The organism is Bradyrhizobium sp. URHD0069, from assembly GCF_000701345.1.
Taxonomy (GTDB): Bacteria; Pseudomonadota; Alphaproteobacteria; order Rhizobiales; family Xanthobacteraceae; genus Bradyrhizobium.
Window position 1 is genome coordinate 171256 of sequence record NZ_JNIJ01000005.1, and the last position, 56519, is coordinate 227774.

At 62.1% G+C, this 56519-nt stretch carries 54 protein-coding genes, 2 pseudogenes and 2 riboswitches (2 of these 58 only partly in view); of the genes and pseudogenes, 42 read left to right on the plus strand and 14 right to left on the minus strand.

The window, feature by feature from the left end:
- Positions 1-937: the 5' portion of a methyl-accepting chemotaxis protein gene (locus tag N554_RS0100835; protein ID WP_029581730.1), read on the minus strand. It extends 824 nt beyond the left edge of the window; 937 of the gene's 1761 nt are visible here — the first part of the coding sequence; it begins with the start codon at positions 935-937; the stop codon falls past the left edge of the window.
- 201 nt (positions 938-1138) lie between these two features.
- On the opposite strand from N554_RS0100835, the gene N554_RS0100840 reads away from it, so the two are divergent.
- From N554_RS0100840 to ybgC, 6 genes are all read left to right on the plus strand, one after another.
- Positions 1139-1885 (plus strand): YebC/PmpR family DNA-binding transcriptional regulator, encoded by a 747-nt coding sequence (locus N554_RS0100840; RefSeq protein ID WP_029581731.1) that lies wholly within the window; start codon positions 1139-1141, stop codon positions 1883-1885.
- A gap of 131 nt (positions 1886-2016) precedes the next feature.
- A complete protein-coding gene (ruvC, locus tag N554_RS0100845; RefSeq protein WP_029581732.1) occupies positions 2017-2544 on the plus strand; it encodes a crossover junction endodeoxyribonuclease RuvC in 528 nt (175 codons plus the stop codon).
- Positions 2541-3158, plus strand: a complete 618-nt coding sequence (gene ruvA / locus N554_RS0100850) for a Holliday junction branch migration protein RuvA (RefSeq protein WP_029581733.1) — start codon at positions 2541-2543, stop codon at positions 3156-3158. The genes ruvC and ruvA overlap by 4 nt, the downstream gene beginning before the upstream one ends.
- A complete protein-coding gene (gene ruvB, locus N554_RS0100855; protein ID WP_029581734.1) occupies positions 3155-4204 on the plus strand; it encodes a Holliday junction branch migration DNA helicase RuvB in 1050 nt (349 codons plus the stop codon). The genes ruvA and ruvB overlap by 4 nt, the downstream gene beginning before the upstream one ends.
- 51 nt (positions 4205-4255) lie before the next feature.
- Positions 4256-5176, plus strand: coding sequence for a metallophosphoesterase (locus N554_RS0100860; RefSeq protein ID WP_029581735.1), 921 nt, complete (start codon positions 4256-4258; stop codon positions 5174-5176).
- Between the two features lie 83 nt (positions 5177-5259).
- Positions 5260-5709, plus strand: a complete 450-nt coding sequence (ybgC, locus tag N554_RS0100865) for a tol-pal system-associated acyl-CoA thioesterase (RefSeq protein ID WP_029581736.1) — start codon at positions 5260-5262, stop codon at positions 5707-5709.
- 286 nt (positions 5710-5995) lie between these two features.
- On the opposite strand, the gene N554_RS0100870 is transcribed toward ybgC, so the two are convergent.
- Positions 5996-6640 carry a glutathione binding-like protein gene (locus tag N554_RS0100870; RefSeq protein ID WP_029581737.1) on the minus strand — a complete coding sequence of 215 codons (645 nt, stop codon included), beginning with the start codon at positions 6638-6640 and terminating at the stop codon, positions 5996-5998.
- A 97-nt stretch (positions 6641-6737) separates the two neighbouring features.
- Here N554_RS0100870 and N554_RS0100875 point away from each other — a divergent pair, with 97 nt between their 5' ends.
- On the plus strand, positions 6738-7406 hold the full coding sequence (locus N554_RS0100875; protein WP_029581738.1) for a TetR/AcrR family transcriptional regulator: 669 nt from the start codon (positions 6738-6740) through the stop codon (positions 7404-7406).
- Positions 7407-7472: 66 nt separating this feature from the next.
- On the opposite strand, the gene N554_RS0100880 is transcribed toward N554_RS0100875, so the two are convergent.
- The 3 genes and pseudogenes from N554_RS0100880 to N554_RS0100885 all read right to left on the minus strand — a co-directional run bounded on the left by N554_RS0100880 (position 7473) and on the right by N554_RS0100885 (position 11000).
- The gene (locus N554_RS0100880) at positions 7473-8981 is read right to left on the minus strand and encodes a PAS domain S-box protein (protein WP_371259445.1); all 1509 of its coding nucleotides are present in this window, start codon (positions 8979-8981) and stop codon (positions 7473-7475) included.
- Positions 8982-8993: 12 nt separating this feature from the next.
- Positions 8994-9347: pseudogene (locus tag N554_RS42840) on the minus strand (PAS domain-containing protein); the annotation flags it as partial.
- Between the two features lie 687 nt (positions 9348-10034).
- Positions 10035-11000, minus strand: coding sequence for a 2-hydroxyacid dehydrogenase (locus N554_RS0100885; protein ID WP_029581740.1), 966 nt, complete (start codon positions 10998-11000; stop codon positions 10035-10037).
- Positions 11001-11130: 130 nt separating this feature from the next.
- Here N554_RS0100885 and N554_RS0100890 point away from each other — a divergent pair, with 130 nt between their 5' ends.
- From N554_RS0100890 to N554_RS0100915, 6 genes are all read left to right on the plus strand, one after another.
- A complete protein-coding gene (locus tag N554_RS0100890) occupies positions 11131-11499 on the plus strand; it encodes a YciI family protein (RefSeq protein WP_029581741.1) in 369 nt (122 codons plus the stop codon).
- Positions 11496-12767 carry an RNA polymerase sigma factor gene (locus N554_RS0100895; protein WP_029581742.1) on the plus strand — a complete coding sequence of 424 codons (1272 nt, stop codon included), beginning with the start codon at positions 11496-11498 and terminating at the stop codon, positions 12765-12767. The genes N554_RS0100890 and N554_RS0100895 overlap by 4 nt, the downstream gene beginning before the upstream one ends.
- A 136-nt stretch (positions 12768-12903) precedes the next feature.
- Positions 12904-13347 (plus strand): YybH family protein, encoded by a 444-nt coding sequence (locus tag N554_RS0100900; RefSeq protein ID WP_029581743.1) that lies wholly within the window; start codon positions 12904-12906, stop codon positions 13345-13347.
- A gap of 36 nt (positions 13348-13383) precedes the next feature.
- Positions 13384-13797, plus strand: coding sequence for a DoxX family protein (locus tag N554_RS0100905; protein WP_029581744.1), 414 nt, complete (start codon positions 13384-13386; stop codon positions 13795-13797).
- Between the two features lie 37 nt (positions 13798-13834).
- Complete coding sequence (locus tag N554_RS0100910) at positions 13835-14371, plus strand: SRPBCC family protein (protein WP_029581745.1); 537 nt, start codon at positions 13835-13837, stop codon at positions 14369-14371.
- A 102-nt stretch (positions 14372-14473) separates the two neighbouring features.
- Positions 14474-14884: a VOC family protein gene (locus N554_RS0100915; protein WP_029581746.1), complete on the plus strand. Its 411-nt coding sequence runs from the start codon at positions 14474-14476 to the stop codon at positions 14882-14884.
- 85 nt (positions 14885-14969) lie between these two features.
- On the opposite strand, the gene N554_RS0100920 is transcribed toward N554_RS0100915, so the two are convergent.
- Positions 14970-15398, minus strand: a complete 429-nt coding sequence (locus N554_RS0100920) for a hypothetical protein (protein ID WP_156041709.1) — start codon at positions 15396-15398, stop codon at positions 14970-14972.
- Between the two features lie 395 nt (positions 15399-15793).
- Positions 15794-16582 carry an SDR family NAD(P)-dependent oxidoreductase gene (locus tag N554_RS0100925; protein WP_029581748.1) on the minus strand — a complete coding sequence of 263 codons (789 nt, stop codon included), beginning with the start codon at positions 16580-16582 and terminating at the stop codon, positions 15794-15796.
- Positions 16583-16772: 190 nt separating this feature from the next.
- Here N554_RS0100925 and N554_RS0100930 point away from each other — a divergent pair, with 190 nt between their 5' ends.
- Entirely contained in the window at positions 16773-17156 is a 384-nt protein-coding gene (locus N554_RS0100930) for a cupin domain-containing protein (protein WP_029581749.1), read from the plus strand.
- Positions 17157-17291: 135 nt separating this feature from the next.
- On the opposite strand, the gene N554_RS0100935 is transcribed toward N554_RS0100930, so the two are convergent.
- Positions 17292-17798, minus strand: a complete 507-nt coding sequence (locus N554_RS0100935; protein ID WP_029581750.1) for a winged helix-turn-helix transcriptional regulator — start codon at positions 17796-17798, stop codon at positions 17292-17294.
- Positions 17799-17904: 106 nt separating this feature from the next.
- Here N554_RS0100935 and N554_RS0100940 point away from each other — a divergent pair, with 106 nt between their 5' ends.
- The 17 genes from N554_RS0100940 (at position 17905) to ftsH (ending at position 34893) form a co-directional block, all read left to right on the plus strand.
- Complete coding sequence (locus N554_RS0100940) at positions 17905-18450, plus strand: dihydrofolate reductase family protein (RefSeq protein ID WP_029581751.1); 546 nt, start codon at positions 17905-17907, stop codon at positions 18448-18450.
- Positions 18451-18464: 14 nt separating this feature from the next.
- Complete coding sequence (locus N554_RS0100945; protein WP_029581752.1) at positions 18465-18836, plus strand: nuclear transport factor 2 family protein; 372 nt, start codon at positions 18465-18467, stop codon at positions 18834-18836.
- Positions 18837-18851: 15 nt separating this feature from the next.
- Positions 18852-19511, plus strand: coding sequence for a glutathione S-transferase family protein (locus N554_RS0100950; protein WP_029581753.1), 660 nt, complete (start codon positions 18852-18854; stop codon positions 19509-19511).
- A gap of 142 nt (positions 19512-19653) precedes the next feature.
- A complete protein-coding gene (locus N554_RS0100955) occupies positions 19654-20070 on the plus strand; it encodes a YciI family protein (RefSeq protein WP_029581754.1) in 417 nt (138 codons plus the stop codon).
- Between the two features lie 125 nt (positions 20071-20195).
- Positions 20196-20609, plus strand: coding sequence for a YciI family protein (locus tag N554_RS0100960; RefSeq protein WP_029581755.1), 414 nt, complete (start codon positions 20196-20198; stop codon positions 20607-20609).
- Positions 20610-20659: 50 nt separating this feature from the next.
- Positions 20660-21379, plus strand: coding sequence for a TetR/AcrR family transcriptional regulator (locus N554_RS0100965; RefSeq protein WP_029581756.1), 720 nt, complete (start codon positions 20660-20662; stop codon positions 21377-21379).
- A gap of 105 nt (positions 21380-21484) precedes the next feature.
- Complete coding sequence (locus N554_RS0100970; RefSeq protein WP_029581757.1) at positions 21485-21952, plus strand: DUF2852 domain-containing protein; 468 nt, start codon at positions 21485-21487, stop codon at positions 21950-21952.
- Between the two features lie 466 nt (positions 21953-22418).
- A complete protein-coding gene (gene tolQ, locus N554_RS0100975; RefSeq protein ID WP_029581758.1) occupies positions 22419-23132 on the plus strand; it encodes a protein TolQ in 714 nt (237 codons plus the stop codon).
- Between the two features lie 44 nt (positions 23133-23176).
- Positions 23177-23626, plus strand: a complete 450-nt coding sequence (locus N554_RS0100980; protein WP_029581759.1) for an ExbD/TolR family protein — start codon at positions 23177-23179, stop codon at positions 23624-23626.
- Positions 23627-23635: 9 nt separating this feature from the next.
- Positions 23636-24568, plus strand: a complete 933-nt coding sequence (locus N554_RS0100985; protein WP_029581760.1) for a cell envelope integrity TolA family protein — start codon at positions 23636-23638, stop codon at positions 24566-24568.
- A 29-nt stretch (positions 24569-24597) separates the two neighbouring features.
- Complete coding sequence (tolB, locus tag N554_RS0100990) at positions 24598-25953, plus strand: Tol-Pal system beta propeller repeat protein TolB (protein WP_029581761.1); 1356 nt, start codon at positions 24598-24600, stop codon at positions 25951-25953.
- Between the two features lie 182 nt (positions 25954-26135).
- On the plus strand, positions 26136-28481 hold the full coding sequence (locus N554_RS0100995) for a putative bifunctional diguanylate cyclase/phosphodiesterase (protein ID WP_029581762.1): 2346 nt from the start codon (positions 26136-26138) through the stop codon (positions 28479-28481).
- A 182-nt stretch (positions 28482-28663) separates the two neighbouring features.
- Positions 28664-29407, plus strand: a complete 744-nt coding sequence (locus N554_RS0101000; RefSeq protein ID WP_029581763.1) for an N-acyl amino acid synthase FeeM domain-containing protein — start codon at positions 28664-28666, stop codon at positions 29405-29407.
- 295 nt (positions 29408-29702) lie between these two features.
- Complete coding sequence (gene pal / locus N554_RS0101005; protein WP_029581764.1) at positions 29703-30197, plus strand: peptidoglycan-associated lipoprotein Pal; 495 nt, start codon at positions 29703-29705, stop codon at positions 30195-30197.
- Positions 30198-30514: 317 nt separating this feature from the next.
- Entirely contained in the window at positions 30515-31546 is a 1032-nt protein-coding gene (gene ybgF, locus N554_RS0101010; protein WP_029581765.1) for a tol-pal system protein YbgF, read from the plus strand.
- 76 nt (positions 31547-31622) lie between these two features.
- On the plus strand, positions 31623-32756 hold the full coding sequence (tilS, locus tag N554_RS0101015) for a tRNA lysidine(34) synthetase TilS (protein ID WP_029581766.1): 1134 nt from the start codon (positions 31623-31625) through the stop codon (positions 32754-32756).
- A 220-nt stretch (positions 32757-32976) separates the two neighbouring features.
- Complete coding sequence (gene ftsH, locus N554_RS0101020; protein WP_029581767.1) at positions 32977-34893, plus strand: ATP-dependent zinc metalloprotease FtsH; 1917 nt, start codon at positions 32977-32979, stop codon at positions 34891-34893.
- A gap of 131 nt (positions 34894-35024) precedes the next feature.
- Here ftsH and metE read toward each other — a convergent pair whose 3' ends face one another.
- Positions 35025-37406, minus strand: coding sequence for a 5-methyltetrahydropteroyltriglutamate--homocysteine S-methyltransferase (metE, locus tag N554_RS0101025; protein ID WP_051677224.1), 2382 nt, complete (start codon positions 37404-37406; stop codon positions 35025-35027).
- Between the two features lie 107 nt (positions 37407-37513).
- A riboswitch (cobalamin riboswitch) is annotated at positions 37514-37727 on the minus strand.
- Between the two features lie 111 nt (positions 37728-37838).
- A riboswitch (cobalamin riboswitch) is annotated at positions 37839-38057 on the plus strand.
- Positions 38058-38181: 124 nt separating this feature from the next.
- Between metE and N554_RS0101030 the strand changes: the two genes are divergently transcribed.
- The 4 genes from N554_RS0101030 (at position 38182) to N554_RS0101050 (ending at position 44397) form a co-directional block, all read left to right on the plus strand.
- Positions 38182-41094, plus strand: coding sequence for a ribonucleoside-diphosphate reductase subunit alpha (locus N554_RS0101030; protein WP_029581769.1), 2913 nt, complete (start codon positions 38182-38184; stop codon positions 41092-41094).
- A 28-nt stretch (positions 41095-41122) separates the two neighbouring features.
- A complete protein-coding gene (locus N554_RS0101035; protein ID WP_051677225.1) occupies positions 41123-42250 on the plus strand; it encodes a ribonucleotide-diphosphate reductase subunit beta in 1128 nt (375 codons plus the stop codon).
- Positions 42251-43198: 948 nt separating this feature from the next.
- Positions 43199-43918, plus strand: a complete 720-nt coding sequence (locus tag N554_RS0101045) for a TetR/AcrR family transcriptional regulator (RefSeq protein ID WP_051677226.1) — start codon at positions 43199-43201, stop codon at positions 43916-43918.
- Between the two features lie 50 nt (positions 43919-43968).
- Positions 43969-44397 (plus strand): OsmC family protein, encoded by a 429-nt coding sequence (locus tag N554_RS0101050; RefSeq protein ID WP_029581773.1) that lies wholly within the window; start codon positions 43969-43971, stop codon positions 44395-44397.
- Between the two features lie 114 nt (positions 44398-44511).
- On the opposite strand, the gene pyk is transcribed toward N554_RS0101050, so the two are convergent.
- On the minus strand, positions 44512-45948 hold the full coding sequence (gene pyk, locus N554_RS0101055) for a pyruvate kinase (RefSeq protein ID WP_029581774.1): 1437 nt from the start codon (positions 45946-45948) through the stop codon (positions 44512-44514).
- The gene (locus N554_RS0101060) at positions 45945-46550 is read right to left on the minus strand and encodes a DUF1036 domain-containing protein (protein WP_029581775.1); all 606 of its coding nucleotides are present in this window, start codon (positions 46548-46550) and stop codon (positions 45945-45947) included. Before N554_RS0101060 ends, pyk begins: the two co-directional genes overlap by 4 nt.
- A gap of 195 nt (positions 46551-46745) precedes the next feature.
- Between N554_RS0101060 and N554_RS0101065 the strand changes: the two genes are divergently transcribed.
- The 4 genes and pseudogenes from N554_RS0101065 (at position 46746) to N554_RS0101080 (ending at position 48955) form a co-directional block, all read left to right on the plus strand.
- Positions 46746-47048, plus strand: coding sequence for a DUF1244 domain-containing protein (locus N554_RS0101065; RefSeq protein WP_029581776.1), 303 nt, complete (start codon positions 46746-46748; stop codon positions 47046-47048).
- A 249-nt stretch (positions 47049-47297) separates the two neighbouring features.
- A pseudogene (locus N554_RS37765) lies at positions 47298-47462 on the plus strand (GapR family DNA-binding domain-containing protein); the annotation flags it as partial.
- Between the two features lie 103 nt (positions 47463-47565).
- Positions 47566-47847, plus strand: a complete 282-nt coding sequence (locus tag N554_RS0101075) for a DUF2312 domain-containing protein (protein WP_029581777.1) — start codon at positions 47566-47568, stop codon at positions 47845-47847.
- 418 nt (positions 47848-48265) lie between these two features.
- Entirely contained in the window at positions 48266-48955 is a 690-nt protein-coding gene (locus N554_RS0101080; protein WP_051677227.1) for a sensor histidine kinase, read from the plus strand.
- Between the two features lie 425 nt (positions 48956-49380).
- Here the strand turns inward: N554_RS0101080 and N554_RS0101090 are convergent, their stop codons facing one another.
- Complete coding sequence (locus N554_RS0101090) at positions 49381-49635, minus strand: ATP-binding protein (RefSeq protein ID WP_029581780.1); 255 nt, start codon at positions 49633-49635, stop codon at positions 49381-49383.
- Between the two features lie 26 nt (positions 49636-49661).
- Between N554_RS0101090 and N554_RS0101095 the strand changes: the two genes are divergently transcribed.
- Entirely contained in the window at positions 49662-50885 is a 1224-nt protein-coding gene (locus N554_RS0101095; protein ID WP_245283486.1) for an acyltransferase family protein, read from the plus strand.
- Positions 50886-51501: 616 nt separating this feature from the next.
- Here N554_RS0101095 and N554_RS0101110 read toward each other — a convergent pair.
- Entirely contained in the window at positions 51502-53094 is a 1593-nt protein-coding gene (locus N554_RS0101110; RefSeq protein ID WP_036052088.1) for a DHA2 family efflux MFS transporter permease subunit, read from the minus strand.
- Positions 53085-54140: an HlyD family secretion protein gene (locus N554_RS0101115; RefSeq protein ID WP_245283487.1), complete on the minus strand. Its 1056-nt coding sequence runs from the start codon at positions 54138-54140 to the stop codon at positions 53085-53087. Before N554_RS0101115 ends, N554_RS0101110 begins: the two co-directional genes overlap by 10 nt.
- A 423-nt stretch (positions 54141-54563) precedes the next feature.
- On the opposite strand from N554_RS0101115, the gene N554_RS0101120 reads away from it, so the two are divergent.
- The gene (locus N554_RS0101120) at positions 54564-55253 is read left to right on the plus strand and encodes a TetR/AcrR family transcriptional regulator (RefSeq protein ID WP_029581785.1); all 690 of its coding nucleotides are present in this window, start codon (positions 54564-54566) and stop codon (positions 55251-55253) included.
- Between the two features lie 144 nt (positions 55254-55397).
- Positions 55398-56519, plus strand: the 5' portion of a protein-coding gene (locus tag N554_RS0101125; RefSeq protein WP_029581786.1) for an adenylate/guanylate cyclase domain-containing protein. It continues 648 nt past the right edge of the window; 1122 of the gene's 1770 nt are visible here — the first part of the coding sequence; the start codon lies at positions 55398-55400; the stop codon falls past the right edge of the window.

The window sequence follows — 56519 nt, forward strand, 5'->3', positions numbered from 1 at the left end:
GGCCCAGCAGTACCGCGCAGCGGGCCTTGAGTTTTTGCGCGAACATGGTGACAGCCTTGCCCGCCTCGGCGACGCTTTCGCCATGGGCCTCGGCCTCCTTGGTCGCGCTGTCGATTTCGGCGGCGCTGTCGCCGACCGAGACGATGAAATGCGAGGCGGAGGCGGCGTTATTGGACATGTCGCCGGTGATCTCGTTCTGCTCCGCCACTGCGCCATTGACGTTTTCGAAAACCGGGCGGATCGCTTCGATCGCCTGCGAGATCCGATGCACCGCGTCGACCGAGCCCGAGGCATCCTTCTGCAAGGCGTCGATCTTCTTGGTAATTTCTTCGGTGGCGTTCTGGGTCTGCACCGCGAGCGCCTTGACCTCGGAGGCGACGACGGCAAAGCCGCGCCCGGCGGCGCCGGCCCGCGCCGCCTCGATGGTCGAGTTGAGCGCCAAAAGCGTAGTCTGTTTGGCGATCTGCGCGATCAGGCTGACGACATTGCCGATCGCTGCTGAAGACTCTCTCAGGCGTTCGACATTGAGGCTCGCTTCATGGGCGGCGGCGCTGGCTTGATCGGCGAGATTGCTGGCGTCGCGCACCTGAGACCCGATGTCTTGCGCCGAATGGGTGAATTTGTCCGCCGCCTGCGAGAAAGTGGTCGCGGTCGACTGCGCTGCGCTGGTGCGCCCCGTCAGCGCGTCGGTGCGCCGGCGAATCGTGGCAAGCGTCGCGGCCGTTGCCTCGGCCCCGCCGGCGACCGAATTGGCCGCGCGTTCGAGCTGCCGGATCATGGCGCCCAGTTCCAGCTCGAGCAGTTCGAGGACCTCCTTGGTTGAATCGCTGTCCGAAGCGGAAGCAGCATCGGCCGCCACGATCGGAGTCGCCGCCACCGCTTCGACGGCTGGCGCAGCCGCTTCTGGCGGACGTCTTCGAAGTAGGCCGAACGCCATGGGGCACCCTCGGGAGCTGAAATGAAACCGCAACCTCGCATTTCGACGTGAAGTCATGGTTAACGATTGCCTCTTACGCAGGCAGCAGGCGCTACCACCGTACCGAAAAGCCCCGCCAATCTTTGATTTTGCAGGGACCGCGGCCTATAACGCCGCGCTTTCCAACCAATTCATCCCGGACGAATCCGCAAGAGAGACCGCATGGCCGGACATTCCCAGTTCAAGAACATCATGCACCGCAAGGGCCGGCAGGACGCCCAGAAGTCGAAACTCTTCAGCAAGCTGGCGCGGGAAATCACCGTCGCAGCCAAGATGGGCCAGCCCGATCCGAGCATGAATGCGCGTTTGCGCGCCGCCATCATTTCCGCGCGCCAGGAAAACATGTCGAAGGACTCGATCGAGCGTGCGGTGAAGAAGGCGAGCGGCACCGAGAGCGAGAATTACGACGAGATTCGCTATGAGGGTTACGGCCCCGGCGGCGTCGCCGTGATCGTCGAGGCGCTGACCGACAACCGCAACCGCGCCGCGTCCGATATCCGATCCTACTTCACTAAGGCCGGCGGCAATCTCGGCGAAACCGGCTCGGTCGCATTCATGTTCGATCGTACCGGCATTATCGAATACGATGCCAAAGTCGCCTCCGACGAGGCGGTGCTGGATGCGGCGATCGAGGCCGGCGCCGACGACGTGTTGTCGAGCGAGAATGGCCACGAGATTTACGCCTCGCCGGAGACCTTTCGCGACGTCGCCAAAGCACTGGAGGCGAAATTCGGCGAAGCCCGCAAGGCGGCACTGACCTGGAAACCGCATAACACCGTGCCGGTGGACGACGAGACCGGCGAGAAACTGTTGAAGCTGATCGACCAGCTCAACGAACATGACGACGTGCAGAACGTCTACGCCAATTTCGAAGTCTCGGATGCGCTGGTCGCCAAGATGGGCGGGTGAACTGGATATCCCGCCGGAGCCTGTCATCGGGCTTGCCGAAGGCGAGACCCGGTGGCGGAGTATGACGACTAGTGGTGGGTAGGACATCCGTTTGTGTTTCGTTCTCGATGCTCCGGCGTTATCACTACCGCATGACGTCCCAGCCGATTCGCCATCCCGTCCGCATCCTTGGCATCGATCCCGGCCTGCGCCGCACCGGCTGGGGCGTGATCGAGATCGACGGCAATCGGCTGATATTCGTCGCTTGCGGATCGGTGGAACCGCCGGAAGGCCTGCCGCTGGCGAGCCGCCTGTTGGCGATCCATGAAGGGCTCGCCGCCGTACTCGGTGATCTCAAGCCAGCTGAAGCCGCCGTTGAGCAGACGTTCGTCAACAAGGACGGTGTCGCCACGCTGAAGCTCGGGCAGGCGCGCGGCGTCGCCATGCTGGCGCCGGCAATGTTCGGCATATCGGTCGCGGAATACGCCCCGAACCAGGTCAAGAAGACCGTGGTCGGGGCCGGCCACGCCGACAAGAACCAGATTCTGGTGATGCTGAAGATACTTTTGCCCAAGGCCGAGCCGAAATCCCCCGACGCTGCCGACGCGCTGGCGATCGCCATCACGCACGCGCATCACCGCGCGAGCACTGCGCTGCGGCTGAAGGTGGTGGGGGCATGATCGGCAAACTGAAAGGGCTGATCGACAGCTACGGCGAGGATTTTGTGATCCTCGACGTCGGCGGCGTCGGCTATCAGGTGCATTGCTCGGCGCGCACGCTGCAGGCGCTGCCGTCTCCCGGCGAGGCCGCGGTGCTGTCGATCGAAACATATGTGCGCGAGGACCAGATAAAACTGTTCGGCTTTCGCAGCGACATCGAGCGCGAATGGTTTCGGCTGTTGCAGACGGTGCAGGGCGTCGGGGCGAAAGTCGCGCTGGCGGTGCTCGGCACGCTGCCGCCGGCCGAACTCGCCAACGCCATCGCATTGCGCGACAAGGCGGCGGTGTCGCGCACGCCGGGCGTCGGCCCGAAGGTCGCCGAGCGCATCGTCACCGAACTGAAGGACAAGGCGCCGGCCTTCGCCAATGTCGATCCGGCCGTGATTCATCTTGCCGGCGCGATCGACGATCAGCGCGCGCCGCGCCCGGTCACCGATGCGATCTCGGCGCTGGTCAATCTCGGCTACGGTCAGCCGCAGGCGGCCGCCGCGATTGCCTCGGCCTCGCGCAGCGCCGGTGAGAAGGCGGAGACTGCGCAGTTGATCAGGCTGGGCTTGAAGGAATTGGCGAAGTGAATCCGCCCTCCCGCATCGTCACGCCCGAGCGTCGCGCCGATGATGTCGGCGACACCGCGCTGCGCCCGCAAGTGCTGGCGGAATTCGTCGGCCAGGCGCAGGCGCGCGCCAACCTTGCGATCTTCATCGAGGCCGCCCGCAAGCGCAGCGAGGCGCTGGACCATGTGCTGTTCGTCGGCCCGCCCGGACTCGGCAAGACCACGCTGGCGCAGATCGTCGCCCGAGAACTCGGCGTCGGCTTCCGCGCCACCTCCGGGCCTGTGATTGCGAAAGCCGGCGACCTCGCGGCATTGCTGACCAATCTCGAAGAGCGCGACGTGCTGTTCATCGATGAAATCCATCGCCTCAGTCCGGCAGTCGAGGAAGTGCTGTATCCGGCGATGGAGGATTTCCAGCTCGATCTCATCATCGGCGAAGGCCCCGCGGCGCGCTCGGTCAAGATCGAGCTCGCAAAATTCACTCTGGTCGGCGCGACCACGCGCGCGGGGCTATTGACCAATCCGCTGCGCGACCGCTTCGGGATTCCGGTGCGGCTGAATTTCTACACCGAGGAAGAGCTGGAAAAGATCGTCACCCGCGGCGCCCGCGTGCTCAAGATCGGCATGACGCCGGACGGCGCCAACGAGATCGCGCGGCGCGCCCGCGGCACGCCGCGCATCGCCGGACGGCTGCTGCGGCGGGTCCGGGATTTTGCTTCCGCGGCGGACGCCGCCTCGATCGATCGCGCCATCGCCGACCATGCGCTGAGCGCGCTGGAGGTTGACGCCGCCGGCCTGGATGCGATGGACCGGCGTTATCTCACGACCATCGCGATGAATTACGGCGGCGGCCCGGTGGGCGTGGAGACCATGGCGGCGGCACTATCCGAGCCGCGCGACGCCATCGAGGACATCATCGAGCCGTTTTTGATTCAGTGCGGCTATCTGCAGCGCACCCCGCGCGGCCGGCTGTTGACGTCGCACGCCTTCCGCCATCTCGGCCTCGCCGAGCCCGCGCGCGATCCGGCGCAGTTCGGATTGTTCGGCGGCGAAGAAGAACCATCGTAATTCCGCTTCAATTTCATATCATGAACGGGATGTATCACGATTAACCCCTTCATGATTTCACGCCGCCAGTTTTTGCGTTTCTTGGCCGGGCTCGGCGCCTTCAGCGCTTCGACCACGGCATACGGGTTCGGCGTCGAGCCTGTGCTGCGGCTTCGCGTCGCGCGCTATGACCTCACACCGCCGCAATGGCCCGCCGATTTCCAGCTCAAGATAGCCGTCGTCGCCGACCTTCATGCTTGCGATCCCTGGATGTCGCTGGAGCGCATCGAGGCGATTGTCGAGCGCACCAATGCGCTCAATTCGGACATCATCGTCATGCTGGGCGACTACGTGGCCGGCCATCGCCATGTCACGCGCTACATTCCGGCCAGCGAATGGGCGCCCGTGCTTGCCGGCCTGAAGGCCCCGCTTGGCGTCCATGCGATCCTCGGCAATCACGACTATTGGGATGACAAGATCGTGCAGCGCCAAGGCCACGGGCTGATCGTTGCCCGCCGCGCGCTCGAAGCTGCAGGCATTCCCGTGTACGAGAATGATGCAAAGCGCCTGACCAAGGCCGGTCGTCCGTTCTGGCTTGCCGGGCTCGGCGATCAATTGGCCTATCTTCCGGCGCGGCGGTTCCGGCCGATCAAGCATATCGGCGTCGATGATCTTGCCGCGACGCTTGGGAAAGTTACCGACGATGCGCCGGTCGTTCTTTTGGCGCACGAGCCCGACGTCGCGATGCGCGTGCCGGCGCGGGTGGCATTGCAGCTCTCGGGGCATACCCATGGCGGCCAGGTGCGGTTGTTCGGGTGGTCGCCGGTGATGCCGTCGCGCTACGGCGAGAAATTCGCGTACGGGCACATGCGCGAGAATTGCGATGTCATCGTCTCCGGCGGCTTGGGCTGCAGCATCATGCCGTTCCGCCTCGGTGTCCCGCCCGAGATCGTGCTGGTGACACTCGGCAAACCAAATCCCGTTGTATCGTAGTTGGTCACGGGCGCAGGCTGCGCTTGCGTGCCAGGAGATTTTGAGCAAAACGGTGACCTTCACGGACAATCGAGGGGCCGGAAGTGACAGCTATCCATCTCGACGGCGCGATCCGCGACGGCCGCCACACCATGCAGGTCCGCGTCTATTACGAGGACACCGATTTTTCCGGCATCGTCTATCACGCTAACTATCTGCGCTTCATGGAGCGCGGACGGACCAATCATCTGCGGCTGATGGGCGCCGAGCAGCACGCGCTGTTTGCGGAAGCGCAGGCGGAGACGCCCGGCTTCGCCTTCGTGGTGCGCTCGATGCACATCGATTACCTAAAACCGGCGCGCATGGATGATGTGCTCGAGGTGGTGACCTGGCCGGTCGCGGTGAAGGGCGCCTCGATTACGCTGGCGCAGGAGGTGCGGCGCGGCGAGGACGTGCTGGTGAAAGCGCAGGTGCGCGTCGCCTTCATCAGCGAGGGGCGGGCGCAGCCGATTCCGAAGGCGCTGCGGACTTTGATGAAGGCCGATCAAATCTAGTTGTTGGTCGGCAGGCAACGCGCCCGCTTTGGCAGGCCCGCGCCGGGCCCACGGCCGGCGGATGTTCCGGGTTGGGTGACAGTACGTTTTGAGAAGCATCCGCATCCTCAACGTCGTCCCGGCCAAGTGAGCGTAGCGAACGCGAGCCGGGATCGATACGCCGAGGAGTTTCAATTGAGATGCGGTGTGCAACGACTGGCTTAAATCGCGCACGCCGCGGGTTACGGGTCCCCGCTCCCGGTGCGCAATTGCGCACCAGGGCGGGGACGACCGGTCGAGTGACCTCTTACGCCGCCGCCTTGTGCCGCGCGAGTTCGGCCTGGTACAGCTTGAACTCCTCGGCGACCGCTTTTGCGATGCTCGGGCGCGCGCGCAAGCGTTCGTAATACGCCTTCACGGCCGGCCATTTCGCAAGTTCGATCGGCGGCGTCGCCATGGTCCAGTTGATGACGGTGACGAGATAGGCATCAGCGACGCTGAAATGGTCGAGCAGGAATTCACGGTCCCTAAGATAGTTCTCGAGATAGTCGAGCCGTGACAGGCCCTTGCCGAGGATATAGGTCTTGACCTCGGGCGACGCTTTCTTGTCGAGCACCGGCACGAACAAACCTTTGTGCAGCTCGGTGCCGATGAAGCAGAGCCATTGATGCAACCTGCTGCGCTCCATGCCGGGGCCGGTGGCGACGCCGGCCTGCGGAAAATTATCCGCGACATATTGCAGGATCGCCGCGTTCTCGGTGAGAACCAGCCCGTCGTCAGTGCGCAGCGTCGGCACCAGCCCAAGCGGATTGACCTGAAGAAAATCCGAGCCGTCGTTCTGCACGACCTTGGTCTTCGGATCGACTTCGAGATAGTTGGCCTCAGCGCCGGCCTCATACAGCGCGATGCGGGTCGCGAGCGAGCAGGCGAGCGGCGAGAAATACAGGTCCATGGATACCTCCTTGGCGGTTTGGTCCGGCGCTTCCGAACCGAGTTGATTTTCATACTGTTCCGCATAATATAAATCGCGTCAAGGAATTTTTTGCGAAATGGTACAAAAGAACAAAAACCCGCCGCCGCTGGCGAAGCCGGCGGCACCCGTCGCGCCGAAGCGCCGCGGCCGGCCGCGCGCCTATCAGCCGGAGATCGCGCTCGGCAACGCGCTCGATCTGTTTCGCAAGCGCGGCTTCGCGGCGACCTCGCTCGACGAACTCAGCGCCGCCACCGGCATGAACCGGCCGAGTCTCTATGGCGCATTCGGCGACAAGCGCGAGCTCTACATCAAGGCCTATCAGCGCTACCGCGCCGACGCCCGCGCCGCCATGCTCGGCATTTTCAGCGACGAACTGCCGATCCGCAAACGGCTGGAGCGCATCTTTGCGGTCGCGCTCGATATCTACCTCTCCGGCGATGCCGGTCCGCGCGGCTGCTTCACGGTGATGACCGCGGCGTCGGAGGCGGTGGCCGATCCTGATATCCGCGCCATGGTGCTGGAAGGATTTTCCGAACTCGACAAGGCCTTCGCCGCCTGCTTCCGCCTCGCCAAGGAGAAGGGCGAGCTGCCGGCATCGGCCGATCCTGTGGTCCTTGCACAGCTGGCATCCGCGACCATCCACACCATTGCGATCCGCGCCCGTGCGCGGGTGCCGCGCAAGGAATTGGAGGCGATCATCAAGGGCGCGATCGACGTGATGTGCGGGGCGCGATCCAGCGCTTAGGTTCGCCGGCGCGTATTCAAATCCGGACAGACGAAAGGCGAGGGTGACCGGCGGCTTCCACGTTGATCAGGCAGCGATGCGATCCTTAGCCACGGAGAGCCGGATTATCAGGCCTTGCGGTTTCCAATCGCGTGAAATCTCGCCCCGCAATTGCTCCTTCACCGTTGCGCGGGCGAGCATCGTGCCAAATCCCTCGCTATCGCTATCGCTATCGCTATCGCTATGGCTATCGCTATGGCTGTCGATGCGCGGGCCGCCGCGCTCCTGCCACGTCAAAGCGAACCGGCCGTCGCTCTCGGAACAGGCAATATCGATGTGGCCTGCGGGCGTCGAAAGCGCGCCGTACTTGGCGGCATTGGTCGCGAATTCATGCAGAAGCAGCGCGAAAGTCGTCACCAAGCCGCCCGCGAGTTGGATATCAGGTCCGCTAATCGTGACCCGCGCTTTGTGGCTGCCCGGTTGGTCTCCGTAGGGCAAAAGAATCGTCTGGATCAAGGCGTGCAGCGTTGTCGACGGCTCGATTCGCCTGCCACCCTCCGAGGTCACCGGCAGTGTGAGTGCGTGTGCCCGCGCCAGTGCCGCCAATCGGCGCCGCACCGCGGACGAGAGCTCTTCCGGCGTGGTTGCCATGCCTGCACTGAGGGCGACCACACCGCTGGCCAGAGCAAACAGATTCTTGATGCGGTGGTCCATCTCCCTGAGCAGCAGGCGCTGCTGTTCCTCTGCCCGCCTGCGCTCGGTAACGTCGCGGGCGATCTTTGACGCGCCGACAATCTCGCCTTGCAGATTTCTGACCGGCGACACTGTCAGCGAAATATCGACGGTGCTTCCATCCTTGCGTTGTCGAGTGGTTTCGTAATGGTCGATGCGCTCGCCGCGGCGAATGCGGGCCAGGATGGTTGGCTCCTCGTCGTGCAGCTCTGCTGGAATGAGGATCGTGACCGGCTTGCCGATCACTTCTTCAGCCGCGTAGCCGAACAGCCGCCCCGCCCCATGATTCCAGCTCGTGATGACGCCGTTGAGGTCCTTTGTCAGGACGGCATCGTCGGAAGACTCGACGATAGCGGCGATGTCTCGATAACGGGCTTCGCTTTCGCGAATACGCTGCTCGGCTTCGTAGCGCTCGGTGATATCCACCAGCGTGTTCACCGCGCCGATGAGAGCACCGGAGGCGTTGAAAAGCGGCGACGGATAGGCAATGAAAGGAACGCGCGTGCCATCGGGCCGCTCGGCGATGGCTTCCATGCCTCTGATGGGACGCTTCTCCTTCAGCGCCAGAGCCATCGGACATTCGTCATGCGGCAACGGCGTGCCGTCAGGCCAATACATCTTCCACGAGCCGCAGAATTCGCTCTTGCCGAGTTCCGGACGTACCCCCCAAAGGTCAGCCGCGGCGGCGTTGTAGAATGTGATGTGCCCGGCAGCGTCCGTGGTATAGACCGCTGTGGGTAAGGCATGCAGAAGCTCGTCGGAGTTTCGGCCGTGTCCGTTCAGGCGTAGCTGGCCGGCATGTGGCTCGGGTTTCTCGCGGAAGACATTTACCGCCCCGACGACGCGGCCGGACCTGTCTTTGATCGCTTCGATATTTACGATCGCTACAATGCGCGTGCCGTCGGGCCGCTCGATTGCGATCTCCTCATCGCGGATCCCCAGGCCGGACGCGAGCACGTCGCCCATGGGGCATTTCGCGTGAGGTATCAAATCGCCAGACACGCCATAGAGGCGATAGGAGCCGCAAAAACGAACCGTCGGATCGCCGATCCTCGGGGAACAACCCCACAATTCCGCAGCGGCGCGGTTGTAGCGGACGATGAAGCCGGCCTGATCGCAGACATAGACGCCGACCGGCAGCAGATCCAACAGGCGATCGGGAAGGTCCAGCACGCGCTCGTCAAGCAAGACCTGCAATGGATTTACCATTTGGTCGACGAGACTTGTCATGGACGCACTCCCCACCAGCGCTGCTCGAACTCAACCTACTACTTAACTGCCGCCTCGTAACGGTGGCTCCTCGACGAGCCGAATAGTTGCTTTCTTCGGAGCAAACGAAAGACCCTTCTGGCATTCGCAGTCCGCAAAGTCGGGTCCCGGACTCAACGGTGACGCCCTGATATTGATCGATATCGGAAGTCGCGCCTGCCCGCAGACCAACGTCGCGGCGCTAAAAATATGTCGGCGGTTACCTATCTCGTCTCGCGCAAAAATCTTCCGACAAGACGAATTCGTCGCCGGGGAGAGCACGACATAAACCGTTAAAACCATTGCGCAGGGAATGCCGGGTGTTCCGGGGTACCTGTGGTGACTACCGTGTGCTTACTACCAATGCATACGGGCTGCGGGTGCAGCGGGCACCCGGCTTTCCCTGCGCCCTCTGTTGGGCGAAAAATTCCAGCACGACTCGGGCGCCTCGCGCCGCGGGGTCGCGCAGCTGCGTCGCTACCTCCCACCCGTCATCGTCCGCGAAGGCGGACGATCCAGTATTCCGAGGCGCTTGTGATCGAACCGAGAGTTCGCGGCGTACTGGATACCTCGCATGCGCGGGGTATGACAGTCGTAGAGTGGGCAAAGCCATGGGCTCGCAATGACGGTCTCAATATTCAATGCGCCTTGGCTGTTTGATATTCTAGACTAATACCCCCGCGCCGGATCGACGACGTTCTCCAACGGGCCGCCGGCTTCAAAGCGTTCGATCTGGCGGGCGACGTATTTCGAAATTTCGTGGGGATCGGTATCGGCGGCGTTGTGCGGCGTCAGCACGACGTTACGATGCATCCAGAACGGGCTGTCCGCCGGAAGCGGTTCTGTTGCGAACACGTCCAGCGACGCGGCGCCGAGCGTGCCGTCATCCAGGCATCCCAGAATGTCGGTTTCGTCTTGCAGGCCGCCGCGGCCTGCGTTGATCAGGACCGGTGCACCCATCGGGCTGTTGCGATTGAGTTTCGCGAATAATTTCCGATTCAAAATGTGTCGCGTATCCGGCGTGAGCGGCAGCAGACAGACAAGGATGTTGGTCTGTTCCAAAAACGCGTCAAGCTGCGCGTTGCCGTGAAAGCACTCGATGCCCTCGGTCTGTCTGGGGCTTCTGCTCCAGCCCGATACGCGAAAGCCGATACGCCTGAGCACTTCGGCCGCGTCTGATCCAAGCGTGCCAAGGCCCATGATGCCGACCGAAATCGCGCTCGCCGGCCATTGAGATCTCGGCTCCCAGCACTTCTCGCGCTGGCAGGCTCTCAGGTAAAGTTCTTGCCGATGATGCATCAGCACATGCAGGACCACATATTCCGTCATTCGACCCGTGAGATCGCCGACCGCCACCCGAACCAGCGGCACTTTCGGCAAGGTCGAATCAGCCATCAAGGCGTCGACGCCCGCGCCCAAATTGAAAATGACACGCAGGTTGGGAAATCCCGCGAGCTCGCCTGGCGTCGGCTTCCAGACCGCGGCGTAGTGGATTTCGGCGGGGTCAAACGCCGCATCGGGCAAAAGCCAAACGCGCCGGCCTTCGCAGACATGGTCGAACCGCCCCTTCCAGCGTTCGGGAGACCAATTTTCAGAACCGCCATGCACCAGCAGGGCGAGCGCGCCTTTGTTCATCAGATTTTCGCCTTATCTTTGCAAAACCGGGCGCGACCTTACCGGTCCGCGTCTTCCGCGCAAAATATTTCCGATTCCTGTCGGCTCCGGGCATACTCATTCGTCTTCCAATCAAACAGGACCGCTTCGCATGCTCTACGCCATCCTTTGCTACCACGATGAGGACACCGTCGGCTCCTGGACCAAGGAGCAGGACGCCGCGGTGATGAAGAAGCTTGCCGTCGTGCAGGACAAGCTGGCCAAGGAGGGCCGGCTCGGCCCGGTGGCGCGGCTGTTGCCGACGACCGCGGCGACCACGCTGCGCAAGGACGATCCGCCCCTCGTGATCGACGGTCCCTACGCGGAAACCAAAGAGCAGCTGCTCGGCTTTTACGTTGTCGACTGCAACAATCTCGACGACGCGCTCGATGTTGCGCGCGATCTCGCGGCGGCCAATCCCGGCGGCGCCTATGAAATTCGCCCCGTCGGGGTGCTGAACCCGGGGAGAGTTGCGACGTGACCGACACCGCCTGGATCGATGCCGCGCTGACCTCGGCGCGTCCCCAGGCGGTCGGCGCGCTCTTGCGCTATTTCCGCAATCTCGACACCGCCGAGGAAGCCTTCCAGAACGCCTGCCTGCGCGCGCTGAAAAGCTGGCCGCAAAACGGCCCGCCGCGCGATCCCGCGGCGTGGCTGATCATGGTCGGACGCAATGTCGCGATCGACGAAGTGCGGCGTAACCGCAAACAGGAGCCGCTGCCCGAGGACGAGGCGATCTCCGATCTCGACGATGCCGAGGATGCGCTGGCCGAGCGGCTCGACGGCTCGCATTATCGCGATGACATTTTGCGGCTGCTGTTCATCTGCTGCCATCCGGATTTGCCGGCGACGCAGCAGATCGCGCTGGCGCTGCGCATCGTCTCGGGGTTGACGGTGAAGCAGATTGCCCGCGCGTTCCTGGTCTCCGAGGCGGCGATGGAGCAGCGCATCACCCGCGCCAAGGCGCGCGTTGCGGACGCCGACGTGCCGTTCGAGACCCCGGGCGCCGTGGAGCGCACCGAGCGGCTCTCCGCGGTGGCCGCGATGATCTACCTGATTTTCAACGAGGGCTATTCCGCCAGCGGCGATACGGCCGAGATCCGCGCGCCATTGTGCGAGGAGGCTATCCGCCTGGCGCGACTGTTGCTGCGGCTGTTCCAGAGCGAGCCGGAGATCATGGGACTGACGGCGCTGTTAATGCTGCAGCACGCCCGCGCGCTGGCGCGCTTCGATGCCGACGGCGCCGTGATCCTGCTCGATGATCAGGACCGTTCGCTGTGGAATCAGAAGATGATCACGGAGGGGCTGGCGCTGATCGACAAGGCGATGCGGCATCGCCGCAGCGGGCCTTACCAGATTCAGGCGGCGATCGCCGCATTGCATGCCCGCGCCGCAGAACCTGATGACACCGACTGGAAGCAGATCGATCTGCTCTATGGCGCGCTCGAAGTCCTGCAGCCGTCGCCGGTGGTGACGCTCAACCGTGCGGTTGCGGTATCCAAGGTGCGCGGGCCCGAGGCCGCACTGGAGATGATCGAGCCGCTGGCGTCGAGGCTTTCGAATTATTTTCATTTCTTCGGCGTGCGCGGCGCGTTCTTGATGCAGCTCGGCCGCAATGAAGAGGCCCGCGTCGCCTTCGACCGCGCCATCGCGCTGGCCAATACCTCGGCGGAAGCCGCCCATATCCGTATGCATCTCGATCGCCTGATGCGCGACAGCCAACCCCGCGGCGCCAAGGCGGGAAAATAGAAGCAAGCACATCCGAAGCCGTCATGCTCGGGACAAGCCCGGGACAATGACGAAAATTGTGATGATTGCCCTGTCGGAATACACCCGTCTCGTTCGTCCTTGGATTGTGCATCACCAACCCCTTTGGAGACGTGCGATGAACAGCCATGACAGCAGAATCACGCATGAAGCAAAAATCCGCGCCCTGATCGATCAACACGTTAAGGCGCTCTACGCCAAAGACGCGCAAGCGGTGCTCCGGTGTTTTACCGCCGATTCTACCCGGTTCTCGCTGGCGCCGCCGCTGATCTCGACCATGACCGACGCGAAGACGTACGATGCCTGGTTTGCGACATGGCGGGGACCAATCGGCACTGAAATCCGCGAGCTCACCATTATCGTGAGCGGCGATCTCGGTGTCAGCCACAGCCTCAATCTAATGACCGGCACATCAAGTAGCGGCCACGACGTCGAGCTCTGGTATCGCCAGACGCTGAGCTTCCGCAAGATCGACGGTCAATGGAAGATCGCGCACCAGCACGATTCGGTGCCGTTCTACATGGATGGCAGCTTCCGCGCCGCGACCGACCTGAAGCCGTAGCATACCGCAAACAAATAGCCCGCCTGGGAGAAAGCCATGTCGACGATTGCTAAGACCGTGCCGGTCTCGAAGCCCGCGCGCTGGTTGGGCCGCGTTCTCAGCGGTCTCGTCATTCTGTTCATGCTGTTCGATGGCGCCATCAAGCTGGTGCCTTGGCCGATCGTCACGGAAACGATGGACAGGATCGGCTATGGTTCGAGCGAAACGCTGGCGCGCAGCCTGGGGCTCATCACGATCGTTTGCACCGTGCTCTACGCGATCCCGCCGACCTCGATCGTCGGCGCTATTTTGCTGACCGGCTATCTCGGCGGGGCAATGGCGTCGCATGTGCGGATCGGCAGTCCGCTGTTCAGCCACACGCTGTTCGGGCTTTATTTGGGGCTGATGGTGTGGGGCGGGCTCTGGTTGCGCGACGGCAGCTTGCGCACGCTAATACCCTACCGGCGCTGACTTGCCTCATTGAGAATCACAGGATTTGGAGCCAGCCATGCTTGAGATCATTGCCATCATCGCCGTGGTGCTTGCAATCGCGATTGCGATGATACTCATTCTCGCTGCGATCAAGCCAAATACGTTCAGCGTCCGGCGCGCCACCATGGTGAAGGCGCCGCCGGAAAAAATCTTCGCCGTGATCAACGATTTTCATCAATGGGGGACCTGGTCGCCTTACGAGCACAAGGATCCTGCGATGAAACGCACCTACAGCGGTGCGGAGAGCGGCAAGGGCGCGATCTATGCGTGGGAGGGCAACAAGAATGTCGGCTCCGGCCGCATGGAGGTTCTCGATGCATCGGCGCCGTCGAAAATCGTCATCAAACTCGATTTCTTCACGCCGTTCGAGGGCCACAATACCGCCGAATTCACAATGCTGCCGCAGGGTGATGCCACCAATGTCACATGGCTGATGCATGGTCCCGCGCCCTTGATGTCCAAGGTGATGCAAGTGTTCATCAATCTGGACAACATGATTGGCAAGGATTTTGAAACCGGGCTCGCCAACCTGAAGAGGCTTACTGAGAGATGATCTGTCGGCACAATGGATCCCGCATCACCGGCCTACGCGCAGCACCGCACCCGGGGAACGGCAGATATACCGCGTCTTGATCGACAACCCGAGGAGCAAGCCATGCAAGTGAATCCCTATCTGTTCTACAACGGCAATTGCGAAGCGGCGTTCAAATATTACGAAAAGGTGCTGGGGGCCAAAATCGAAGCGATGCTGACCCATGAGGTCGCGCCGGAATCGACGCCGGTTCCGCCGGAATGGAAGAAGAAGATCATGCACGCCAAGCTCTCGATCGACGGCGAGGTACTGATGGCGTCCGACGCTCCTCCCGGCCATTTCCACCAGCCTCAGGGCTTTGCGGTCTCGCTGACGCTCGAGGACCCTGCTGAAGGCGAGCGCAAGTTCAAGGCCTTGGCCGAGGGCGGTACGGTGAACATGCCGTTCAGCCAGACCTTCTGGGCCAAGGGGTTCGGGATGTGCGTCGATCAGTTCGGGATTCCGTGGATGGTCAACTGTCCGAAGGAAGATTGATCGGTCTCTATTCGTTTGGAGCGCGATCTCGGGACAAACCAAGACGCTCGTCCCAGAACCGATATCAACTTTTTGCCGATCGCGCTCATCGGCAGGAGGGATAAATCGCCGTGAGCTCGCGCCCGCGCAGCAGCAACAGCCGCGACGTCAATCCGCCATGGCGGCGTATCCAGTTGCGCACCCCGGAGGGATAGGCCTCCAGCACAACTTCGGATGCTTCCGGCTCGGCATATATCCGGCCGAGCCTGTCGATCGATCGCGCGGCGTGAAATCCCAATATCGCGCGGCGCGTCACGCAGATCCGTTCCCTCGGGACCATGCTCAGCACCAGCGTGCAGGCCGACAGGCACGGCCCATCGATTACCACGCGTTCGCGCGAGGCGCGCACGCGCTCGAACAGATCGAGGAACGGGCCGACCTCTCCGCCCGGGCTGGCGAGGATGCGAATCTCGGCATGCGCCTCCGGCAAAGCCAGACCGCACAGGATCACAGCGGCGAGAAAAATCTTTTTCATGACGGCCGTTCGCATGCTTGCGCGGCGCCGTATTCCGCAAAGTGGATACCGGTTGTGAACGGAACACGCGCGAACTATTAAGTAGAGCATTTCCTTGCGGCAAACCGGATTCCATCTTGCCGGAAATGCTCGGTACGATGACCGGAAGAATAGTCAACGGCAGTGCGTGAGACAAGGTTCCGTTACTGCGCCGGAAACACCGGCCTCGCCAACGGCTGGCGCGTCGTCGCGGTCAATCAGCGCTGGTAGGCGAAGGTTGCAATTTAGCGAGGGTAGGGTGGGCCAAGCCAACGGGTCGCGCGCATGCGCGCCGGATGATAAACTCCGCTAACCCACCACCATCAATGCACGCCCTTTTGATCAAGGTGGGCACGGCGCGGAGCCTTTAGCCCATCCTACGAATTCCGTCGTTGGCCGCGCAGCGTCGGCAATCCGATGCCGGCGGCGTCGAAGCCGCCATCGACGGCGAGGATTTGCCCGGTGATGTAGCTTGATCGGTCGCTGCACAGAAAGAACACCGCTTCCGCCAGCTCTTCTTCAAGGCCGTAGCGGTTGAGCGGGATCGCGTCGTGATAGTCGGCGCGGATCTCCGGGGTGTGGACGGCTTTCGCCATCGCGGTCTCGACCGGGCCGGGCGCGACGCCGTTGACGCGAATGCCGAGCGACGCCAGTTCGACGGCGAGTTGCTTGGTAAGATGCGCAAGTCCGGCCTTGCTGGTGCCGTAGGCCGAGCGCAGCGTCGAGGCACGCACCGCCGAGATCGAGGTGATGTTAACGATCGCGCCGCCGCCATGTTCGCGCATCAAAGGCGCGGCCGCCTTGGTGCAGAGGAACGGCCCGGTGAGATTGACAGCCAGCACACGGCTCCAATCGTCGTTGGAAGTCTCCAGGAGCGGCGCGAACACAGCGATACCGGCGTTGTTGATCAAGGCATCAAGCCGGCCGAAGCGCCGTTCGATTTCGGCGACTGCGCTCGCAACCGCCTTTGCATCGGAAACGTCACAATGCAATCCCATCGTATGGCCGGGAGCGGCCAGCGCTTCCACGCTGGTCGATAACAGCTCGCTTTCGATGTCGAGCAGCGCCACGCGCCAGCCCTCGGCGAGAAACCGTTTCGCCACCGCAAGGCCGATGCCGCGCGCGGCGCCGGTGACCAGTGCGACTTTTTGCGGAGAAGGAGGCATGGAGGTCCGTTTGTGGTTGATGAGCTGAGCGTTCCTATAACCCATGCCGTGCATCGTGTCCCGGACCCACCTCGGCCAATCCTCAGCGACCCGGATCAGCGCGCACCGCTTGCGCGCCGCGCCGTATCCGGGGCACGACTGCAAGTCGCGAAGGAAACGCGCAGTGCCGGCAAGGGAAAGGACAAACCGGATGATCGTCGTGGACGTCAGGGACGCAACGCCCGAATCATGGCGACTGGGTGTGGAAAGCCGCATGCTGGTCGCGGCCAGCAACGGGGCGGCGCAACTGTGCATCTTCGAGCAATGGATCGCGCCCGGCGCCGGCGCGCCGACCCATTCTCATCCGGTCGAAGAAGTGCTGACCGTGCGCGACGGCGAGGCCGAGATGTGGCTGGATGAAGAGCGCGTCATTGTGTCAGCGGGGCAATCGCTGATCGTGCCGGCCAGGCGCAGGCACGGCTTCCGCAATTCCGGCACGACGACGCTGCACATCCATGCAGTGCTGGCGTCGCCCGTTTTCGAAGCCACGATGGAAAGTGAGACGGAAGCAGTGCGAAGGTGGGATGCCGCCTGAGCGGCTTAGGGTTGGGAAAGCCATCAGGCCGCGCGAATGCGCGCCCGATGATAAACTCCGCGTGCCCACCAATTGATCGTCGTCCAGCTCGCGGTGGGCAGGGCGCAAAGAGCGCCATTGCCCACGCTACACTCACTACTTCTTCCGCTTTCTCGCCAGCACCCGCTGATACGCCGCCTGCAAGCGCTCGCCGACACTCGGGCCGGCCTTCCGGCGCCGCTTCACGCCGAGATGGCTCTCGCGCAATTCGTCTGTGAATTCGGCCCACATTTTCGGGCCGCCCTCGCTCAGGAGCTTGGCGCGGATGCCGAGTTCTTCGCTCACAGGGAGATACTTGTATCCCCAGCCCGAAATCTGCGCCAGAATCGGCAGCATCTCGATGCCTTTTTCGGTCAGCGAGTAGATTCCCTTCTGCTTGTGGCTGGGATCGTCGTCGCGGGTAATGATGCCTTGGTCGAGCAGCGTCTTCAGTCGGTCGGCGAGGATGTTGGAGGAAATGTGCTCCTCGGACTTGGTCAACAGCTCGCGAAAATGCCGCCGGTTGCCGAACATCATGTCGCGAACGATCAAGAGGCTCCATTTGTCCCCAACCACTTCGAGCGTCAGGTTGATCGGGCAGCCCGAGCGTTGATTGTCGTCCATTGCATCTCCAAACGTGCTGCGGAACCTCTCAAAAACTGCTTGCAATATTGCACCGGTTATTTCAGAATACAACCAGTTGCAAAATGAGAGCAGTTTGGAGGGCGGCATGGCAAAGCTGATCATGTGGAATCTGATGACGCTGGACGGTTTCGTCGAAGGCCCAAATCGCGACATTTCCTGGCATTTCGACGTCTGGGGCGAGGAACTGGACCGTCTGGGCATCGAGCAGGGCAAGGCCGCCGGCGGGTTGCTGTTCGGCCGCGTCACCTATGAATTGATGGCGAACCACTGGCCAAGCGAGACCGGCGAGGTAGCGGATTTCATGAACGCCCTGCCGAAATATGTGTTCTCGCGCACGCAGAAGACGTCGAACTGGAATAACACGCAGCTCTTCAATGATGATGTGACGGCAACCGTCACACGGTTGAAACGCGAAAACACTAAAGACATCCTGCTGTTCGGCAGTGCCGATCTCGCCGCGACCCTTATTCCGCACGGGCTGATCGACGAGTTCCGTCTTGCAGTGAACCCGATCATCCTTGGCGGTGGCACGCCGCTGTTCAAGCCCGGCGAGCGCGTCAAGCTCAGGCTGCTCGACTCAAAGACGCTGTCGACCGGTGTCGTGATCCTGCGGTACGAACCGGCGAAGTAACGGGAGAATGCGGAATGCCCGATCGCGACAAGCAAAAAATCATCCGCGCCATCTTCGCCGCCTATATGTCGAACGACCGCAAGGCCGTTGAAGACGCCCTCGCTGACGATTTCCGCTTTACGAGCCCGTATGACGACGAGATCGACAAGGCGACCTATTTCGTACGCTGCTGGCGCAACACCGAATGGATCGAGCGGCACGAGCTCGAACGCATCTTTGTCGAGGGCGACGAAGCCTTCGTAACCTACAAATGCGTGGCGAGAGGCGGGAAGAATTTCCGCAATACGGAGTTCTTCAGCTTCGAGGGCGACAAGGTAAAGCGCATCGAGGTGTATTTCGGCGCCACCTATCAGAACGGCGTCTTCGTCAAGCAGAGCGAAAGCTGAGCAGGAGTTATCCGCATGTCCCTCACGCTGCATTTCCACCCGCTAGCATCGTACTGCCACAAGGTGTTGATTGCGCTGTATGAGAACGATGCGCCGTTCACGCCCAACATCGTCGATCTCGGTAACCCGACCAAGCGCGCGGCGCTATTGAAGCTGTGGCCGATCGGTAAGTTTCCGGTGCTGGAGGACGACGCGCGCAACCAAACGGTCCCGGAATCAACCGTCATCATCGAGTACCTCGACCGGTATTATCCGGGAAGGACGCCATTCATTCCTGCGGAGTTCGATCGCGCATGGCGGGCGCGCCTGCGCGACCGATTCTACGATCTGTATGTGCACGAGCCGATGCAGAAAATTGTCGGAGACCGATTGCGTCCGCCGGAGAAGAAGGATCCGCATGGCGTCGAAGAAGCCAGGGCGCGGCTGCGGGCTTCGTACAACATCATCGATCATGAGATGGCAGCGCAGACCTGGGCGATAGGCGAAAAGTTCAGTCTCGCCGATTGCGCCGCCGCGCCGGCGCTGTTCTATGCCAACGAGGTGATGCCGTTTGGCGACAGCCACAAGAACGTCGCCGCGTATTTCAATCGCCTGAAGGCGCGGCCGTCCTATGCGCGCGTGCTCAGGGAGGCCGAGCCGTATTTCGCGATGTTCCCGAAAGAGGCGTCGGCGTGACGCCGCCGGCTGCGTTTTCGATAGCAATTACCTGCGAAATAATTCCGCCGGACATGTCGGTGCCGCAAAACCCCATTCGTCTTGTTGATGGGCGCTGGTTCGAAAGCCGGCCTGCTGAATTGAAGCCAAACGGAGCGTGACGATGCGATTCATGGTGATTGTGAAGGCCGACAAGAATACCGAAGCCGGCGTGATGCCCAGCACGGAACTGCTTACGGCGATGGGCAAGTTCAACGAAGAAATGGTGAACGCCGGCCTTTTGCTGGCGGGCGAAGGGCTGCATCCGACGTCGAAAGGCGCCCGGATCAAATATTCCGGAAAACAGCCGAGCGTGAGCCGTGGCCCATTCACGGTGACCAATGATCTCGTCGCCGGCTTCTGGCTGATCCAGGTCAAGTCGCTGGACGAGGCGATCGACTGGATGAAGCGCGCGCCGTTTGACGGCGGCGCCGAAATCGAACTCCGGCAGGTCTTCGATACCGAAGATTTCGGTGAAGCGCTGACGCCCGAATTGCGCGAGCAGGAAGAGCGCCTCCGCGCGCAGGTCGAAAAGAAGTAAATCCGTCCCCACGGTCATTCCGGGGCAGCCGTCAGGCTGAACCGGAATCCAGCGATTATCGCGCGAGATTCTGGTTCGCGCTCCGCGCGCCCCGGAATGACGGCTACCGACAAAGGACCCCCGCCATGCGATTCATGATGCTGATGATTCCCTTAGGCTACGAGACCGCGCCACCTGACATCCAGCTCGATCCCGAGCGCGTGCGGGCGATGATGAAATACAACGAAGCGCTGAAGGATGCCGGTGTGCTGATCACGCTCGATGGCCTGCATCCGCCGTCGACGGGGGCCCGGGTCTCGTTCGCTGGCGGCAAGCCGCTGGTGACTGACGGTCCCTTCACCGAAGCCAAGGAAGTGCTCGGCGGCTACTGGATGATCGACGTGAAATCCCGCGAGGAGGCGATCGCCTGGGCCAAGAAGTGCCCGGCCTCGGAGAACGAGATCATCGAAATCCGCCGGGTGCAGGAAATGACGGACTTTTCACCGGAGGTCCAGGAGGCCGCGGCTGGCTTCGCCGAGATACAGAAGTCCCGGCCCTGACCTTCTGATACTAGTGACCTTTGCGGCCAGCTCATGTAAAAGCCTTTTACATGAGCTGGCGCAAGGAACAACGCCGCGCCGAGCGCGGCTATCATCACGGCAATCTGAAGGAGGCGCTGCTGCAGGCAGCGCTCGGGCTGATCGCCGAAAAAGGCGCGGCCGGCTTTACCTTTGCCGATGCCGCGCGCATGGCCGGCGTCAGCCCGGCCGCACCCTACCGGCATTTCCGCGACCGCGACGAATTGCTGGCGAGTATCGCGCAGCGTGGCTTCGAGCAGTTCGAGGCGCGCTTGACCGGGGCCTGGGACGACGGCCGCCCGGATACCGTCACCGCGTTCGAGCGGGTAGGAAAAGCCTATCTTGCCTTCGCCCGCGAAGAGCCGGCGTTCTATTCGGCGATGTTCGAATCAGGGCTTCCTGTCGACCTCAACCCCACACTGCAGGCGGCAGGCGAGCGCGCCTTCGGCATCATCAGAGCCGCCGCAGAACGGCTTGCCGCGTTGGCGCCGCCCGGCATGCCGCGTCCGCCGGCGATGATGATGGCGCTGCATATCTGGTCGATGTCGCACGGCGTGGCTTCGCTGTTCGCGCGGGGCGATGCGGCGCGCCGCAAGCTGCCGATGTCGGCGGAGGATCTTCTGGAAGCACAGGTGCTGATTTATCTGCGCGGTCTCGGCTTCCCGACCGACCGCCGGCCGTCTGCCCAGAACGAGCAGGGGGACCGGAAGCCGGCCGGTCAGCCTGCAGGGCCTTGGGGCACCCCAAAATAAATTCGAGGGAACCGCCTGCGGCCCGCTTGACAAAAATCCGGGATGGTTTAGGTATGTAAATGTTATTTACATTCACAACGGCGTGATGCCGTCATGGAGAGCGAAATGGCCTACACCGCAGATGTCAATCGCTGGCGCGGCCCCGCAGAAGAGCCCTATCGCCCGCATATGCTTGATTCACCCTGGCACCCCGGCTGGATCGCCGTGACCGTACTGGGCTTCATCATCTGGTGGCCGATCGGCCTCGCCCTTCTCTTTTTCACACTTGGGAGCAGAAAAATGACTTGCTGGAGTCACCAGGACCGCTGGTCGAACAAGATGGAGCGGATGCGCAATCGCATGGAACGCCGCGGCTTCGGCTTCGGCGGGTTTGGTCCTCCCTCGAGCGGCAACCGCGCCTTCGACGAGTACCGCATGGAAACCTTGCAGCGCCTCGAAGAAGAGCAGACCGAATTCAAGGAATTTCTCAATCGGCTGCGTCACGCCAAGGACAAGGAAGAGTTCGATCAGTTCATGGCGCAGCATCGCCAGCGCCCGACGCCGCCGCCCTCGGACAATCAGCCGCAGGCATGATTTGAAGGTTCAGCCGCGGGCGTGATGCCCGCATAGAACCTGATCGCGACACAGCCGCCCGTTTGCGAAAAGCAGACGGGCGGCTTTTTTGAGGGCTGGCCTTGCCTGTATGCTCAAGCCGGCTGGCGGCGAGGGCGATCACCCGGCCGCTGCCCGGTCCTTCGACGCCAGCGGTCAGCGGGTAAGCACCAAGTGGCTGGTGGGAACGTCATTTTCAGGCCAAAATCTACCGCCGGTAACTGCGTATTAACCATGATTAGCGTCTGGTTAGGGCCGTAGAGACGCCTGATAGCCCTCGTTTTGACATGTTGGCAGCGGATGCAAGCCTCGGCTTTGGACGGGCCTCCCATGCGACACAACAAGGCTTTGGCGCCGGCGCTTACCGCTGCGCCCGGCCTGCGGTCGCGGAGCCGGCAGCCATTTGCTCCGGAGAATTTGGGACGCTTGCGTTGAGAGGATACCGCTTATGAATCCGGCCGACGTGGCTCAGTCAGCCCTCCCGCTGGCATCCACCGACGTATCGCTGATTGCGCTGTTCCTGCAGGCCCACTGGATCGTGAAAGCGGTCATGCTGGGGCTGCTTGCCTGTTCGGTTTGGGTCTGGGCGATCGCGATCGACAAGATGTTCCTGTATGCGCGCACCAAGCGCGCCATGGATCGCTTCGAGCAGGCGTTCTGGTCCGGGCAGTCGATCGAGGAACTTTATCGCGCGCTCTCGGCCAAGCCGACGCAATCGATGGCGGCCTGTTTCGTAGCCGCGATGCGCGAATGGAAACGCTCGTTCGAAAGCCCGGCGCGATCCTTCGCGGGGCTTCAGATGCGGATCGAGAAGGTCATGAACGTCTCCATCGCCCGCGAAATCGAGCGGCTGGAACGCCGGCTCCTGGTGCTGGCGACGGTCGGCTCGGCAGGCCCCTTTGTCGGCCTGTTCGGCACGGTCTGGGGCATCATGTCGAGTTTCCAGTCGATCGCCGCCTCGAAGAACACCTCGCTGGCGGTAGTGGCCCCGGGCATCGCCGAGGCGCTGTTTGCAACCGCAATCGGCCTTATCGCCGCCATTCCGGCGACTATTTTCTACAATAAGTTCACGTCCGAGGTGAACCGGCAGGCCCAGCGGTTGGAGGGCTTCGCCGATGAATTTTCAGCGATCCTGTCGCGCCAGATCGACGAGCGGGCGTAAGGGCGGTATGCGGTATATTGTGAGCGCATCGTGAGGATCGAACCATGGCGATGAACGTGGCAGGTTCGTCGGGCGGCGGTGGACGCCGCGGCCGGCGTCGCGCCGTGATGGCGGAAATCAACGTCACGCCTATGGTGGACGTGATGCTGGTGTTGCTGATCATCTTCATGGTGTCGGCCCCGCTACTGACCGTCGGCGTACCGCTCGACCTGCCGCAGACCCAGGCCAAGAGTCTGGAACTGGACAAGACGCCGCTGCAGCTATCGGTGGACATCAGGGGCAAGATATTCATCAACGATGCCGAAGTCGCGATGAGCGATCTGGTGCCGAAATTGAAGGCGATCACCGATGCCCGCGGCGGCATGGATGAGCGAATATTCATGCGGGCCGACAAGAAGGCAGACTACGGAACCGTGGCGCGAGTGATGGGGCAATTGTCGGGAGCCGGGTTCAAGCGGCTCGCACTGGTTACCGAAGTGGAGCAGGGGTCCTAAAGCGTGAAGGTGAAGGTCGACAAGACACTTGTTGCGTCTGTGGCCCTGCACGTCCTCGTGATCGGGTGGGGACTGGTGTCGTTCTCATCCAGGGCAATTGATCAGATCCCCGAAGAATCGTTGCCGGTCGATATCATTTCCGCCGATCAGCTTGCCAAGGTCACCGCCGGCATGAAGTCCGGCAAGAAGGAAAATCCAAAGCCGCTGGTCGAGAAGGTCGCCGAAGCGAAGCCGGTCGATGACGCCGTCGGCAAAATCACCGAGAAGCCGCCGGTCATAACCGAGACGGCACCGCCGCCGCAGCCGAAGGTCGAGGAAAAGCCGGTCGAGAAAAAGCCCGACCCGCCAAAGCCGGTCGCCGAGAGCAAGCCGAAGGAAGAGCCGAAGCCGATCGAAAAGAAGCCGGATCCGCCCAAGGTCGATTCGATCGCCGAGGCCTTGAAGAAGGAAGAGAAGAAGACGCCGCCGAAGCCGCAGGTTCAGGCCGCAAAGCCGCCTGAGCCCGCGAAGCCGAAGACGGAGCGGACGTTCGATCAGTCGAAGATCGCGGCATTGCTGGACAAGCGCGATCCATCGCGGCAGGCCGTGGTCGGTGAGACCTTGAATTCCAATGCTGCGCTGGGTTTGCCCAAAGGCAAATCCGCGGACAATTCCGCAACGTGGGGCGCGATGTTCAAGGACCAGGTTCTTCGCTGTTGGAAGAAGCCGTATGGCGGCATCGAGGCGCAAAGGGTTGAGGCCGAATTCAGCATCAAGCTCAAGAAGGACGGCACGCTGGAAGGCATGCCGGCTGCGCAGACGGCGCCGGGCGGTGCGTTCCAGCGCGTGTTCCAGGAGAGCGGGTTGCGCGCGATCATTGAATGCGCGCCGTACCGGCTGCCTCCGGCGTTCTTTGACGAATGGAAAGATTTCAACCCCGTCTTCGATAGTAGAGACCTATAGCGGCGCGCTGCGCTGAGAGCGGAAAAAAGATGTCAAAGCAGCACAAGCTGACTAACGCGACGTTCCGCATGGGCCGCCGGCAATTCCTGTCGGGGTTGGCATCGAGCGGCCTGATTTTCAGTGGCGTGCATCACGCGTTCGGACAGGCGCGCGTTCCCGTGACGGGCGGCGAAGCCGCGCCGCTGCCGATTGCGATTCCGAATTTTGTCGCGGGGTCGCCGGCGGATGCCGAAGTCGGGGTCGGGGTGACCCAGGTCATCACCAACAACCTCAAGCGCAGCGGATTGTTCGCGCCGATCGATCAGGCAGCCTACATCGAGCGAATTTCCAACATCGACACCGCGCCGCAATTCCAGAATTGGAAGACCATCAGCGCACAGGCGCTGGTCACCGGCCGCATGACGCGGCAGGGCGATGGACGCCTGAAAGCGGAATTCCGGCTGTGGGATGTCAACACCGCCCAGCAGCTCGCCGGCCAGCAATATTTCACCTCGCCGGAATATTGGCGGCGGATCGCCCACATCATTTCCGACCAGATCTATGAGCGCCTGACCGGCGAGAAAGGCTATTTCGACAGCCGCGTCGTGTTCGTCGACGAAACCGGATCCAAGGAGCGGCGGGTCAAGCGGCTAGCGCTGATGGATCAGGACGGCGCAAACGTCCGCTATCTGACGCGCGGCTCCGACCTTGTGTTGACGCCGCGGTTCTCGCCGTCGACCCAGGAAATTACCTATATGGAATTCGGTCAGGGCGACCCGCGCGTCTATCTTTACAATATCGAGACCGGACAGCGCGAGATCGTCGGCAATTTTCCCGGCATGTCGTTCGCGCCGCGTTTTTCGCCGGATGGCCAGCGCGTCATCATGAGCCTGCAGCAGGGCGGCAATTCGAACCTGTTTGTGATGGACCTGCGTTCGAAGTCGACCACGCGTCTGACCGATACGCCGGCGATCGATACCTCGCCGTCCTATGCGCCCGATGGCACGCGCCTGTGTTTCGAATCCGATCGCGGCGGAAAGCCCCAGATTTACGTGATGCCGGCGACGGGCGGACCCGCGCAACGCATTTCCTTCGGGGATGCGAGCTATTCGACTCCGGTGTGGTCGCCGCGTGGCGATTATATCGCCTTCACCAGACAGGGCGGCGGACAGTTTTCCATCGGCATCATGAAGCCCGACGGCTCGGGCGAGCGAATTCTCACCTCCGGATTCCATAACGAAGGACCGACCTTTGCGCCGAACGGCCGCGTTTTGATGTTTTTCCGCGACCCCGGCGGCAACGGCGGACCTTCGCTGTTCACCGTTGACATTTCCGGCCGTAACGAACAGCGCGTTCCAACCCCCGGCTTTGCGTCCGATCCGGCCTGGTCGCCGCTGCTTTCGTGAGATTTGCCCGCCGCGGACCGGCGGTCATGCCGCGACGGGCAAAGCTCGCCTAGCATGCTGATTTCTCCGGCAAATTTCCATCGCGCCTGAGAAAAACAACGTCCTGGTAACGATATTCCCTCAGAAAGACTTCATCTGCGGCGGCTACAACTACAGGCCTGAAAAGGACGTGCGCGCGCCCAATGCAGCTTGCTGGCCAGACCCGAGACCCCGATCAGAAGATGTCGCCGACGATTTACGCGGCGCTCGTCGATTCGCTTTTTCAGAACCCCGCGCCGATGTTCACGGGCGCCGTCTTTGCTGCAATCGCCGCCGTTATGACGGCGCTAAAGTCTGGCGGCAATTGGCTCTGGCCGTGCGCCGCACTTCTCATCGTGACCGGCGCGGTCCGTGCATTCGACATGCACGAGTACAAAACGCGCAAAACCACCACTCTGACCTCCGATGAGGCCGCGCGTTGGGAGACACGCTATCAGGTCGGGGCGATGTTCTATGCGATCGCGCTGGGAATATGGTGCTTCCTCGCCTTGACGAGCACTAACGACGCCGTCGCTCACATGATCTGCATTGCTGTCACTACCGGCTACATGGCGGCTGGCGTGGGCCGGACATACGGCCGGCCGTGGATATTCCATGTGCAGATCGTGCTTGCCTGCGGCCCTATGACGATAGGGCTCGCGTTGCATGGCGATCCCTACTACATCGGAATGGCATGTCTGAGTGCGTTGTTCTTTATCGCACTCAGGCAAATCACGACGAGCCTGCAGAAGATATTCGTGCGGGCGCTTGTTGCGCGCGAGGGCGAGGCGGCGCTGGCCAACCAGTTCGACACCGCGTTGAACAATATGCCGCATGGTTTATGCATGCTCGGCGCCGATGGCCGGCTTGCGGTCGTGAATCATCGCTTCACCGAAATGATGCGTCTATGCGACGATCTCTTGCATCGCAATGCGACCGCGCCTGACATGGTTTCGGCATGCGTCAGCGCCGGATCGATCTCGGCTGCGAGCGGAAATGTGATCCTCTCGGAAATCGAGAATTCGCAGGCGAGAGACATCATCACCACCGATCCCGACGTCAATAGCAGCCGATCGCTATCCTGGACATTTCAGCCGATGTCCGGCGGCGGCACCGTCGTGCTGGTGGAAGACATCACCGAACGGCGAAACGCGGAAGCGAGAATCAGTCATCTCGCGCGATACGACGAACTGACGGGGCTTCCAAACCGGGTTAACTTCCGTGACGAGATCGAACGGCTTCTCGCCATTTCTCACCACGCCGAGCGATTGTCGGCATTGTTGTTCGTCGATCTCGATCAGTTCAAGCAGGTCAACGACACGTTGGGCCATCCTTGCGGCGATCAGCTGTTGTGCGCCGTCGCCGACAGGTTGCGTGAAATGCTGCGTCCGGAGGACTTTGTGGCGCGGTTTGGCGGCGACGAATTCGTGGTGTTCCAGCAAGACATCAAATCCACCGAGGACGCCGCCGTTCTCGCCCGGCGAATCGTCGATCGCCTCAGCGAACGTTATAGGATCGACAATCATTTGGTGGAGATCGGCGCCAGCGTCGGCATAGCCTTGACATCTCCGCCCGACATCAGCGCCGATACGCTATTGAAAAACGCGGACATGGCGCTCTATCGCGCCAAGGCGGACGGCCGCGGAACCTTCTGTTTCTTCCGCGACGAGATGGCGCAAACCGTCGAGGCCCGCCGCATTCTGGAACTAGACCTGCGCACGGCCCTGGCCAACGAGCAATTCGAGCTGTTCTATCAGCCGCTCGTCAATCTCAAATCTGGTCGACTAACGACTTGCGAAGCATTGTTGCGCTGGAACCATCCGGTGCGGGGCACGGTTTCCCCGGTCGACATCATCCCGGTCGCCGAGGACATGGGCCTGATCGTCGATCTCGGCCGCTGGATCCTGCGCAAGGCCTGCATGGAATGCATGAAATGGCCTGAAGGCGTCAGCGTCGCGGTGAATTTCTCGCCGCAGCAATTCCATCAGCGTGACGTGCTGGGCGAGGTCCGCCACGCGCTCGAGGTCTCCGGGTTGCCGGCGAACCGTCTCGAAATCGAGATCACGGAATCCTCGCTGCTGCGCAACACCCAGCTGACCCACGACGTGCTGTCCCAATTGCGCGCGATCGGTGTGCGAATTTCGCTGGATGATTTCGGCACCGGTTATTCGAGCCTCAGCTACCTGCACAATTTCCCGCTGCAGAAGGTGAAGATCGATCGCTCCTTCCTGGAAGGTATCGACAGCGATCGCCCGCTGACCCTGTTGCGCGGTGTGGCGCGGCTCAGCGCCGACCTCGGAATGTCGGTCGTGGTCGAAGGCATCGAGACCAACGAGCAATTGGAGCTGATCAGCGCCGACGGCACCGTGACCGAGGCGCAGGGTTACCTGTTCAGCCGCCCGGTGCCGGCGGTGCGGGTGCGGCAGTTGCTGAACGCGTCGCACGGCCGCCGCCCGCCGGAAGACCAACTGATCGCCCTGCCGTCCAGGTCGATCGCGCAAAGAATCTGACAGCTCACGGGAATTATTTTCCTCAATGCGCCATGTGGCGCCCTTTTTTTGAGCTATCTGCGCCATGCGGCACGATTTTTGAGCTGTTTTAACCCTAGTCACGCGATCTCTTTGCACCCTCGTTAAGAAGCTGTTAATCTTTTCCGTACCCGCGTAAGTTGTTGGGAGGTAAGGAGTATCGCATGAGGTCCGCGGCCGAAAATACTACTGCGGCGTTTGCAAAGAAGTCGGACCTTCTGGACCAAGTCGACTATCGTCTTGCGGAGACGTCAGAGGAAAAGGACGAGATCTACCGTCTGCGCTACCGCGCCTATCTGCGCGAGGGTGCGATCCTGCCGTCGGAGTCGCAGCGAGTCAGCGATGAATACGACAATGCGCCGAATACCTGGATCTTTGGTGTCTACCTTTACGGAGAACTTTGCAGCTCAATTCGTGTGAGCGTGGTGACGTCGGAATGGCGGATGTCGCCATCGGTTGAGCTGTTTGGCGAGCTGCTTCATCCCGAGCTTGACAAGGGTCGGGTTTTTATCGATCCGACGCGCTTTGTTGCCGATCCCGACCAGGCGAAGCGTTTCCCGGAACTTCCCTATGCAACCGTCAGGTTGGGTTATGTCGCAGGCGTACACTTCAACGCCGATGTCGGACTAGCCCTCGTCCGTCCGGAGCATCAGGCGTTTTACCGCCGCCTGTTTCTGCAAGAAACCTGGGGCGAGCCGAGATTGCTCACGGGGCTTTTGAAGCCGGTTGGATTGATGGCAGCACATTATCCAACCCTGCGCGCGAAGGTATTTGCGCGCTATCCCTATCTTCACTCGAGCGCTTTCGAACGCCGGATGCTGTTCCAACGCAACGGCGAGCATCATGCGCCGGCATCAAATGGGAGGGTCGCCACGTTTGAACGCGCATCGATCGTCCCGTATTCCTGACGGGTAGAACCGAAAGTTCTCCGTCAAAGTGGCGGATTCCCGTCCTGAGGCGCCCATTCGCCAATCCAACGCTCCATACTCGGGAATCGGCGTAACACCGATTATCCCGGCTGCACCCGCGTGCCTTCACCGTCGCGCCACATTTACAACCCATTAACCATCGCGATTGCTTTTCGCCGTTGGTCGGCATTTGATCGGGTTTGGCAACACCCCATCAAGGTTGACGGAACGTTCGCTTAACCATCGCCCTGTAGACCGGATCACGGTCGAAAAACGTGAGCGTGGAGGCTCCGGAATGAAACATCAGATGCGTATCCTCCAGGGATTGAAGCTGGCCGCGGTGCTCGCGGTGGCGCTGTCGATGGGTGCCTGTGCAAACAAGAACCCGCTCGGCGCCGACGGCGCGATGGCAAGTACGGCGGCCCCGGGCAGCCAGCAGGATTTCGTGGTCAATGTCGGCGATCGCGTGTTCTTCGAGAGCGACCAGACCGATTTGACGCCGCAGGCGATCGCGACCCTGGAGAAGCAGGCGAGCTGGCTGCAGAGCTACAACCGCTACTCCTTCACTATTGAAGGCCACGCGGATGAGCGCGGCACCCGCGAATACAACATCGCGCTCGGTGCGCGGCGCGCCCAGTCGGTTCGTACCTTCCTCGCATCACGCGGCATCGACCCGAACCGGATGCGGACGATTTCTTATGGCAAGGAACGCCCGGTCGCGGTGTGCAATGACATCTCGTGCTGGTCGCAGAACCGCCGTGCCGTCACCGTCTTGAACGCCAGCTCTTAAAGCCTCGGCTTTGCAAGGTTTGTCGCCGGCGCCTTCGGGCGCCGGTCGTGTTTTGGGCTAGTGCCGCTCAATGCCAGCACCGCTCGATGAAGTCCCGGATCACCACAATCGCGCGTTGGCCCGGGTTCGTTGTGAATGGACGATCGATCCGTGCGGCCAAGCGGTTGCTTGCTTCAGACCGAAGACTGAACCATAAGGCGCGACACGAGCGCTGAATGGGGGACAAAAGTCACATTTTTGGCGTACTCCGTCACGCAATGTGTTCCGCTTTATGTGTTCCGCTTTCGATGTCATGTCGATTTCGTTGTCAGGCCAAAATGTCATCCAGGTTTCATAGAATTACCCGCGTCGCGGCGATTGCCGCGATGCTGGCGCTTTCCTCGCAGGCGTCGGCGCAATCCGATGATGCTGACGCCGAAATGCGCGTTCAGCAGCTGGAGAATCGGCTGCGCCAACTCACCGGCCAGAATGAGGAACTGCAGTATCGCAACCGGCAGCTTGAGGAGCGCTTGAGATTGCTTCAGGGCGCGCAAGCCGCCCCCGCAGGCCAGCCGCCGGTCGCCCAGCCCAATGCCGCGCAACCCAACGTCGCCCAGCCGAGCGTCGCGGCAGTGCCGCCGATGCAGCCGAGTCCGGCTTACCGGCAGCCGCAGGTACAGCCGAACTACGACCGGCAGATTGCGGCGCCCGCACCGATCGTTCAGGAGCCGCCCGGAACACCCCAAAGCCGCCGCCGCGGCGATGCCTTCGATCCCGGCCAGAACCCCAATGCCCCGGGCGCGCCGCGCGCGCTCGGCGGCGGCCAATTGCCGATTGCCAACGAAGCACCGATCGGCGCTCCCGGCGGACGCGGCCCCGGCGAGCCGCTCGACCTTGGAAGCACCAGCCCGGGCGTGCCGGGCGGCGCCTTGCCGCCACCGCGTGGCCCCGGCACGACCGCGGCCCTGACCACCTTGCCGCCATCGGCGACCCCGAAGGACGAATTCGATCTCGGGATCGGCTACATGCAGCGCAAGGACTATGCGCTGGCCGAAGAGACCATGCGCAACTTCGCGCAAAAATACCCCAGCGATCCCTTGATCGCCGACTCGCAATACTGGCTGGGCGAGAGCTTCTTCCAGCGCCAGCAATACCGCGACGCTGCGGAAGCCTTCCTTGGCGTGACCTCCAAATTCGATAAATCGGCAAAAGCCCCGGACGCGCTGCTTCGGCTCGGACAATCGCTGGCGGCGTTGAAAGAGAAGGAAGCCGCCTGCGCGGCATTTGGCGAGGTGACGCGGAAATATCCGCGTGCTTCAAGCGGCGTCAAACAGGCTGTGGACCGCGAGCAGAAGCGGGTTAAGTGCTAAAGCCGCGCTGGGTCTATGGCGCTGTGCCTCGATCGCATATGCGGATAAACAAGCCTGGACATCAGCCGGCGACGCCATGCCTGACGACGACAATTCCCCGATCTCGGCACAGGATGCGAAACGCCTGTTCGCGGACTGGAGGGGCGTTCCTGCGGTCGTGCTCGCGGTTTCCGGCGGCCCGGATTCAATCGCGCTGATGTGGCTTGCGGCGCGCTGGCGGCGCGCCTTGGCACGCGGGCCGCGCCTAATCGCCGTCACCGTCGATCATGGCTTGCGCGCCGAGGCGGCGCGCGAGGCACGCGAGGTCAAGCGGCTGGCGCGCGCGCTCGATCTGCCGCATCGCACGATCCGCTGGACCGGCACCAAACCGAAGACCGGCTTGCCAGCCGCGGCGCGGGCGGCGCGATATCAATTGCTGGCGCGGGCCGCGCGGGCCAGTGGTGCGACGCATATCCTCACCGCGCATACCCGCGACGATCAGGCCGAGACGCTGTTGATGCGGATGTTGCGCGGCAGCGGCATCGCCGGCCTCGCGGCGATGGCGCGAGAGTCGGAGCGCGATGGCTTGCTCCTGGCGCGCCCGTTCCTGAATGTTTCGAAATCGCAGCTGATCGCGACACTGAAGAAGGCAAAGGTCCGGTTCGCCGATGATCCGACCAACCGCGACCTGAATTTTACCCGGCCTCGCATCCGCGCGGTGATGCCGGTTATCGCCGCCGAGGGCGGCGATAACCGTAATCTCGCGCGGCTGGCGTCGCGGCTTGCCAGGGCCAATGCCGCGGTGGAAGTGCTGGTCGATGGCGCCGAGCGCTATCTCGCGCTCAGGGATCGCCAAGCCTCGCAGTCGGGGCCGGGCGCCAAAGCCTTCGACGCCAAGAGCTTCGATCCCAAGAGCTTCGATCCCAACAGCTTCGATTCCAAGAGCTTCGATGCAGGGGCTTTTGCGGCTTTGCCGGAGGAAATTCGCCTGCGGCTATTGCTGCGCGCAATTAATCGACACGGCCACGAAGGGCCGGCGGAACTTGGCAAGGTTGAAGCCTTGTTGTCGGCGTTGGACCGGACGGTTGCCGAAAATGCCGCAGGGAGGGGACCAAAGCTGAGACAGACCCTTGCCGGCGCCCTGGTCAGCCTGATCAATGGCCGGATTCGTGTCGAGCCGGCCCCGCCCCGGCGCAGCCGGACGAACCGAGGCGGCCCGCATTGCGGATGACGTTGTCGTCACCATCTAGGCTCTTAACCACCCCCGGAAAACACTGTTTCACCGCCATTATTTGAGCGGGAATTGCGCTAACATGCGTTAAATAGTCCTGCGTGGTTCCCTTGGCATCGAGCGGGGCGGCACCTAGATTGTAGTGCAGTCGACCAAGGGTTTCCCTGGTGCCTGCCAAAGGACATAAGGCCGCGATCCGCGCGACCACGAAGGAAGATCGATGAACGCCAATCTGCGCAACTTCGCCCTCTGGGTTATTATTGTTTTGCTGTTGTTGGCTTTGTTCACGCTCTTCCAGAATCCTGGTCAGCGCGCGTCCTCGCAGGACATCTCGTTCTCGCAGCTGTTGACGGAAGTCGATCAGAACCACGTTCGCGACGTGGTCATCCAGGGACCGGAAATCCACGGTACCTTCACCAACGGCTCAAGCTTCCAGACCTATGCGCCGAATGACCCGACGCTGGTCTCGCGCCTGTATAACGGCAAGGTCTCGATCACCGCGAAGCCGCCCGGCGACAACGTGCCGTGGTTCGTCTCGCTGCTGGTCTCCTGGCTGCCGTTCATCGCGCTGATCGGCGTCTGGATCTTCCTGTCGCGGCAGATGCAGGGCGGCGCCGGCAAGGCGATGGGCTTCGGCAAGTCGCGCGCCAAGATGCTGACCGAGGCGCACGGCCGCGTGACGTTCGAGGACGTCGCGGGTGTCGACGAGGCCAAGCAGGACCTGCAGGAGATCGTCGAATTCCTGCGCGATCCCGGAAAATATCAACGGCTCGGCGGCCGGATTCCCCGCGGCGTGCTGTTGGTCGGACCTCCCGGTACCGGCAAGACGCTGATCGCGCGCGCGGTGGCGGGTGAAGCCAACGTTCCATTTTTCACCATCTCGGGCTCGGACTTCGTCGAGATGTTCGTCGGCGTCGGCGCCTCGCGCGTGCGCGACATGTTCGAGCAGGCCAAGAAGAACGCGCCCTGCATCATCTTCATCGACGAAATCGACGCGGTCGGCCGCCATCGCGGCGCCGGTCTCGGCGGCGGCAATGACGAGCGCGAGCAGACGCTGAACCAGTTGCTGGTCGAGATGGACGGCTTCGAGGCCAATGAAGGCGTGATCCTGATCGCGGCGACCAACCGGCCGGACGTGCTCGATCCCGCGCTGTTGCGCCCCGGCCGGTTCGACCGCCAGGTGGTGGTTCCGAATCCGGACGTGGTCGGCCGCGAACAGATCCTCAAGGTTCACGTTCGCAAGGTTCCCCTGGCGCCCGATATCAACCTCAAGACCATCGCCCGCGGCACGCCTGGGTTTTCCGGTGCCGACCTGATGAACCTCGTCAACGAGGCGGCACTTACCGCGGCACGGCGCAACAAGCGCATGGTGACGCAGGCCGAGTTCGAAGAGGCCAAGGACAAGGTGATGATGGGCGCCGAGCGCAAGTCGCTCGTGATGACCGAAGAAGAGAAGATGCTGACCGCCTATCACGAAGGCGGCCACGCCATCGTCGGCCTCAACGTGATCGCGACCGATCCGATCCACAAGGCGACCATCATTCCGCGCGGCCGTGCGCTCGGCATGGTGATGCAGCTGCCCGAGCGCGACAAGCTGTCGATGTCGCTCGAGCAGATGACCTCGCGCCTTGCCATCATGATGGGCGGCCGCGTCGCGGAAGAGCTGGTGTTCGGCCGCGAGAAAGTCACCTCTGGCGCTGCGTCGGATATCGAGCAGGCGACCCGGCTGGCGCGAATGATGGTGACGCGCTGGGGCCTGTCGGAAGAACTCGGCGCCGTGTCCTATGGCGAGAACCAGGACGAGGTTTTCCTGGGCATGTCGGTGTCGCGGACCCAGAATGCCTCTGAGGCGACCGTTCAGAAGATCGACAGCGAGATCCGCCGTCTGGTCGAAGAAGGCTACAAGGAGGCGACCAAGATACTCACCGAGAAGCGTGCCGATCTGGAAGCTTTGGCAAAGGGCTTGCTTGAATACGAAACGCTGACCGGCGAGGAGATTCAGGATCTGCTCACGGGCAAGAAGCCGAACCGCGAGTCGGTGCTGGAGCCAACCACGCCGCGCACCTCCGCGGTGCCCCCGGCCGGCAAGCCGCGCCCGCGCCCCGATCCAGGTCTGGAGCCGCAGCCGCAGGCGTGAGGCGTTTTATTCTGGGCGTTCTCTTCTGAAAGTGAAACGCGGCGGCAACGCCGCGTTTTTTGTTGTACTGCGGCTGGCGAGTTGCGTCTTCTTCATCATGACTATGGTTGGCGTCCATCCGGGCTGGTGGTTCAGGGCAGCGCGCGCAATTCACGGGCGGCGGCGACCATGTTGGTCAGCGCCGGCCGGACCTCCCCCCATTTGCGGGTCTTCAAGCCGCAGTCGGGATTGATCCAGAGCTGCGCGTCGGAAAGCCGTTGCCTCGCAAGTTTTAGCAGCTCGGTCATCTCGCCGATTTCGGGTACGCGCGGCGAATGGATGTCGTAGACGCCGGGGCCGATTTCGTTGGGATAACGGTAGCCCTTGAAGGCGTCGAGCAATTCCATTTTGGAGCGTGAGGTCTCGATCGAGATCACGTCGGCGTCCATGGCGCCGATCGCATCGATGATGTCGTTGAATTCCGAGTAGCACATGTGGGTGTGGATCTGGGTCTCGTCGCGCACGCAGGAGGAACAGATGCGAAAACTCTCGACCGCCCAGTCGAGATAATTTTGCCATTCCGATTCGCGCAGCGGCAGACCCTCCCGCAGCGCCGCTTCGTCGATCTGGATCATGCCGGCGCCGGCGGCTTCGAGATCGGCGACCTCGTCACGAATCGCGAGCGCGATCTGGCGGCAGGCCGCGCTGCGCGGAATATCGTCGCGGACGAACGACCAGTTCAGGATGGTCACGGGCCCGGTGAGCATCGCCTTCATCGGCCGTTTTGTGAGCGACTGCGCATAGGTCCACCATTCCACCGTCATCGGCCGGGCGCGCGAGACGTCCCCGAACAGCACCGGCGGACGGACGTAACGCGATCCGTAGGACTGCACCCAGCCGTGCTTGGTAAAGGCGAAGCCTGCAAGCTGCTCGCCGAAATACTGCACCATGTCGTTGCGTTCGAACTCGCCATGCACCAGCACGTCGAGACCGATATTTTCCTGCCAGCGCACGGTGCGCGCGGTCTGGTTCTGCAGGAACGTCTCGTAGGCGGCGTCGCTGAGTGCGCCCCTGGCATGCGCGGCGCGGGCATTCCTGATATCGGCGGTTTGCGGGAACGAGCCGATGGTGGTGGTCGGAAAACGCGGCAATTTGAAACGCTCGTGCTGAATTCTGGCACGCTCATTGAAGGCGCTGACGCGTTTGCCGAGTGCTGGGGTCAGTGTTGCGACCCGCTTCGCCACCGCGGCGTCATGCACCTTGGGCGACGCCTTGCGCGCCGCGGCAGCCGTGGCCGACGCGACCAAAACGTCTTTCACCGAATCCCGGCCATCAGCGAGCGCTGTGCCGAGCGTTGCAAGTTCGCCCATTTTTTGCACCGAGAAGGCGAGCCAGCCTTTCAGGTCGGAATCGAGGTCGGTCTCCAAATCCAGATCGATCGGGACATGCAGCAGCGAACAGGATGGCGAAATTTGAATTTGCCCAGCGCCGCGTCTCGCGATCACCGGCTCAAGCCGGTCGAGCATTTCAGGCAAATTCGCGCGCCAGATATTGCGGCCGTCGATGATTCCGAGCGACAGCACCAGTCCTTTGGGCGCTTTCTTCAGGACATCGTCGATCTGGTTCGGCGCACGAACCAAGTCGAGGTGAAGCCCGGCTACGGGGAGCGCCACGGCGGTGCTGAGATTGTCGCCGAGACCGCCGAAATAGGTCGTGAGCATGATCTTGAGGTCGGGCAGCGCCTCTGCGAATGTCGTATAGGCGCGGCGCAGGGCGTCGCGGGCCGCTGCATCGAGATCGAGCACCAGGCAGGGTTCGTCGAGCTGCACCCACTCCGCGCCGCTGGCGGCAAGCTCACGGAGGATTTCGACATAGACCGGCAGCAGCCGGTCCAGCAGCGACAGCGGGTCGAAGCCGGCATCGCTGCTCTTGGCGAGTTTTAGAAATGTGACCGGCCCGATCAGCACCGGCCGGGTCTGGTAGCCCAGCGCTTTGGCCTCCTGGTATTCTTCGATCGGCTTGCGCGAGGCCAGTGCAAAAGTCTGATCCTTGCGCAGGTCCGGCACCATGTAGTGGTAATTGGTGTCGAACCATTTTGTCATTTCCTGCGCGGGCACGCCGTGACCATGGCCATGACCGTGCGCGCAGGCGTCGTCATGAGCTTGCGTTTCCGATCCGCGCGCCATCGCAAAATAAGTTGCGAGCGGCACCTCGCCGCCTTTCCAGCCGTAGATTTCCGGAATGGCGCCGACCATGACGCTGGTATCGAGCACCTGATCGTAGAATGAAAAATCGTTCGACGGGATCACCGTGATGCCGAGCTTTTTCTGGCGCGCCCAGTTGGCGGCACGAAGCCCGGCGGCGGTCTCGCGCAGGGCTTTTTCGTCCGATGCGCCGGACCAGAAACTCTCCAGCGCCAGTTTTAGTTCGCGGCGCGGCCCGATGCGCGGCGTGCCGAGCGTCGCGACAGCGATAGTGGAAGCAGAAGTTGTGGAAGCAGATGATTTGGTAGCAGACGATTTGGAAGCAGACATGGCTCAACCCCAAAAGTTGGGGGCAAAGGCCAAAGTGACACGTCTGGATTCCGCAACAGCACAGTGCGCGCGGAATCGCAACCGCACCACCGGGACACCCCGCCCGAGGACGTGTATGTTGTCGAGGCAGGTCTCCTGGCTCACGGGTCGATGCTGCTGTCCGGCCTTCCCGAAACCGTGTCAGGTCTCAGTGGCATGTTTGAACAGCGGCTCACCGCTTACAGTTGCGGGGGCAGCTCCGGCTTTGGCTCAACGCCGCACCGGCTTCCCTCTTAGCTTCGGGCCGAATGAGCCCGAAGAACCACGACGGGCTCACTTACAGGCAACACGGTGCGGGCGTCAACTCGACCGGAGTTTCCGGGCTTTGTGACAGTTCAACAAATTTCTGTGGTGCAATCCTGCGCGGTGCATTGACAGGCTTCCGCGAATAACACCACATATGGGCGTCACGGTTCGCCTCGTCGCAAGACTTGGTGGCTAAGAGGGAAGCCGGTGAATTGCACCTTGTGTGCACGATTCCGGCGCTGCCCCCGCAACTGTAAGCAGCGAGTTTCGCCCGACCAGACGTCACTGATGCGTTTTCGCATTGGGAAGACCGGGCGCGATGACGACCTGCGAGCCAGGAAACCTGCCGCGACACCGAAAGAACGTCCACGGGCGGGGTGTCCGGCGGTCGCTAGCATTTTCGTGCCGGCGTTTTGCCGCCGGTATCGATGCAGCGTCCCTCCAAGGTTCCCCGCCTGATCGCAACAACGCATCATCACGGGGTCTGCCGATGTCACTCATTCCAAATCGCGAAGCCGCCAAAGCCGCGCCCTTCATCCAACTGCGTAGCGAAGCGCCTGGCACACCCGAGGCCCAGCTTCCGATGCAGGTGATCCGCCGCAACGGCACGGTCTCGAAATTTGATGCCGGCAAGATCTCGGTGGCGATGACCAAGGCATTTTTGGCGGTCGAGGGACATACCGCGGCGGCGTCGCGCCGGGTGCACGAGGTGGTCGAGCAATTGACCGGCGAGGTGGTCGGCGCGCTGACCCGCCGGATGAGCGAAGGCCGCACCTTTCACATCGAAGACGTGCAGGACCAGGTCGAACTGGCGCTGATGCGCAGCGAGCATCACAAGGTCGCCCGCGCCTATGTGCTTTATCGCGACGAGCGGACCCGGCAGCGCGCCGAGTTGCAAGCCGCCAAACCGGCAGGGCCGTCGGCCGAACCCGTCATGCACGTGACGCTCGCGAACCGCACCAGGATCCCGCTCGATCATGCGCGCCTGGCGCTGATCGTCGAGGAAGCCTGCGCCGGTCTTGACGGCGTCGACGCCGCGCCGGTTCTGGGCGAGATCCACCGCAACATCTATGACGGCATCAGCCAGGACGAGCTGGCGCTGGCATCCGTGATGGCAGCGCGCACGCTGGTGGAACAGGAGCCGAACTACGCCTATGCCAGCGCGCGGCTGCTGCTCGACAAGCTCCGCACCGAAGTGCTGTCGTTCGTGCACGGCGCGCCGATCAACGCGTCGCAGGCCGATATGGTCACGCGCTATCCGGATTATTTCCCGGCTTACATCAAGACCGGCATCAAGGCTGAATTGCTCGATCCTGATCTGGGCCGTTACGACGCCAAGCGGCTGGCGGCCGCCTTGAAGCCGGAGCGCGACCTCGCGTTCCAGTTCCTCGGCCTGCAAACCCTGTATGACCGCTATTTCCTGCACGCCGACGGCAATCGCATCGAACTGCCGCAGGCGTTCTTCATGCGCGTCGCCATGGGCCTGGCTGCCCGCGAGATCGACCGCGAGGCCCGCGCCATCGAATTCTACGATCTGCTGTCATCGTTCGATTTCATGGCTTCGACGCCGACCCTGTTCAATTCGGGAACGCTGCGACCGCAATTGTCGTCGTGCTTCCTCACCACCGTTGCCGACGATCTCGACGGCATCTTCAAATCGGTCAAGGACAACGCGCTGCTGGCGAAATATTCCGGAGGGCTGGGCAACGACTGGACCCGCGTCCGCGGCCTCGGCGCGCATATCAAGGGCACCAATGGCGAGAGCCAGGGCGTGGTGCCGTTCCTGAAAGTCGCCAACGACACCGCGATCGCCGTCAACCAAGGGGGAAAACGCAAGGGCGCGGTCTGCGCCTACCTCGAGACCTGGCATATCGACATCGAGGAATTCCTGGACCTGCGCAAGAACACCGGCGACGACCGCCGCCGCACCCACGACATGAACACCGCCAACTGGGTGCCCGACCTGTTCATGCAGCGCGTCGAGGCTGACGGCGAATGGACGCTGTTCTCGCCGGACGAGACGCCCGACCTGCATGATCTCTATGGCAAGGCGTTTGCCGAGCGCTATGCCGCCTATGAGGCGAAAGCCAAGCGGGGCGAAATCCGCGTGTTCAAGCAGGTTCGCGCCACGGATCTATGGCGGAAGATGCTGACCATGCTGTTCGAGACCGGCCATCCCTGGATCACCTTCAAGGACCCCTGCAATCTCCGCTCGCCGCAACAGCACGCCGGGGTGATCCACTCCTCAAACCTCTGTACCGAAATCACCCTCAACACCTCGGACGACGAGGTGGCGGTATGCAATCTCGGCTCGATCAACCTGCTCAACCACATCGCGGACGGCCGGCTGAACGATGCGCGCCTCAAGCGAAGCGTGACCACCGCGATGCGGATGCTCGACAACGTCATCGACATCAATTTCTACACCATCCCCGAGGCGCGGCGCTCGAACCTGCGGCATCGCCCGGTCGGGCTCGGCCTGATGGGATTCCAGGATGCGCTGCAGGTGATGCGGATTCCTGTCGCCTCCGACGCCGCTGTCGCGTTCGCCGACACCAGCATGGAGGCGATTGCGTTCCACGCCATTTCGGCTTCGGTCGATCTCGCGGCGGAGCGGGGACGATACCCGTCGTTTGAGGGCTCGCTCTGGAGCCGGGGCATCCTGCCGATCGATTCGGTTCAACTGCTGGCGGAAGCGCGCGGCGGGCTCGACGTGGACCGGACCGCGACGCTGGACTGGGGCCTGTTGCGCGAACGCGTTCAATCGACCGGGATGCGCAATTCGAACGTGATGGCAATCGCACCGACGGCCACCATTTCGAATATCTGCGGCGTGGCGCAGTCGATCGAGCCCGCCTACCAGAACCTTTATGTCAAATCCAACATGTCGGGCGATTTCACCGTCGTGAACGAATTCCTGGTCCGCGATCTCAAGGCACGCGGGCTGTGGGACGAGGTGATGGTCAACGACCTCAAATATTTCGACGGCAGCGTTGGCGCCATCGATCGCATCCCCCACGATCTCAAGGCGCTCTACGCCACCGCTTTCGAGATCGACAGCACCTGGCTGATCGAAGCCGCATCCCGGCGGCAGAAATGGATCGACCAGTCGCAGTCGCTCAATCTCTACATTGCCAATCCCTCGGGGAGGAAACTGGACGCGCTCTACCGGCTGGCCTGGTCCCGCGGCTTGAAGACCACTTATTATTTGCGCTCGCGCAGCGCCACCCATGTCGAGAAATCGACGCTGAAGGGCACCGACGGCAAGCTCAACAGCGTCGCATCGGCGACAGCGCTGTCGGCTGGCGCGCCGATCATGATGCCGCAGGCGGCGACCGCGCCGGACCTGTCCAATGCGGTGGCGTGCTCGATCGACAATCCCGAATGCGAAGCCTGCCAGTAAGCGGCGCAGTACCCAAGGAATAATCACCATGCTCGACTGGTCCGAACCATCCGCGGCCGCGCGCCATGCGCCGCCATCCTTCCTGAATCCCGAAGCCGGAGCCGATCAAACCGGCCTCGGCGCCATTGATCGCCATGGCGGCCGGGTCTCCGTCGACGAAAAGCGCATGATCAACTGCCGTGCCGACGTCAATCAGCTGCTGCCGCTGAAATACAAATGGGCCTGGGAAAAATATCTCGCCGGCTGCAACAACCACTGGATGCCGACCGAAGTGTCGATGCAACCCGACATCGCGCTGTGGAAGTCACGCGACGGCCTCACCGAGGATGAGCGCCGCGCCATCAGGCGCAATCTCGGGTTCTTCGCGGCATCCGAGAGCCTCGTCGCCAACAACATCGTGCTGGCGATCTATCGGCACCTCACCAATCCGGAATGCCGTCAATATCTGCTGCGGCAGTCTTTCGAGGAGGCGGTACACACCCACACCTTCCAATACATCGTCGAAAGCCTCGGCCTCGACGAAGGCGAGCTGTTCAACATGTACAGGGAAGTACCCTCGGTCACCGACAAGGCGGCCTGGGCACTGAAGCACACCCAGCATCTCGACGACCCCGATTTCAGGACCGGGACGCCGGAGGCCGACCAGGCGTTCCTGCGCGATCTCGTCGCCTTCTACGTCATCTTCGAAGGCATGTGGTTCTATACCGGTTTTGCGCAGATTCTGTCGCTCGGCCGCCGCAACAAGATGGTCGGCATCGCCGAACAGTATCAATACATCCTGCGCGACGAATCCATTCACCTCAACTTCGGCATCGACGTCATCAACCAGATCCGGATTGAGAATCCGGACCTTTGGACCGACGCATTCCAGGAGCAGATTCGCGCCATGATCCGTACCGCCGCCGAACTGGAGGCCGCCTACGGCCGGGACACCATGCCGCGCGGCTTCCTTGGCCTCAATGCCGCACTCTGCGAAACCTACATGCATTTCATCGCCAACCGGCGCTGCGCGCAGTTGGGGCTTTCGCGGGTGTTTGACGAGACCGAGAATCCGTTTCCATGGATGTCGGAAGCGATGGACCTCAAGAAAGAAAAGAATTTCTTTGAGACTCGGGTGATCGAATACCAGAACGGCGGCGCGCTAAACTGGGAATAGGCACACCACGCGCCGCCTGCGGCAAAACAACCCGACGGGCAAGATTCCGCTTAACCTGTCGGGCAAATCATCTTTACAAGCTCGCCCCATCCCGTCCCACTTAGAGGGGCGTTTCGCGGACGTCACGAACGCGGGATGGGATGCGGTGGACGCGGCAGCGTTAGGCGTGAAACGTGATGGCAGGGCGGGTTTTGGATTGAGCCAGACCCGTGAGCGATCAACAGCACACAGACGAACGATGTTGCTGCGTACGGTGAAGCCGTGTGGTCCTGGCACCCGTTGCTGGTGTCAAGCTGGCGGAGGCATGTCGGCCCGACCGGGCGCGGATAGGCCGTTAATTCGCCAGCGATGGTGACAAGACGAATTCGTCGCCAGGGAGAGCGCGGAGTAAGCCGTAAAGCCATTGCGCAGGGAATGCCGGATTGCCTCCGCTGAACCTGTATGCTCGTGTGCGTTTTCCTTACCCATTTTGCACACGGGACCGCGGGTGCAGCGCGCATCCGGCATTCCCTGCTCCCTCTTTTCTCGAGGGACAACATTCGTGCAAAGCTCGGGCGCCAGCCGCGCCGCGAGATCGCGGAGTCATTTTTGAAAATGGCCGCCTTACACCAGCAACCAGCTCCGAATCATCGGCAGAATGAAAATTCCCACATGATGACGAAGCTGATCGTCTTGGCCTTGGTCCTGCGCCGCGCCAGTCCCTGGTGGCGGCAGGAAGCCGTCACCGTCGCAGGCATCAGTCGCCAGGGCCTAGATGCGCGTCGGACGTGACCGCGCGTTGCACCGGTGCATTCCTGAATCGTCATTTTTATAACTTGCCATCAGGTCTGAACAGGTGTTCAGTTCTTCGAAGCGATTTGCACAAAATTCGCCCAAAACACTGAAGACACGCGTGTTCTCGACCCGGTTAGCTTGGGGCAGAACGCGCTCAGGGACGAGAAACGCGTCATGGTTTATCGGCGGACTCATCAAGTAGTGAAGCGCCTCGCGGCACGGCGTAGCGCCATTTTGGCGGCGGCGCGGGATGCCGCCGCCGATGGTGGGATCACCGCGGTGCAGATCGCGCCGGTTGCGATCCGCGCCAACGTCGCCGCCGGTACCGTCTACCGCTATTTCCCCTCGAAAGCGGACCTGATTTCCGAACTGATCGCCGACGTCTCGCGCGATGAACTGGCCGCGATCCGCCGCGCGGCGGACGCGGCGCCCGGGCCGTCTTCGGCGCTGGCGGCGGCCGTCACGACCGTAGCGGTTCATGTGCTGTCGCAGCGCAAGCTCGCATGGGGCATCCTGGCTGAACCGGTCGATGTCGACGTCACTGCGTCGCGGCTGGCAAGCCGCCGCGAGATCGCCGGCGAGATCGCTGCACGGATAGACGCGGCGGTTCGCGCCGGACATCTGCCGGCGCAGGACACCTCGCTCGCCGCGACGGCGCTGCTTGGCGCGCTGCGTGAATCGCTGGTGGGGCCGCTGGCGCCGGACAATTTGGATGACCCGGCGAGGCTGCGCGACGCCGTCCAGACCGTGACGCTACTGGCACTGCGCGCCGTCGGCGTCATGGACGCGCGCGCCCGCGGCCTCGTGGTGCAGGCGGTGCTGCCGGCAAACGCTGGTGGGCGCACAAACAATCGCAACTCCGACATTGCTTTGACGCAACAATCCGCCAAATAGGGTGGTAGCCGCCCGATCGGCGGCCCGACAGACGATGTAAGGAGTCACACATGCCAACGACTTCAGGATCGGCCAAATGGCAGGGCGGTATCAAGGACGGCAAGGGCGCGATCTCGACCAAGAGCGGCGCGCTGAAAGATTATCCTTATGGCTTCGCCAGCCGCTTCGAGGGCAAGCCCGGCTCAAATCCGGAAGAACTTATCGGCGCGGCGCATGCTGCCTGTTTCACGATGGCGCTGTCGCTGATCCTCGGCGAAGCCAAGCTCACCGCCGAGCAGATGGAGACCAAGGCCGATGTCACGCTTGAAAAGCAGGGCGATGGCTTTGCCATCACTTCGGTGCACCTCTCCTTGAATGCAAAGATTCCCGGCGCGGACAAGGCGAAATTCGAGGAACTGGTCGCTAAGGCAAAAGCCGGATGTCCAGTGTCGAAGGTGCTGAATACGAAGATCACGATGGACGCGACGCTCGTCTCCTGATTCTGAGGGGCGGCGTCTCTTCGCCGCGTCTCGAAGGATGAGGCCTGATGGTTGGAGGCGGCGCAACAGCGCCTCCGCGGTCTTCACGATCGCCGCCCCAGGGGGCGTCGCGCCTCACATGTCCGCGTCGCCATCGGGGCCGACCGAGGCGATGCGCACCATGTTGGTGGTGCCGGGGGCGCGGAGCGGGATTCCCGCGACGATGATGACGCGCTGTCCGGCCCTGGCAAAGCCGTCGCGAAACGCGATGCGGCCGGCCCGGTTAACCATGTCGTCCTGGTCCTTCGCGTCTTCCGCGACCACACAATGCACGCCCCAGACCACAGACAGCTTGCGTCCCGTCGAGAGGTTCGGCGTGATCGCCACCACTGGCGGCTTGGGCCGCTCGCGCGCCACGCGGATCGCCGTCGAGCCGGAACTGGTCCAGCAGATGATCGCGGAAAGATCGAGCGTCTCGGCCATCTGCCGCGCGGCGTCGGCAATGGCGTCGCCGACGGTCGCTTCCGGTTCGGCGCGCTGCGCACTGAGTGCGCCGCGATAGAGTGGATCGCGCTCCACCTCCTCGCCGATACGGTTCATCGTCGAAACCGCTTCGACCGGAAATTTGCCGGCCGCCGATTCTGCCGACAGCATGATCGCGTCGGCGCCTTCGTAAATCGCTGTCGCGACGTCCGAGACTTCGGCGCGCGTCGGCACCGGAGACTGGATCATCGATTCCAGCATCTGGGTTGCGATCACCACGGGCTTGCCGGCGCGGCGCGCCATCCGCGTCATCTGTTTCTGTAAGCTGGGCACCCGCTCCAGCGGCAGCTCGACGCCGAGATCGCCGCGCGCCACCATCAAGGCGTCGGAGGCCTCGATAATTTCGGGAAGCCGGTCGATCGCCTGCGGCTTTTCGATCTTGGCCATCACCGCAGCGCGGCCGCGGATCATTTTCTTCGCTTCATGGACGTCCTCGGCGCGCTGCACGAACGAGAGCGCGACCCAATCGATCCCCGTCACCAGCGCGGCCTCGAGGTCGGCGCGGTCCTTCGGAGTCATGGCGGATACCGGCAAATCGGTGTCGGGCAGGCTCACGCCCTTGCGGTCCGACATCTTGCCGCCGATCACGACGCGAGTGAGGGCGCGCTCGGGGGAAGTTTCCTCAGCAATCAGGCGCACCTTGCCGTCGTCGAGCAGCAGCGCATGACCCGGCTTCAGTGCGGCGAGAATTTCCGGATGCGGAAGCTGGACGCGGCTGTTGTCGCCGGGCGCCTTGTCGGAATCCAGCACGAAGCGTTCGCCGTTCTTGAGCTGGATCGATCCCTCGGTGAACGATCCCAGGCGCAGCTTCGGCCCCTGCAGATCGACCAGAATGCCGATCGGGCGGCCGTAGCTGGACTCGACGCTGCGAATGGTCTTGACCAGTTCGCGCATCTTGTCGTGCGAGGTGTGGCTCATATTGATGCGGAAGACGTCGGCACCGGCTTCGAACAGGCGGCGGATCATCGCGCTGTCGGAAGATGCAGGGCCAAGCGTTGCAAGGATCTTGATGCGGCGCAGACGCCTCATGGCTTGCTTCCGGGCGCCGGGCCTTGCTGCAGACCTGACGCGCCTGGAGGCGTCCCGCCTGGTGAATTGGGCATGCCCGGAAGGTTTCCGGGGCCGCCCGGGCCAACCGTTCCCGGGATCCCGGGCAGCCGCTGCGCCGGCTGTTCGCTGGATTCGGTCAGTTGCACGGTCCAAGCCCGCTGCTCGCCGGTGTCGACCTCAAAGAAGCCGGTGCGATCGAAACCGCGCGCCAGGCAATTTTCAGTGCCCTTGATGGTGAATTCCTTGTCGCGCGAGCACATGAAGGCTTGTCCTGACCATTCGCCGCCGCGATCGTAATCGAGCGCATAGATATAGTAGTATCGTGCAACGAGAGTGCCGCGCAGCAGCGTCTCGCAGCTGCGCGAGGAGACGTTCCACCAGCCCTCGGTGGTCCAGCCTTCGGCATCCTTATAACCGAGCGCGATGCCGACCCGGCTCGAGGTGTTGTTGCAGAGACGGAAGTCGGCCGCCGCCGAACTGCTCCACAGGCAGGGAATCGCCAGCGCCAGCGTCGCCGGCAGCAAACCGGCGGTCACACGGGCGGAGAATCGGCTGGGGGGATGAGGATTCTTCGGGATCATTCGGCGAAGCTATATCAGATCATTGACGATTTCGCGTAGGCCAGCGGCAACTGTCAACGGCTGAAGCGGGCATTTTCAGGCAATGGGCAGCCGAATCCCGCTTGTTTGGGCTCTGTTTGCGCCGCGATATGGCAAAATCTGTGACAACTCCCACCTAATATCAATAAGGTTACGCAAAAGGGCGAGATCACGGTCATGACCATCGACGACAAAACCAGAACGGAACTTGAGGCTGCCGTCTTCCGACGCCTTGTCCAGCATCTGCGCTCCCGCGCCGACGTTCAGAATATTGACCTGATGAATCTCGCGGGCTTCTGCCGCAATTGCTTGTCCAACTGGCTCAAGGAGGAAGCCGACGCCAGGGGCGCGGCGATGACCAAGGACGAAAGCCGCGAGGCCGTCTACGGCATGCCCTACGAGACCTGGAAGGCGACCCATCAGAGTACGGCCAGTCCCGAACAGCTCGAAGCCATGAAAAAGGCCCACAGCGGGCACTGACGATTTTGCCTTCCGCGCATCGTAAATGAGTGACGGGCTCCGACGCCCGTCCCCCTCTACGCAAATAGCGTCGCCGACACCACTCCTCCTCACCGCGAGGGAATCTTTCTCCTGTGGGCACGCTGTGGATGAGCGCGATGTTGCCTTGACGCAAGGCACCGCACTCCCGAGGGTCTTCCCCGGATGCCGTGCGTGGGGAAGCGTGCGGCGCTTCCTCTTTCAAGCCTCAGTTCCTTTCAGGAGTACCCGATGGCCACCACTGCCGCCGCCGTCCAGGAAGCGCCCGCGGCAAAATTTGCCAACGATCAGCTCAAGGCCATCATCGAGCGCATCGAGCGGCTGAAGGAAAAGGAAAAAAAGAAGACGATCTCGGACGATATCCGCGACGTCGATGCGGAGGCTAAAGGCAACGGCTCCTAATCTACCCCTTTCCCGATTGTAACAACGGCATCAAGAGTTAACCGGCGACGTGTCGTCAATTCACGCCATTCGCGGTTCGGATCCAAGGAACACCATCATGTCTGCTACTGCTCCCGCCGAAACCGGCACTGCCTCGCCCGTTAAGGGCAATGTTGCGGCCGCCGAACTGCGTCAGTTCATCGAGCGCGTCGAACGGCTGGAGGAAGAGAAGAAGGCTATTTCCGACGATATCCGCGATGTGTTCGCCGAAATGAAGGGCCGCGGCTACGAAGTCAAAGCGGTCCGGCAGATTCTGAAAATCAGAAAGCAGGACCAGGCGGAGCGGCAGGAGGAAGAGGCTATTCTCGACGTGTACATGCAGGCGCTCGGAATGCTCTGATCGAGCATGGTCCGCGCCGCTGAGACGCCGGGGCGGGGGGCTTAGCTAAACATCAGCAACGCATCCGCGCGAGCGAACGAAGAAGCGCGAGTTCGTCCTTGCAGATCAGGGCGGCGCCCGTCCTGCCGCGCATTTTAGCGCAATCGAATCACGGGAAGAAAAATCAAGGCAGGTCCTGATTTGGCCCAGGCGATGAAGCTCGCGCGAATGAGATCCAAGCCAGATTGGCGGTTTCCGGAATTTGGTGCGCAAAACTATACGTTGGTTTCGATCTGGACATACGACCGCTCAGTCCGGCCACCGTTGGGTACAATGGACGTGTCGGTTCAGCGCCGTACAGTCGTCACTTACCTTCAGGAACCCCTTCAGGTTTGCGCATGGACCTCTTTTAAGAACTCAACGACGGGAGGCTGTCGTGATGAAATTCGACCCGCAGCTGCCAACCTCGCATGAGGGGGCACTTCTTCTCGAGTTGAACCACAGGATCAACAACGAATTTGCTTCCGTCATTAACATGGTCGCACTTGCGGCTGTGCGGTCGGAGAACGCGGCAGTCAAAACTGCTCTAGGCGACGTTGTCGAGTTGCTTCACCAGTATGCCGACGTCCATCGCGCTTTAAAGATGCCGGATCGTCACGCGCTCGTTGACGCCGCGGAATACCTTCAAAAGCTTTGCTTCTCGATAAGCCGATCCAAGCTGGGCCGCATGAAGATACAGCTCGCATTTGTGGCTGATACTTTGCGGCTCGAATCGTACCGGTGTTGGCGGCTGGGAATGATCGTCTACGAGCTCGTAAATAATGCAGCGCGACATGCACACTTCGAGGGCGGAGATGGAGAGGTGCGGGTAAAGTTATCGCGAGCGGGGGCACTCGTAAAATGCAGAGTTTCGGACAACGGCTCGGCTCCGCCAAGTCTCAAGCTTGGACGAGGGCTAACGATCCTTCACGATCTGGCCCAAAGCCTTGGTGGCCGCGTCGATCACTCCTTCGCCAAAGGATCATCCTTTACTTTAAGTTTGCCATTCACCGAACACGAGCGGCAAGCCAGCCGCTCGACCGAGCGTGCCTCGCCAATCGCAGCGCACCGAATTTTCAGCTTGGAATGAGAGCCGCGTTATGCAGATCCACAGCCCGGAGCTTATCAAGCGGGTGGCGGATGTCCTTGACGAGGTCATCCCCGCGATACCCGTCAACGACACAACGTCGGCTCGGATCGCCCGTGTCGCAAGATGTATCGCCAAGGCGGCTGGAGAGGGGCAGACGAGCTATCAGAGTTTGCTGGCAGTTGCATCAGCCGAGATCGACATAATCTTGAGGACGCCAAAGGCGGATCGCGTGGCAGGCAAGTCTAAACCGGGTGCCGCTCTAATGAATGCACCGCGGCTATCGCCGGCTGGTGCGCGCTCCACCCTCACAGCTCGCGCAAGTGCGGACGTGTCGGAAATTCCGGGTTGAGCCAGCGACAGGCTACCGCTGGGCTGATCCACAATAGCCGATGGGAATAGTAAACTGAAACAGCGCACCCTTTGGCTCATGTTCGCTGGCGCCCACAGTGGTCTTCGATAATGGGGCCGCAGATCGATAGACCCATCCCCATACCGGTGGGCTTGGTCGTATAGAACGGCTCGAACAGATGTGGCAGCTTCTCCAAGCTTGCCCCCGGGCCGGTGTCCCGCACCGTTACGCGCACTTCATTCGATCCATTGCGCTCCGTGGTGATATGTAGTTCGCGCAGACCTTCGACACCGCTCAGCGCCTGGATGGCATTGATGATCAAGTTGATCATCACCAGGTTACGCAGGGACTGGCAGAATGGAACTCAGTCAGTTCGCGTCCCGAGAAATGATACCGCGAAGGATCGAGAGCCGAGAGCAATTGACGACGGCGGCGGCCGGCCGCATCGTTCCGCTCGACCGCGCGCGCAGTTTCATCACGCTGCTGGTGGTGCTGCACCATTCCGTTATCAACTACACTTATTTCGGCCACGGCGACAGGATGCGCTGGCTTGGCTTCGACCTGGTCGTGCTGTTCAATGACAGCTTCTTCATGGCTTGCATGTTCCTGATCTCGGGCCTGTTTGTACCGGGCAGCCTGGCACGGCGGGGATCGGCAAATTTTCTGGCGGGCCGCGCGTGGCGATTGGGCGTGCCGTTTCTGGTGTCGATCTTCATCATTATGCCGATCGCCTATTATGCAAGCTTCATGCGCTATCATCTGTCGGGAACGGCGGACTTCAATTTTGTTCATTTCTGGTGGCACACGATCACCCTCGGCCCTTGGCCGTCCGGGTCCGCGTGGTTTCTGTGGGCGTTGCTGGTGCTCTGTGCGATCGCGGCCGGCTTCTGGACTTTTGCACCGCGTATGTTCGAAATCTTGGGACAGCAGATCTTTGCATTGCGCGAGCTGCCATTCGCCGCCTTTGCTGCCTTCCTGGTCGTCTCGATCGTGATCTATCTACCGATGCGGCTGATCTTTGGTGATTCAGCCTGGTTCGATCCGGGCGGTTATCCGATTCCGATTCAGACCAGCCGCATTTTTCTCTATGCGGGCTATTTTTTCATTGGCATCGGCGCCGGAGCGGTCAGCCTTAGGACCGGGATACTTGCTAAGGACGGAGCGTTGACCAAGCACTGGTCGGTGTGGCTCGTCTTTGCGGCTGCGTTCTACGGCGGAATCCTGCTTCTGGTCTATGCGCACCACAATTGGCTGGCCAATTTCAATTCGCCGCCGCTTTGGTGGCAGACGGCATATGGTGTTTTGTTAGCGATGTTCAGCGCGGCTATGGCATTCACCGTTTTTGCGGTTTTCCTGCGCTCGGCGCGATCTGCGCTCTGGCCGCTCGATGCCATGCAATCATCGGCTTACGGAATCTATCTCCTGCACTTCATTCCGCTTATCTGGCTACAATACGTCGTCTACGAACCGCCGCTCTCACCCTTTGTCAAATTCGCGATCGTGTTCGCCGGCACGCTCTCGATCAGCTGGATTGCGACGGCCCTGTTGCGAAAAATTCCGCTTGTGGCGCGGATGATCTAGCCTATGCGGGCCTAACGGACCCGACCGCTGATTAAACCAAGGGATAATCAGCTATATCCCAATTCCGTAATGCGAGCCTACCTCAGTACGGTCGGACCATACTCGTGCGCAATAGTGTTAGTCGCCGCCCGGTGCTATCGGTTAAATGGACGCAGGAAGTCGTGGCGCTGAAACAACCACTTTAACGCCGCGTAGCTTACAGGTCCGTCGACACCGGCGGCGCCAACATACGCAATGGAACCGGAGCCGCGAGCCGGCAGTTGCAAGACAAGGTCGGCGGCGTAGCGCCCGCTGGCCTTCTCTATGTTCGCGTCTCCTACGCGGATAATCAGTTTGGCCATCGGCAAGAGAGTTGGCTTACCCGAGACGAGCATCGAGAATGGCAGGTGTATCATGCAGAACCATGACCTTGTAGCCGACGGGTTTCTCGCGCTGACCGCAGCCGGATTCGTACTGCTGTGCTCCAGTCTGTTCGCCTTCGCGTTCAGCTAATTTTTTCCGAAAACGGACGCGCCCTGGACACCGCCATCGTCATTAGTGGGTGGCGGGGCCGATGTCGGATCATCCCTTCCGCGCAACGGTCATTGATCCCCGTGCCGTGCGGCGCACATTGCGATCAGTGCTCGACCGGAGCGGGCCCTCCGAGCTTTACCTTGTGCAAGGTAAGCGCGAGCGGAATCGCTGCAAGTGAGATCAGCATCAGCACCCAGTAGACGTCCATGTAAGCCAGGAGCGCCGCCTGCGCCTGCACCGCCTGTCCAATCCAGACGAAGGCTTGCTGCTGCGCTTGGGCGAGCGAGCTTCCGTGGGCGGTTAAGTAGCTCGTGACTTGCTGCAGTGTGTCCTGATACTGGACGCTCGACGGGATCGCATGCTCCGCCAGCCGCATCTGGTGAAACTGCTCGCGATGCGACAGCACGTTGGAGGCGAGCGAAACGCCGATCGAGCCGCCGGTATTGCGCGCCGCGTTGATCAAGGCCGAAGCCTGATCGGTCTTGTCCGGCGGGAGCCCGTCATAGGAGGCGGCCGTGATCGACAGGAAGATCAGCGGCAGACCGACGCCGAGCAGCATGCGCGAGGTCGCGAAGAACCAGAAGCCGACGTCGCCATACACCCTGGTCAGGTCGTACATCGAGAGTGCGGCCACGGTCGCGCCGGCGATGATCAGATATTTCGGCTGGACCTTGCTCGATAGGCGGCCGACGATGAACATCATGACCATGGTGACGAGACCGCCCGGCGACAGCACCAGGCCGGCCCAGGTCGCGGTATAACCGAAGTTCTGCTGCACCATCTGCGGCAAAAATTGCGTGGTCGCCAGCAGAATCGCGCCGGTCACCAGCATCACCAGGAAACAGGCGCCGAACTGGCGGCTCGCCACCATCCGCAGGTCGATCATGGGACTTTTTCGACTCATCTCCCAAGGGATCATGAGCACGAAGGCGATCGCGCAAACGGTTGCGACGCCGACAATGAAGTTTGATCCGAACCAGTCATCCTCGAGCCCGCGGTCAAGCATTACCTCGAGCGCGCCGAGGAAGGTCGCAACCAGCACGAAGCCGACGACATCGAACGCGGCCCTTTGGCGCTCCGCAACTTGAGACTCGCGCAGGACGATCGCGATCGCCGCCATCGCGAGCAGCCCTACCGGGCCGTTGATCAGAAAGCACCAGTGCCAGGAGATATTGTCCGACAGCCAGCCGCCGAGCGTCGGGCCAACCACCGGCGCCACCACCACGGCGACGCCGAACAGCGCGAAGGCCTGGCCACGTTTGGCCGGCGGAAAAGAATCCGCCAGGATCGATTGCGAGACCGGCACCATGCCGCCCCCGCCGAGACCCTGCAAAATGCGAAACAGCAGCAGTGAGTTCAGGTTCCAGGCAAATCCGCACAGCACCGAGCTCGCGGTGAACAGCGCCAAGCACACCAGGAAGAAGCGCTTGCGGCCGAGCCGTCGGGCTAGAAAGCTGCTCGCGGTCAGGATGATCGCATTGGAGACCAGATAGCTCGTCACCACCCAGGAGGCTTCGTCTTCGCTTACTCCCATTCCGCCGGCGATATAAGGCAGCGCGACGTTGGCGATGGTGGTGTCGAGCACCTCCATGAAGGTGGCGACCGCAACCACCACCGCGATCAGCCACGGGTTTGGACCTGCGGCGCTTGCCGGGCCAAGCGTGTCCGCTCGGGTGCCGCCGCCACTCACAGCCATGCCCTCAGCCGTTCATAGAGCGACGGCGCGGGGTCGACGCGCACGGTCGGCACCACCGACATGCCGGGACCGAGTGAAACGTCGGTCGGAGGATTGTCCAGGAGGATCTTGACCGGCACCCGCTGGACGATCTTGACATAGTTTCCGGTGGCATTCTCGGGCGGCAGCAGCGAGAACGCGGGACCGGATCCCGGCTGGACGCTGGCGACGTGGCCGCGGATCGTGCGTTCCGGATAGGCGTCGATCTCGAGCGTTACCGGTTCTCCGGGCCGCATGGCGTCGAGCTGAGTCTCCTTGTAGTTCGCCGTGACCCAGATGTCGTCCGGGACGAACATCGTGAGCGCCGTGCCCTGCGCCGCGAATTGACCAAGTGCAGCGCCGAGGTTGACGACGCGCCCAGGCTGGGCTGCCGTTGCGGTCGTATAGGACAGATTGAGTTGCGCCTGATCGCGCTGGGCTTCCGCTTGCGCGAGGTTCGCGACAGCGCTGTTGCGCTGCGCCTTCAGTGACTCGAGTTGCCGCTGCGCCACTTTCAGCGCGGCTTGCGCACTTGCAAGCGCCGCCTGTTGCTGGCGGAGCTGCGAATTAAATTGCTGTTCATTCTGAATGGTGCCGGCGCCTCTTTGCGCCAAGTCTTCATAGCGGGCGGCCTGTTGCTGTGCGAATACCAGTCCGGCCTGCGCCTGCTCTACCTGTGCCTGGTTGGCGTTGATCTGCGCCTCCTGAACGCTGATCTGCGCATCGATGTTCTGAATGCTGGCTTGCGCAGCCTCGACCTGCGCCTGCGTCTGGGAGAGCGCGATGCGGTAATCGCGGTCGTCGATACGCGCGATCACGCTGCCCGCGACGACATGCTCGTTGTCGGTGACCGGGACGGCCGTGATGTAGCCGGACACCTTTGGCGCAATCGAAAACTGGCGCGCCGCGATGAAGGCGTCGTCGGTGGTTTCAAAATGCCGGGTGTAGTCCCAATAGAGGTAACCGAACCCGCTTGCCGCGCCCAAAAGTGCCAGGCCGATCAGGGAAGTCAGCGGATGCCGGCGCAAGAAGCCCTTGGAGCCACCACCGCTTGGCTCATGACCATTTTGGTCCTGCTGCCGCGGGTGCTCGCGTTCGCGCGCCGGCAGTGGTTCGACCGCTCGACGCTGTAGAGGCGGCGATTTGGGCGCGACAACGTTGCTGTCGCCATCCTCAGCCAAGCCGATGGAAGGTGCCGCTCGGGGTGGCGGCGATGGTGCTTGTTTTAGCAAAGGTTGTTCGTCTCGATCCCGAATCGGTGCCTCTAACGTCATTGCTCTCGCTCCTGCCTTGGGTTCCGGAGGGTCCCGGCGGCGGCCAGTTGTGGCCCGGCGAAATAACGAAACGATAATGTTTCGTTTCTTTACTTAAGGCGGCAATGGCGGTAATCAAGATCAAGTTTGTGACCGTCGGCCAAAGCCGGCGTAATCGCGTCAATGTGAGCGCGCGTGATGCCAAGCACGTTGATTGGGCCGAAGCCGAAGCGCGGCGCCGTACGCAGCGGACGGCCGCCGCGGGAACTCGCCGGAGAGGTCGAGACGCGCATCTTGGATGCGGCTCACCGCGTCTTTCTTGAACACGGGCTTGCCGGCGCGAGCATCGATGAAATCGCAAGCGTCGCCCGCGCGGGGAAGCCGACCATTTATGCCCGGTTTGCTACCAAGGAGGCGCTGTTTGCGGCCGTGGTGATGCGCAATGTCGTCAAGATCGCGGACGCTCACGTTCACGTCCCCGACGGCGCCAACATCGAAGAGCGCCTGGCTGACGTGGGCGCTGTCCTCCTGCAGCGCGCCCTGGCGAGCGATAACACCGGCCTGATGCGGCTTGCCATTGCCGAAGCACGGCGGTTTCCTGATCTCGCGAGCAGCGTCCACCGGCAGGCGCGCGAACGCGGCGTTGATGCCGTGGCGCGGCTCCTTGGCGAGGTGGCGCAATCCAATGAGCTCGGAACTCTGCCCGCATTTGCTCCGGAGCGGCTCGAAACGACAACTCGATTCTTTCTGGATCTGGTTTTGCTGCCGCTTCTCATTCGGGCGCTGTTCGGTGAGAAGCTCAAGACGCTGCAGGAGGAGATCCAGCCGCACGTGGCGCAGAGCGTTGCCTTCTTTCTTGCGGCGTGCCGCACCGGCGGCGTCACTTGAGTCTCGGCACGGTTTTGGCGGCATACGAGAGCACGCACGACCGCGCCTGCTCGCTACGGTGCTAACCGCCAGCACTTTCGGCGCGCGCAAGCTTGGGCAAAAGCCTCCCATCTGCTAGACTGTTCGGTAAAGGAAACCGAAGGGATGGACGTGCCTGGACCAGAGCGCAGGCTCGCAGCGGTCCTCGCCGCCGACATGGTCGGCTTCAGTCGACTGATGGAGGTCGACGAGACGGGAACACTCGCGCGTTTCAAGACCCATCGAATCGAGCTCATCGATCCGGCCATCGCGAAGAACCGCGGCCGCATCATCAAGACCGCCGGCGACGGCCTGCTGGTCGAGTTCCACAGCGTCGCTGAGGCGGTGCTGTGCGCTGCCGAGATTCAGCGCCGGATGGCACGGCGCAACACCGACGTCTCGCCGGCGCGGTGGATACAGTTTCGCATCGGCATCAATCTGGGCGACGTGATCGTTGAGGAAAACGACATTTTTGGCGACGGCGTGAACGTCGCGGCGCGTCTGGAAATGCTCGCCGAGCCGGGCGGCATCTGTGTTTCAGGCGCGGTGCGCGATCAGGTCGGCCAGCGACTGGAAGACGTCGAATTCGAGGATCTCGGCGAGCAGAACGTCAAGAACATCGCCCGTCCGATCCGCGTCTTTCGGGTCCGGCTTGAGCAAGATCCAAAAACCGCGGCGGCAGAGGAGGCGAAAAACGCTGCGGTGCCGACGACGGTCTCCAAGAAGCCGTCCATCGCCGTGCTGCCGCTGGTTAACATGAGCGGCGATCCGGAGCAGGAATTCTTCGCCGACGGCTTAACCGAGGACATCATTGCGGAGCTATCGCGCTTCCACGACCTGCTCGTGATCTCGCGCAACTCGACCTTCGCGTACAAGGGCAGGGCTGTGAAGGTGCACGAGATTGCGCACGAATTCGGCGTCGACTACCTCCTCGAGGGCAGCGTGCGAAAGGTGCGCGATCGCATCCGCGTCACTGTGCAACTGATCGACGCAGAAACCGACCGGCACATTTGGGCCGAACGCTATGACCGCCAGCTTGAGGATATCTTCGCCATCCAGGACGAGATAACCCGTGCGATAGTCGCGACGCTGCCCGGCCGCGTCGAGGCCGCCACGCACGACCGTGCAAAACGCAAGCCGACCGAGAACATGGCGGCCTATGAGTGCGTGCTGACCGCCAAGGTGCTGCACCACCGCTCGACGCGGGAGGACAACGCCGAAGCGCAGCGCCTGCTCAACCGGGCCCTC

Bases quoted from the DNA above. Each gene is read 5' to 3' on its own strand.
- N554_RS0100840 (WP_029581731.1), top strand. From the start codon at position 1,139: ATGGCCGGACATTCCCAGTTCAAGAACATCATGCACCGCAAGGGCCGG.
- ruvC (WP_029581732.1), top strand. From the start codon at position 2,017: ATGACGTCCCAGCCGATTCGCCATCCCGTCCGCATCCTTGGCATCGAT.
- ruvA (WP_029581733.1), top strand. From the start codon at position 2,541: ATGATCGGCAAACTGAAAGGGCTGATCGACAGCTACGGCGAGGATTTT.
- N554_RS0100860 (WP_029581735.1), top strand. From the start codon at position 4,256: ATGATTTCACGCCGCCAGTTTTTGCGTTTCTTGGCCGGGCTCGGCGCC.
- N554_RS0100870 (WP_029581737.1), bottom strand. From the start codon at position 6,640: ATGGACCTGTATTTCTCGCCGCTCGCCTGCTCGCTCGCGACCCGCATC.
- N554_RS0100875 (WP_029581738.1), top strand. From the start codon at position 6,738: ATGGTACAAAAGAACAAAAACCCGCCGCCGCTGGCGAAGCCGGCGGCA.
- N554_RS0100885 (WP_029581740.1), bottom strand. From the start codon at position 11,000: ATGAACAAAGGCGCGCTCGCCCTGCTGGTGCATGGCGGTTCTGAAAAT.
- N554_RS0100890 (WP_029581741.1), top strand. From the start codon at position 11,131: ATGCTCTACGCCATCCTTTGCTACCACGATGAGGACACCGTCGGCTCC.
- N554_RS0100900 (WP_029581743.1), top strand. From the start codon at position 12,904: ATGAACAGCCATGACAGCAGAATCACGCATGAAGCAAAAATCCGCGCC.
- N554_RS0100905 (WP_029581744.1), top strand. From the start codon at position 13,384: ATGTCGACGATTGCTAAGACCGTGCCGGTCTCGAAGCCCGCGCGCTGG.
- N554_RS0100910 (WP_029581745.1), top strand. From the start codon at position 13,835: ATGCTTGAGATCATTGCCATCATCGCCGTGGTGCTTGCAATCGCGATT.
- N554_RS0100915 (WP_029581746.1), top strand. From the start codon at position 14,474: ATGCAAGTGAATCCCTATCTGTTCTACAACGGCAATTGCGAAGCGGCG.
- N554_RS0100920 (WP_156041709.1), bottom strand. From the start codon at position 15,398: ATGAAAAAGATTTTTCTCGCCGCTGTGATCCTGTGCGGTCTGGCTTTG.
- N554_RS0100925 (WP_029581748.1), bottom strand. From the start codon at position 16,582: ATGCCTCCTTCTCCGCAAAAAGTCGCACTGGTCACCGGCGCCGCGCGC.
- N554_RS0100930 (WP_029581749.1), top strand. From the start codon at position 16,773: ATGATCGTCGTGGACGTCAGGGACGCAACGCCCGAATCATGGCGACTG.
- N554_RS0100935 (WP_029581750.1), bottom strand. From the start codon at position 17,798: ATGGACGACAATCAACGCTCGGGCTGCCCGATCAACCTGACGCTCGAA.
- N554_RS0100940 (WP_029581751.1), top strand. From the start codon at position 17,905: ATGGCAAAGCTGATCATGTGGAATCTGATGACGCTGGACGGTTTCGTC.
- N554_RS0100945 (WP_029581752.1), top strand. From the start codon at position 18,465: ATGCCCGATCGCGACAAGCAAAAAATCATCCGCGCCATCTTCGCCGCC.
- N554_RS0100950 (WP_029581753.1), top strand. From the start codon at position 18,852: ATGTCCCTCACGCTGCATTTCCACCCGCTAGCATCGTACTGCCACAAG.
- N554_RS0100955 (WP_029581754.1), top strand. From the start codon at position 19,654: ATGCGATTCATGGTGATTGTGAAGGCCGACAAGAATACCGAAGCCGGC.
- N554_RS0100960 (WP_029581755.1), top strand. From the start codon at position 20,196: ATGCGATTCATGATGCTGATGATTCCCTTAGGCTACGAGACCGCGCCA.
- N554_RS0100965 (WP_029581756.1), top strand. From the start codon at position 20,660: ATGAGCTGGCGCAAGGAACAACGCCGCGCCGAGCGCGGCTATCATCAC.
- N554_RS0100970 (WP_029581757.1), top strand. From the start codon at position 21,485: ATGGCCTACACCGCAGATGTCAATCGCTGGCGCGGCCCCGCAGAAGAG.
- tolQ (WP_029581758.1), top strand. From the start codon at position 22,419: ATGAATCCGGCCGACGTGGCTCAGTCAGCCCTCCCGCTGGCATCCACC.
- N554_RS0100980 (WP_029581759.1), top strand. From the start codon at position 23,177: ATGGCGATGAACGTGGCAGGTTCGTCGGGCGGCGGTGGACGCCGCGGC.
- tolB (WP_029581761.1), top strand. From the start codon at position 24,598: ATGTCAAAGCAGCACAAGCTGACTAACGCGACGTTCCGCATGGGCCGC.
- N554_RS0100995 (WP_029581762.1), top strand. From the start codon at position 26,136: ATGCAGCTTGCTGGCCAGACCCGAGACCCCGATCAGAAGATGTCGCCG.
- N554_RS0101000 (WP_029581763.1), top strand. From the start codon at position 28,664: ATGAGGTCCGCGGCCGAAAATACTACTGCGGCGTTTGCAAAGAAGTCG.
- pal (WP_029581764.1), top strand. From the start codon at position 29,703: ATGAAACATCAGATGCGTATCCTCCAGGGATTGAAGCTGGCCGCGGTG.
- ybgF (WP_029581765.1), top strand. From the start codon at position 30,515: ATGTCATCCAGGTTTCATAGAATTACCCGCGTCGCGGCGATTGCCGCG.
- tilS (WP_029581766.1), top strand. From the start codon at position 31,623: ATGCCTGACGACGACAATTCCCCGATCTCGGCACAGGATGCGAAACGC.
- ftsH (WP_029581767.1), top strand. From the start codon at position 32,977: ATGAACGCCAATCTGCGCAACTTCGCCCTCTGGGTTATTATTGTTTTG.
- metE (WP_051677224.1), bottom strand. From the start codon at position 37,406: ATGTCTGCTTCCAAATCGTCTGCTACCAAATCATCTGCTTCCACAACT.
- N554_RS0101030 (WP_029581769.1), top strand. From the start codon at position 38,182: ATGTCACTCATTCCAAATCGCGAAGCCGCCAAAGCCGCGCCCTTCATC.
- N554_RS0101035 (WP_051677225.1), top strand. From the start codon at position 41,123: ATGCTCGACTGGTCCGAACCATCCGCGGCCGCGCGCCATGCGCCGCCA.
- N554_RS0101045 (WP_051677226.1), top strand. From the start codon at position 43,199: ATGGTTTATCGGCGGACTCATCAAGTAGTGAAGCGCCTCGCGGCACGG.
- N554_RS0101050 (WP_029581773.1), top strand. From the start codon at position 43,969: ATGCCAACGACTTCAGGATCGGCCAAATGGCAGGGCGGTATCAAGGAC.
- pyk (WP_029581774.1), bottom strand. From the start codon at position 45,948: ATGAGGCGTCTGCGCCGCATCAAGATCCTTGCAACGCTTGGCCCTGCA.
- N554_RS0101060 (WP_029581775.1), bottom strand. From the start codon at position 46,550: ATGATCCCGAAGAATCCTCATCCCCCCAGCCGATTCTCCGCCCGTGTG.
- N554_RS0101065 (WP_029581776.1), top strand. From the start codon at position 46,746: ATGACCATCGACGACAAAACCAGAACGGAACTTGAGGCTGCCGTCTTC.
- N554_RS0101075 (WP_029581777.1), top strand. From the start codon at position 47,566: ATGTCTGCTACTGCTCCCGCCGAAACCGGCACTGCCTCGCCCGTTAAG.
- N554_RS0101080 (WP_051677227.1), top strand. From the start codon at position 48,266: ATGAAATTCGACCCGCAGCTGCCAACCTCGCATGAGGGGGCACTTCTT.
- N554_RS0101090 (WP_029581780.1), bottom strand. From the start codon at position 49,635: ATGATCAACTTGATCATCAATGCCATCCAGGCGCTGAGCGGTGTCGAA.
- N554_RS0101095 (WP_245283486.1), top strand. From the start codon at position 49,662: ATGGAACTCAGTCAGTTCGCGTCCCGAGAAATGATACCGCGAAGGATC.
- N554_RS0101110 (WP_036052088.1), bottom strand. From the start codon at position 53,094: ATGGCTGTGAGTGGCGGCGGCACCCGAGCGGACACGCTTGGCCCGGCA.
- N554_RS0101120 (WP_029581785.1), top strand. From the start codon at position 54,564: ATGCCAAGCACGTTGATTGGGCCGAAGCCGAAGCGCGGCGCCGTACGC.